This is a genomic window from Pseudomonas syringae (assembly GCF_021605415.1).
Taxonomy (GTDB): Bacteria; Pseudomonadota; Gammaproteobacteria; order Pseudomonadales; family Pseudomonadaceae; genus Aquipseudomonas; species Aquipseudomonas syringae_S.
In genome coordinates, this window is record NZ_WKEQ01000005.1 from 170,548 (window position 1) to 219,235 (window position 48,688).

A 48,688-nucleotide genomic window follows, 5' to 3' on the forward strand; every position below is an offset into this window, starting at 1 on the left:
TTTTATTGGCGACGTCGCCGTTGGCGGTGATCCGGTCAGCGCCGACGATCACCCAGGTCACGCCTTTGGTTTTCATGATGTGCGCGGCTGCGGAGTCAGCGTTCAGCGTCACCGGAATCCCTTCATTGGCCAGTTCCCACGCAGTCAGACGCGACCCTTGAAGCCACGGACGGGTTTCGTCGGCGTAGACGCGCTCGACCATGCCTTCCAGGAACGCGCCGCGAATCACGCCCAGCGCCGTGCCGAAACCGCCGGTCGCCAGTGCGCCGGTGTTGCAGTGCGTGAGGATGGCCTGAGCATTGCCCTGATGCTTGCGAATCAGATCAACGCCCAGTTGCGCCATGGTCAGGTTGGCTTCGCGATCACTTTCATGGATCGCGAGGGCTTCGGCTTCCAGCGCCGCCAGTGGATCGGCGTTTTCTTTCAGGCGATCCAGCCGATCGTGCATGCGACCCAGCGCCCAGAACAGGTTGACGGCTGTAGGACGGGAATCGGCCAGCAGCATGAAATCCTCTTCCAGCGCCGCATACCAGTCGCCCCCTTCGGCAATTCGCGTACGCGCTGCCAGCACGATGCCATAGGCCGCACTGATGCCGATGGCTGGCGCACCGCGCACCACCATAGAACGAATGGCTTCGGCCACGCCCGCTGCACTGGTGTAGGCAATCCAGTTTTCCTCGAACGGCAGAATGCGCTGATCGAGCAGGTACAGGGCGCCATCACGCCAATCGATGGCCTTCACTTTCTCTGCAGCCAACAGTCGATCGCGCATCCCAACCCCCGCACTTATGAACAAAAGCCGCCGATTATAGCGAGCCCCCCGCGAAGACGCTCGGGTATACTTCGCCATCCTTCACAAAAGCACTGGAACCGACCCTCGATGCCGAAACCTGCCATTGCGCTCGATTTATTGTTGCTGCCGACCTGGCTCGTTCCTGTCGAACCCGCTGGCGTGGTGCTCAAAGAGCATTGCCTGGGCATCCGTGACGGTCGCATCGTGTTTATCGGCCCGCGCGCTGAGGCGCTGAAGTGCAACGCCACTGAAACTCGCGAATTGCCGGACGTCTTGCTCAGTCCGGGTCTGATCAATGCTCACGGTCACGCGGCGATGACGCTGTTCCGTGGTCTGGCGGATGATCTGCCGTTGATGACCTGGCTGGAAAACCACATCTGGCCTGCCGAGGGCAAATGGGTCGATGAAGATTTCGTCCGTGATGGCACCGACCTGGCCATCGCCGAACAGATAAAAGGTGGCATCACCTGTTTTTCTGACATGTATTTCTTCCCGAAGGTTGCCAGCGAGCGCGTGCACAACAGCGGTATCCGCGCGCAGATTGCCATTCCGATCCTCGATTTTCCCATTCCGGGTGCCGCCAGCGCCGACGAAGCCATTCGTCAGGGCGTCGAGCTGTTCGGCGATCTCAAGCATCACGAGCGCATCAAGATCACCTTCGGCCCTCACGCACCCTACACCGTGGGCGACGAGAATCTGGAAAAAATCCGCGTCATTGCCGAAGAGCTCGACGCCTCGATCCATATGCACGTCCACGAAACCGCTTTCGAAGTGCAGCAAGCGGTCGAGCAGAACGGCGAACGCCCGCTGGCGCGCCTCGGTCGACTGGGCCTGCTCGGCCCGCGCTTCCAGGCCGTGCACATGACCCAGATCAGCGAGGACGACCTTGCGCTGCTGGTAGAAAGCAACACCAGCGTGATCCATTGCCCGGAATCGAACCTGAAACTGGCCAGCGGCTTCTGCCCGGTGGAGCGTCTGTGGCAGGCTGGGGTCAACGTCGCCGTCGGCACCGATGGCGCGGCGAGCAATAATGATCTCGATCTGCTCGGCGAGACCCGTACCGCTGCGTTGCTGGCCAAAGCCGTTGCCGGCTCGGCCACCGCACTGGATGCCCACCGCGCCTTGCGCATGGCCACGCTCAACGGCGCCCGCGCCCTCGGGATCGAAGCGCAGACCGGTTCGCTGGAAATCGGCAAGGCGGCAGACATCGTCGCCTTTGATTTGTCCGGACTGGCGCAGCAACCGGTCTATGACCCGGTGTCGCAGCTTATCTATGCCACCGGCCGCGACTGCGTTAAGCATTTGTGGGTCGCCGGCAAACAATTGCTCGACGACCGGCGCCTGACGCGCCTTGATGAACAACAACTGATCGCCACCGCCAAAGCCTGGGGCCAGCGCATCAGCGGTCACACCGAATCGTAAAAACCCCGGACAGAGTTCCGGGGCTACAACCTTTTTCAAGTTTTTCGAGGAATGACCATGAGTAACGTCGACCACGCCGAAATCGCCAAATTCGAGGCCCTTGCCCATCGCTGGTGGGATCGTGAAAGCGAGTTCAAGCCGCTGCACGACATCAACCCGTTGCGCGTCAACTGGATTGATGAGCGGGTCAATCTGGCCGGCAAAAAAGTCCTCGACGTCGGTTGCGGCGGCGGCATCCTCAGCGAAGCCATGGCCCAACGTGGCGCCACCGTGATGGGCATCGACATGGGCGAAGCGCCGCTGGCGGTCGCGCAACTGCATCAACTGGAATCCGGCGTGAGTGTCGAGTACCGGCAGATCACCGCCGAAGACCTCGCTGAAGAAATGCCGGAGCAGTTCGATGTGGTCACCTGTCTCGAAATGCTCGAACACGTGCCTGATCCGTCGTCGGTCATCCGCGCTTGCTTCCGCATGGTCAAGCCTGGCGGCCAAGTGTTTTTCTCGACCATCAATCGCAACCCGAAGGCGTACCTGTTTGCGATCATCGGCGCCGAATACATCATGAAGTTGCTGCCACGCGGCACCCACGACTTCAAGAAATTCATCCGCCCCTCCGAGCTGGGCGCCTGGAGCCGTATCGCCGGCCTCACCGTAAAAGACATCATCGGCCTGACCTACAACCCGCTGACCAAACACTACAAACTGGCGGCGGACGTTGACGTCAACTACATGATCCAGACCCTGCGCGAGGAGTAAGCCGATGGCTATCAGAGCAGTTCTCTTCGACATGGACGGCACCTTGCTCGACACGGCGCCGGACTTCATCGCCATTTGCCAGGCGATGCGCGCGGATCGCGGCTTGCCGCCGATCAACGACCAGCACATTCGCGACGAGATCTCCGGCGGTGCCAAAGCCATGGTCGCGGTGACGTTTTCGATGGATCCGGAATCCCCGGGTTTCGAGCAATTGCGTCAGGAATTCCTTGAGCGCTACCTCGTGGGTTGCGCCGTGCACAGCAAACTGTTCGACGGCATGGCCGAGTTGCTGGTGGACATCGAGCGCGCGAATCTGATCTGGGGCGTGGTCACCAACAAGCCTGTGCGTTTCGCCGAGCCGATCATGCAACGACTTGGCCTGGCCGAGCGTTCGGCAGTGCTGATCTGCCCGGATCATGTGAAGAACAGCAAGCCGGATCCGGAGCCGCTGATTCTTGCCTGCAAAATGCTCGACCTTGATCCGTCCACTGTACTGTTCATCGGTGATGACTTGCGGGACATCGAGTCGGGCCGCGATGCGGGCACCAAGACTTGTGCCGTAACGTTTGGCTACATCCATCCGGATGACAATCCGCGGCATTGGGGTGCGGATGCGGTGGTGGATCATCCGCTGGAGTTGCGCAAGGTGCTGGATAGCGCGTTGTGTGGTTGCTGACTGCGCCCTGCTCCTGCAAGCCTTCGGTTACTGATTTAAGAGGTTTTTATGTTCGATTACTCCGCTCGCCCCGAATTGCTCAAGGATCGGGTCATTCTGGTCACCGGCGCCGGTCGTGGCATCGGTGCGGCCGCCGCCAAGACTTACGCAGCCCACGGCGCCACCGTGCTGTTGCTGGGAAAGACCGAAGCCAATCTGAGTCAGGTCTATGACGAGATCGAAGCGGCCGGGCATCCGCAGCCGGTAGTGGTTCCGTTCAACCTGGAGACCGCCCTGCCCCATCAATACGATGAGCTGGCGGCGATGATCGAGAACGAATTCGGCCGTCTCGACGGCCTGCTGCACAACGCCTCGATCATCGGCCCGCGCACGCCGATCGAGCAGTTGTCCGGCGAGAACTTCATGCGCGTCATGCACGTTAACGTCAACGCCATGTTCATGCTCACCAGCACGTTGCTGCCATTGCTCAAGCTTTCACAGGACGCGTCGGTGGTGTTCACCTCCAGCAGCGTCGGGCGTAAAGGCCGGGCTTACTGGGGCGCCTATGGTGTTTCCAAGTTCGCCACTGAAGGCTTGATGCAAACCCTGGCCGACGAGGTCGACACCGTCGCGCCGGTACGCGCCAACAGCATCAACCCCGGCGGCACGCGCACCAGCATGCGCGCGCAGGCTTATCCCGGTGAAAACCCGCTGAATAACCCGACGCCTGAAGAGATCATGCCGGTCTATCTCTATCTGATGGGCCCCGACAGCACGGGCATCAATGGCCAGGCGTTCAACGCCCAGTAATGCCATACGTCGCATTTTGTGCCGTGACGGGTTCCCGTCGCGGCACGATATTGCCGCCTCTACGTTCGCCAAGTCAGTCAAATATCTAGCGCTGCCACTTCAAATATTTTCTCAACTTATTGATTCTCAACGACTTTGAATAAACCTGAACGGAATGGCACGACTTTCGCTCTAATTCTGTTCATAACAAGCCGTGAGAAGGCTGTGGCGCGACGCCTGATTGGATAGCTGACTATTCGCCATCAGGCAGACTAAACTTGAAACAAATGTCCTACGGGACTGATGGATCAGTACGACGCGCAGCCCTTAGCCGCTCTCACCCAGCCTGTAAGACAGCCTTACTGCCTAGGGGCTCACGCCATAATGAAATCACCCTCCCAGACCAATGCAATTGACTTCGACAGCGCCAAATTGCAACGCCTGGGCATCGGTCAGCAACCAGCGCGTCTGGAGCGGCCCGCAAGCCTTGCACAATTGCGCCAGCAGCTGAGTCAACAACTGCAAACCAGCCTTGAACCGCAACGCATCCTTGGTTTGTTTTTCCGCGAGATACAGGCGCTTGTGCCGCTGGACGCATTGGTCTATCAACATCAGGGCAGCGACCTGAGGCTGGAGTTCGGCGTTCGCGGTCGTCACTCGGTCAGCTACAGCCTCAGTCATGACGGCGAACAGTTGGGCGAACTGATATTTCGCCGCAATCAACGCTTTAGCGAGCATGAACAGGGCAACCTGGAGTCATTGCTCTCGGCGTTGTTGTATCCGATGCGCAATGCCCTGCTCTATCGCGCTGCGACCCAAAGCGCATTACGCGACCCGTTGACCGGTACCGGCAATCGCATTGCCATGGAACAGACCCTGCATCGGGAAATCGAAATGGCGCGCCGGCATCTTCAACCGTTGTCGCTGCTGATGCTCGATATTGACCACTTCAAGGATGTCAACGACAGCCATGGCCACAGCGCGGGCGATGAAGTGCTCAAAGCCGTAGCCGCATCGATCAAAGGCCAGTTGCGCAATGTCGACATGGTGTTTCGTTATGGCGGGGAAGAGTTTTTGATTTTGCTGTCGAACACCAGTCGGGATGCGGCCGCACTGGTCGGCGAGCGACTGCGCCAGGCGGCGCAAAATCAGGATCATTACGCCGATGGCAAATTGATCGAGCTGACCGTGAGTCTCGGATGCTCGACGCTGTTACCCAGTGAGTCCGCGGACAGCTTGCTGCGCCGGGCCGACAGCGCGCTGTACGTGGCCAAGCGAGAGGGTCGCAACCGCCTGACCATGGCAGGCTGATTTCAGACACTCCACAAACAACTGCAGGAGCGAGCCTGCTCGCGAAATCGGTGCATCAGCCAAAATGTTGTCGGCTGATGCACCCCTTCACGAGCAGGCTCGCTCCCACATTTTTTAGTGCATTGGATCAGCTTTCGGCCAGTGCCCGCCGTTCACGTCCGACTACGACGCGTTCTGCCATTTCAAGCTGCATACAGCGCTCAAGAAACAGATACATGTAGTCGTAACTCTTGCAGACGGCCTGTCGCAGCTCCTCCTGCAATGCCTTCGTCGGGTTCAAACCGGCCAGGGTGCAGATGATTTCCAGCGCTTCCCACGGATGGGCGTCATCGTATTGGGCGTGCATTTTCAGCCATTTCATCGCCCGCTTGCGATCCTCTTCAGGGAACGCCGCAGCGTACACACCCGTTGAGCAGACCACCGCTGACCACTCCCCCGTCGCACCCTCGATCGCATAGTTGGTGGCGGCAATGGCGACGATCAGCGAGTCCGACGAACTGGTGTGCCAGCACCAGTGGCTCAGCGCGTGCAGCTCCGGCGGCACTTGCTGTGCCTGAAGATCTTCGAGGCTGACACCGTGTGCGCGACTCCAATGTACCCAATAATCGGCGTGGTTCAGTTCCACGCGGATATTGCGCATCAACCAGCGTCGCGCCATGTCTTCGCCGGGATGACGGGCGAATTTTGTTTTGGTGAGGTTCTGCGCCATGTACAACGCAAATTGCTCAACGACGGGCCAGCCACCAATGAGATATTGGCGCATGGTTCTGGCGCTGAGCTTGTTATCACGCATGCGCAGATAAAGTTCATGCTCGACAACCCGGCGTTTGCTCTCGCTGCAATCCTTGATCAACTGTTGTGCCCAGTCGGGATAACTAGCAGCTTCCATGAGTGGCCCGGTTCTAACGAATGTGTCGATCACTGTTCGGCTCCTTTTGATTTGTGATTGTCTCGACCGGCAAGAGTTTCAACGGAACGTGCCAGGCGCCCTGAACAACAAAGGCTGTGCTCTTGCGGGGCGGCTCTGCAAACTGTCGCATGTAAACAACTGCGGCCGTTCGATCACATATCCCTGAGCATAATCAACACCGATTTCGAGCAATGCCTGTTCTATCTGGGTTGTTTCGACAAACTCGGCAATCGTCTGTTTACCCATGACATGGCCGATGTGATTGATCACTTCGACCATGGCGCGGTTAATCGGGTCGTCCAGCATATCCTTTACGAAACTCCCGTCGATCTTGAGGAAGTCTACAGGTAAATGTTTCAAGTAGGCGAATGAAGACATACCGGCGCAAAAGTCATCAAGCGAGAAATAACAGCCTAAGCTTTTGAGTTCATTAATAAATTTTATTGCACTGCCCAAATTTGAAATCGCACTAGTTTCAGTAATTTCAAAACAAATCATTTCAGGCGGGATTGAATAAGTATCAAACTGTTCACGCAAGAAGTGCAAAAACGCGTCATCTCCTATAGTAATGCCTGACAGATTAATCGCACACATTGCCAATGAACCGTTGCGCTCTTGTTCTATACATTGCGCAATAACCTTGAATACGTTTTGCACGACCCAACGATCGAGCGACGGCATTAATCCATAACGTTCGGCGGCCGGAATGAAACTGTCCGGCAGGATCATCCGGCCGGCCTCGTCATGCAGCCGCAACAGAATTTCGATATGCCCGCCTCGTGCGGCCGCCGCCGGGCCCAACGCGGCGATCTCCTGCGCGTACAAACAAAAGCGGTTTTCCTCCAGCGCCATATGCAAGCGCTGAACCCAGGCCATTTCACCAAAGCGCAGGGACAGCTCGGAGTCGTCGGCGTGATACACCTGAACCCGATTGCGACCCTTTTCCTTGGCCATGTAGCACGCCATGTCGGCGGCGCGCAGGGACGCTTCAAGGGTGGTCGGGGTTTGTGCAATGTGTACCAGACCGATACTCACCGTTGTCAGAAACGGCCGTCCCTTCCACACGAAATGCAGGTTTTGCACAGTGTGGCGCAGGCTTTCGGCAATTTTCTCCGCCGCTTCCGGCGCGCAGTTTTCCAGGAGGATGCCAAACTCGTCCCCGCCCAATCGCGCCAGCGTGTCACCCTCGCGCAAACCGGATTGCAACAGCGCGCAGATATGCCGAAGCAGTTCATCCCCCGCAGCATGACCGCACGTGTCGTTGACCAGCTTGAATTGATCGAGATCGAGGAACATCAGTGCATGCCGCCCCGACTGGCGTGTGAGATTGTGCAGCGCCTGCTCCAGGCGATATTCAAATTCCCGCCGGTTGGCCAGCCCCGTCAAGGCATCGTGGGTGGCCTGCCAGGACAGATTGGCGATGTATTGCCGCTCCTGTGTCATGTCGTGCAGTACCAGCACCGTGCCGCAGATTTTTTCCGCGTGACGAATCGGCGCACCGACCAGCGTGACTGACACGGTGCTGCCGTCCAGGCGCTGGATAAGCTTGGAGTGTTCGCTGCCCCCCATCAGGCGTCCGCTGAGAATGTGCTCGATCAGTGTCTGGCCTTCCGCTTGAGCATTGTCGTCGAGCAAATTGAACAGAGCAGCCAGCGGCAGGCCAGTCGCCTGCTCGGCTTTCCAGTGAGTCAGGGCTTCGGCGGCCGGATTCATGTATTCAATCGCGCCGTTCACATCAGTGGTGATGACCCCGTCACCGATTGATTGCAAGGTAATGTGCGCCCGATCCTTCTCCAGTTGCAGCGCCTCGGCGAATGCATGCCGCTGCTTGAGCAACTTGTGCGTGCGCAACAACGCCAGTGCGATCAGCCCGAGGGCCGTCGCCAGGTTAGTGAACAGCAGCAAACGCATGATCATCCGCGAGCCTTCGCCCAAGGCATCGCTGAAGGCTCTGGCGGCGGGCGTCACGGCGTCATTGATGGAAAAAATACGCCTTTTCCAATCCTGGATATCCGCAGGGGATGCGACATTGGCCTCGATACGCTCATGCATCTCCTGGGCGACGTCGTCCAGCTGCACCAGGTAGGCGTCACCCACTGTCCAGCGATCGATGGCGGTTTCGAGGTAACTGAAATGGCGGAAATTGAGGTAAAGCCAGATCAGGCTGGAAACGTCGTCCGGATGATTGCCACCCTGCAGAATCCCTTCACGGGCGGCTTGCAGATCCGGCGGCTCGCGATCAAGCGCCAGACGCAATTGATGGCTGCCCTGGGGAACGGCAATCGCCGCTTTGAATTTGAGAAAAATGGCCTCGTCGCGGCTGTCGGCGTACAAATTGAGGTAGTAGATGGCGTCTTTCTGGCCCTTGGACCACAAGCTCTCGCCAGCGACATAACCGCGAACAGCCGACAGGACATACAGGCTGACACCACCTAACAGCGCTTGGAACAACACGACGGCGATGAATGGCCAAACGATGCCTAACAGCCGTGGCGTTCCGAGAGTCCGCATTTGATTCATGGAATTCCTTGAAGGCACTGCCTGATCATCCTTTCCGATCAGACCAACCCCCCAAGACTAGGAGGCGTTCCCCCATCAAGCAAGCGACGATCACTTACAAACGCTGCAAATGCCCATAAAGTTTGGCGTACAGGCCACCTTCGGCAATCAATTGCTGATGATCGCCATCCTCGGCGACCTGCCCGCCATCGAAAACCAGCACGCGATCGGCTTGTTTCACGGCGGACAGCCGATGGGCAATGATCAGCGTGGTGCGGCCATTAAGGAACCGCGCCATCGCCTGATGCAGGTTGTATTCAGTGGCGGCATCCAGTGCCGACGTGGCCTCGTCGAGGATCACCACTTTCGGCTCGGCAAGGATCATCCGCGCAATTGCCAGGCGTTGGCGCTGACCACCCGACAAACGCACGCCGGAGCGTCCGACGACACTGTCCAGTCCGTCAGGCAGTCCGCGAATGGTCGCTTCGAGCTGGGCGATTTCCAGCGCCTGCCAGCAGGCTTCATCGCTACGCGTGCGGCCCATGGTCAGATTGGCCCGCACGGTATCGTTGAACAGCGCCGGATGCTGTAGCACCACGGCGACGTTCTCACGCACGGTTTCCAGGCCGATTTCCTGCTGGGTCGATCCGCCGAAGCGAATGGTGCCGGCCAACGGCGTGTACAAACCCAGTAGCAACTGCACCAAGGTACTTTTGCCACCGCCGCTGGCGCCAACGATCGCCACCTTCTCGCCCGGGGCGATGGACAGATCCATCTTGTCCAGCACCAACTCGTCGCCATAGCCGAAACTCAAGCCCTGAATCTGTATGCCCACGGTTTCGCGCCCCTTGAACGGATCGACACCGCCTGGATATAGCGGCTCGTCGGCGCGGGCCAGCAGCTCGTTGATTCGCGACAGCGCACCGCCGGCGGCGTAATAGGCATATTGCAGATTCAGCAACTGCTCGACCGGGCCGATCATGAACCACAGGTAACTGAACACTGCGAGCATCTGGCCGATCGACAGGTCGGAAAACAGCACCGTAAGCATCGCCGCCGCCCGGAAAATGTCGATGCCAAACTGGAACAGCAAGCCGCTGGCCCGGTTGGACGCATCGGTCTTCCACTGAGAATTGACGGCGTAGTTGCGAACTTCTTGCGCGCGCAACCCGAGCCGCCCGAGAAAAAAGCCCTGACGATTGCCGGCACGCACTTCCTGAATCGCATCAAGGGTTTCGCTCAACGCCTGGGTAAACCGAGAGGTGCTGTCGTTCTCCAGTTTTTTCAGGTGCTTGACCCGCTTGCCCAACTGCACCGTGGCGTAGATCACCAGCGGGTTGAACAGCATGATCAGCAGCGCCAGTTTCCAGTGCATCCACATCAGAATGCTCGCGGTGCCGACCAGGGTCAGCATCGCCACGAGAAAACGACTGAGGGTTTCGCCAACGAATTTGTCGAGGGTGTCGAGATCGGTGACCAGGTGCGTGGTCACGGTGCCGCTGCCCAGACTTTCGTATTCGCCGAGGGAGATGCGCTTGAGCCGTTCGATCAACCGTATGCGAATGCGATAGACGATGTCCTTGGCCAACCGGGCAAACAGCCGCGCCTGCAATACGCCAAAACACAGGGCGCAGCAACGCAGGGTCAAGGTCACCAGCAGCATCAGGCCGATGTAACCGGCGGCTTGCTGCCACATTGAAGGCAACGCATGGTTCATGACTTTCAGCGCGGCATCGCCATGGCCGAGCAGGACTTCGTCCACCAGCAGCGGCAGCAGCAACGGGATCGGCACGCTGCATAACGTCGCCAGTACGGCGACGCCATTGGCGATCCACAGGGATTTTTTATGATGAAGGGCCAGGCGGCGGACTTCCGCCCAGCTCAGCCGGTCGACACGCTTTACCGCTGGCGTGTCATCGGGCAGGTCAGGCACAGGCGGCACGCTCCAGCCAGCGACCGAGTAACGGTGACAGCTCGCTGAGCGGTTGATAGCCGTTGGTCAGCAACGCCAACTGACCATTGCGTTCGGCCAGCAAGGTCGGAAATCCGGCGATGCCCAGATCCTGCACCCAGGTGAAATCGGCCTCGGTAGCGACATGCTGTTCGGCACGATCGAACAACTCGGCGAACTCGATGCGCGGCACGCCGGCCTGTTCCGCCAGCTCGACCAACACGCTGGCCTGAGTGACGTCGCGGCCCTCGACGTAAAACGCGTGTTGAATCAGGCCCAGCAGTTTCCATGCGCAATCCGGCGCCAGGCTGCGCGCCGTTACTAACGCGCGACAGGCAGGTTCGGTGTCGTAGACGAAACCGTCCGGCAGCGCGCCTTCAAGCTTGAACGGCTGACCGGTGGCCTCGGTGACCGCTTGCCAGTGTTCAAGGATGTAGCGTCGGGTGGTCGGTTCAAGTGCCGAGCCGCTGCCGGTGCGCAAGCCGCCAACCACCAGGTGCAGCTCGACCCCGGCGGCCTGCGCCTGCTCAACCAATGCATTGGCGACCGGGGCGAATCCCCAGCACCAGGAACACATCGGATCCATTACATAGAGCAGGCGCGCAGACATGATTCAGGCCTCGGTGGATGCTTGCTTATAGTTGTAGCCGATCGGGTGAGGCATGTTGCGGGCCTTGGCCAGTTCGATCTGCTTTTGGCGATCGATGGCGCTGCGGCGGGTCTTCTCGCTCAGCGTGTCCCAGCAGTGCGGGCAACTGACGCCGGGGACGTAGTGTTCGCTGGTACGATCTTCAACGCTGACCGGCGTGCGGCAGGCATGACATTGATCGTAGTCGCCTTCGCTGAGGTCATGACGCACGGTCACGCGGTTGTCGAACACAAAGCAGTCACCCTGCCATTTGGTCTCCTCCTGCGGCACCTCTTCGAGGTACTTCAGGATTCCGCCCTTGAGGTGGTAAACCTCTTCGTAGCCCTCGGTGAGCATGTAGCTCGACGCCTTCTCGCAGCGGATGCCGCCGGTGCAGAACATCGCGACCTTCTTGTGCACGGCCGGGTTGAAATGGGCTTTTATATAGTCTGGGAATTCGCGAAAACTGGTGGTTTTCGGATCAATGGCGCCTTCGAAGGTGCCGATCGACACTTCGTAGTCGTTACGGGTGTCGATCAACAGCACTTCAGGATCGCTGATCAGCGCATTCCAGTCCTTCGGATCGACATAGGTGCCGACCTTCTTGTTCGGGTCGACGCCTTCGACACCCAAGGTGACGATCTCTTTCTTCAGCTTGACCTTGGTGCGGTAGAACGGCTGGTCGTCGCAGTACGATTCCTTGTGATCGATATCGTCCATGCGCGGGTCGTTCTTGAGCCAGGCGAGCAGCCCGTCAATGCCTTCGCGGCTGCCGGAGACCGTGCCGTTGATGCCTTCTTCGGCGATCAGCAGGGTGCCTTTGATACCGTTGTCGAGCATCGCCTGCAGCAAGGGTTCGCGCAGGTCTACGTAATCTTCGAGGGTGACGAACTTATACAGTGCCGCCACGACAATCTGTTGTGTCATGGGTGATTCTCCAGGTGGCTACCCTCGCAAAGGGTGAACCGGATACGAAAAAAAACGCGCCGGGTGAGCGGCGCGTTGCGGAGTCTAACAAAAAGCAGCTTTGAGCGGCGAGCTTGAAGCGGCAAGCTGATGCGCCGCGTTCCAATCTTGCCGCTTGCCGCTGGCAGCTTTTTACGACTGATCTCCTCCCGCACAGGTCGGCGAAGCCGGCGCAGCGCCCGCCTCTGCCCATTCCTGTGGCGTGTAGGTGTGCAGCGCCAACGCATGGAACTCGCCCATCAGCTCGCCAAGCGTGCCGTAGACTTTCTGGTGGCGCTTGACCCGGTTCAGGCCCTCGAACTGCGCGCTGACCACCACAGCCTTGTAATGCGTCTGCAACCCGCGACTGTGCATGTGGCTTTCATCCAGCACCTGCAGGTGCTCGGGCTGGAGCAGGCTCAGCGTCGATTCGATGCGTTGTTGCATGGTCATGTGAAACTCCGGTTACGGCTTTTTCTTGGCCGGTGCGGCGGCGCCTTTCGGATCCAGCTCGGTGGTCATGTCAGCCAGCAACTTGTTGACGACCGGCACGGCGCTTTCCAGCTTGGCCTGGGTCATTTGCGCCGATTGCTGAGTCAGCTGCGGCATTTTTTCCAGGACTTTCTTGCCCAGCGGCGACCGGTAGAACGCGACCAGATCCTTGAGCTCGGACTCAGTGAAGTTGGTGGTGTAGAGCTTGACCATGTCCGGCTTCAGCTTGTTCCAGCCAATGGCTTGATCGAGCGCGGCGTTGGCCTTGGCCTGATAGGTTTCCAGCACGGCTTTTTTCGATTCCGGGGCTTTGGTCTGTTCAAAACGCTGGGCGAACATTTGCTGCACTTGCATGTACACCGGAGTGCCCAGTTTGTCAGCGTGCGCCAGGGTCAGGAAAGCTTCGGCACTGGCGTTGTGGCTGGCGGTATCGGCGAGAACCTGGCCACTGGCACAGACCAGGGCTACCGCGGTACAGATGGCACGAAGACGAGTCATCGAGTTTCCTTTTCTAGCAGGCGGGGTAAAACCCCAAGGGCGACCATTCTGCGCCTAAAAAACGCCGGCGCTCAACCCCCGCCCCTTGTCGCGCTTGATTGGACGGCTTTAAGAGGTCAACAATCGGGTCGATGGAACCACCCGGGCCGACGCAGGCCTAAACAGCGCAATCAGACCAACAGGAGTGTGCACGATGAGCCGTATCGAAACCGACAGTCTGGGCCAGATCGAAGTCCCGGACGACGCTTACTGGGGTGCTCAGACGCAACGCTCGCTGATCAACTTCGCCATTGGCCAGGAACGCATGCCGCTACCGGTCTTGCACGCCCTGGCCCTGATCAAAAAAGCCGCCGCGCGGGTCAACGACCGCAATGGCGACCTGCCCGCCGACATCGCCCGCCTGATCGAACAGGCCGCCGACGAAGTGCTTGATGGTCAACATGACGACCAGTTTCCGCTGGTGGTGTGGCAGACCGGCAGTGGCACTCAAAGCAATATGAACGCCAACGAAGTGATCGCCGGCCGCGCCAACGAACTGGCCGGCAATCCGCGCGGTGGCAAGACGCCGGTGCATCCGAACGATCACGTCAACCGCTCGCAGAGTTCCAACGACTGTTTCCCCACCGCCATGAGCATTGCCACGGCCCGCGCCTTGCAGGATCAACTGCTGCCGGCCATCGCCGAGCTGTCGGGTGGCCTGGCCGAACTGGCCGCGCGTCACATGAAACTGGTGAAGACCGGCCGCACCCACATGATGGATGCCACGCCAATTACCTTCGGGCAGGAGTTGTCGGGCTTTATAGCGCAACTGGATTATGCCGAACGGGCGATCCGCGCCTCGGTGCCGGCGGTCTGCGAACTGGCTCAGGGCGGTACGGCGGTGGGCACCGGACTCAACTCGCCGCACGGTTTCGGTGAGGCCATTGCTGCGGAACTGGCGGCGCTGTCCGGCCTGCCATTTGTCACCGCGCCGAACAAATTCGCTGCGCTTGCCGGCCATGAACCGCTGGTCACACTGTCGGGCGCCTTGAAAACCCTCGCCGTGGCGCTGATGAAAATCGCCAACGACCTGCGCCTGCTCGGCTCCGGGCCACGGGCGGGTTTTGCCGAAGTAAAACTGCCGGCCAACGAACCGGGCAGCTCGATCATGCCGGGCAAGGTCAACCCGACCCAATGCGAAGCGCTGTCGATGCTCGCCTGTCAGGTGCTGGGCAACGACGTGACGATCGGTTTTGCCGCCAGCCAGGGTCACCTGCAACTGAACGTGTTCAAACCGGTGATCATCCACAACCTGCTGCAATCGATCCGCCTGCTCGCCGATGGCTGCAGCAACTTTCAGCAGCATTGCATCGCAGGCCTGGAGCCGGACGCCGAAGTCATGGCGAACCATCTGGAACGCGGCTTGATGCTGGTGACCGCGTTGAACCCACACATCGGTTACGACAAGTCGGCGGAAATCGCCAAGAAGGCTTACAGCGAAGGGAAAACCCTGCGAGAGGCAGCGCTGGAGCTGGGGTATCTGACCGATGAAGAGTTTGATGCGTGGGTACGGCCGGAGAACATGATCGAGGCTGGCGCCAAGGGCTGAGTTTGGTAATCCGCTTTCGCGAGCAGGCTCGCTCCCGCAGGAAATTGCTATCCATGTGGGCGCGAGCCCGCTCGCGAAAAGATGTAATGAAGGTGTTCAGCCAGGCACAATCTTCGCCCGTCGCGCCCGCAACCCGGCAACCAGTGAAGGCCCCAACGCCACCAGCGCCGAACCCAGCACCACCAGCACCGCGCCGCCATAGCCCAAACCGTTGATCTGCTCGGCGTGCACATATGCCGGCCACCATGTTGCCGCCACCGCGACCGCGCCGAATGTCACCAGCGGCGTAATCGCCAATGTTGCACTGACTCGCGACGCCTCCCAATGCGCCAACGCTTCGGCAAACGCGCCGTAGGCAATCAGGGTGTTCATGCAGCACGCCAGCAGCAGCCAACCCTGCAACGGGCTCAGGCTCAACGCTTCAAGCGGATGTACCCACGGCGTGAGCAACAGGGCGCAGAATAGGTAGATCACCATCATCACCTGCAACGAATTCCATACCGTCAGCAATTGCTTCTGGCCCAAGGCGTAGAACGTCCAGACCGTCGAGGCGAGCAGCACCAGCAGGACGCCGGCGGTGTAATCCGACAGCGAAGTGAGCAGCTCCGCCAGACGCTGATTGAAAAACAGCACAAAGCCAATCAGCAGCACCAGCAGGCCAATCCCCTGCCCGATACTGAAACGCTCCTTGAATACGAACAGGCTGGCGATCAGTAACATGATCGGCCCCATCTGCACCACCAGTTGCGCCGTGCCGGGGCTTAGCAGGTTGAGACCCATCAGATACAGCACGTAATTGCCGACCAGCCCGAGCACCGCCATCAGCACCAGCCAGCCGCCCTTGGGGCCCAGCACTTTGCGGCTCGGCAGGCGCTTGACCGAGGCCAGGTAAACGAACAGACAGCCGCCGGACACCAGCAAACGAAACCAGGTCACCGTGACCGGATCCATCACTTGCAGCACCTGTTTGAGTTTGATCGGCAGGATTCCCCACAGAAACGCGGTCAGCAGGGCGAGAAATAATCCATATACCCAGCGACCCGATGAAACATGCATGACAACCCCAAAGCGATCTGACGAGAACCGCCAGTGTAGGCGCAGCCAGCGAAGGGACACAGGGACAGTTGCGCTCCGGCCGCGCCTGAAACTGTGCAGGTCGCAACGGATTATTGGCGCAATGCCATTGATCGGCTGCCCGGGCGAACCCAGTGCTTCAGGCATAAGCTGATTCGACACACCCATGGCCTTTCAGGAGACTTGCCATGTTAACCATGCGCGCCCAGGACGCCGCACCCGCCATGCGATTTCGCAGTGAACGGATTTGCCGAGTCAACGGTGATTTGTATTTCACCACCCGGGAAGACACGCTTGAGGGGCCGTTTGACAGTACCCAGCGAACCGAACAGGGCATCCGGGCATACATTGCGCGGATGCAGCTTCTGGATTCCAGGGCTTGATCCGCAGTGCTTCCATCGCGGGCAAGCCCGACTCCCACAGGTTTCTCGGCGTCATCGAAAACCGATGTCATCCCATAAATCCTGTGGGAGCCGGGCTTGCCCGCGATAGCTATAGAACAGGCAGTCAACCTCTCAGGGTTAACGCACCGCCTCAAACAACCCCGTAGCCCCCATCCCGCCGCCAACACACATGGTCACCACGCCATAACGCATATTGCGCCGTTGCAACTCACGCACCAGATGCCCTACCTGCCGTGACCCGGTCATGCCGAACGGGTGGCCGATGGAAATCGAGCCGCCGTTGACGTTGTATTTCGCGTTGTCGATTTCCAAACGATCGCGGCTGTACAAGCACTGCGAGGCGAACGCTTCGTTGAGTTCCCAGAGATCGATGTCAGCCACTTGCAAACCTTTGGCTTTGAGCAGTTTCGGCACCGAGAACACCGGGCCAATGCCCATTTCATCGGGCTCGCAACCGGCCACGGTGAAACCACGGAAAAACGCTTTCGGCTTCAAGCCCAGTTGCAGGGCTTTCTCCAGGCTCATCACCAGGGTCATCGAGGCACCGTCGGACAACTGCGACGAATTGCCGGCGGTCACCGACCCGTCCTCGGCAAACACCGGTTTCAACGACGCAAGGCTTTCAAGCGTGGTGTCCGGGCGGTTGCAGTCATCGCGCTCGACAACGCCATCCAGAATCTGCACCTGACCAGTGGCTTTGTCTTCCACTCGATACTTGACTGACATCGGCACGATTTCGTCATCGAACAACCCGGCCGCTTGCGCCTGAGCAGTGCGCTGCTGGCTTTGCAAGGCATATAGATCCTGTGCAGCACGACTGACGCCATAACGCCGCGCCACTGTTTCGGCGGTCTGCCCCATGGTGTGATAGATGCCGGGAGTCTGTTGCTGGAGCAGCGGATTGATCAAGTGATCGGTGTTGACGCTTTTCATGGTCAGGCTGATCGACTCAACGCCGCCCGCAACAATGATGTCGCTGCATCCGGAGGCGATCTGGTTGGCGGCAATCGCAATCGCCTGCAACCCCGAGGAACAGAAGCGGTTGAGGGTCATGCCGGCAGTGCCGGTGCCCAGGCGCGACAACACCGCCACGTTGCGGCCAATGTTGTAACCCTGCGCGCCTTCGTTGGAGCCCGCGCCGACGATGCAATCCTCGACGCTGGCCGGGTCGATGTCGTTACGCGAGAGCAGCGCGTTGACGCAATGCGCCGCCATGTCGTCCGGGCGGGTCTGGTTGAACTTGCCGCGAAAGGACTTGGCCAGGCCGGTCCGTACGCTGTCGACGATCACCACTTCACGCATGGCATACCTCAATTGTTGTTATCGGTTGGAAGTGGTTCGAGCATAAGTCCACCCCATTACCGACCGCGACAATCATTCACCTCGCGTATGCGTGTCCATCGGATCAGCCCTTGTGTTTTTTCGCCTGCTTGCCGGAGCGCTCGAAGGCGTCTTCCAGCGCCTGATTGATCGTGCGCAACACTTTCACCCGCGCCCAGCGCTTGTCATTGGCCTCGACCAGCGTCCACGGGGAAATTTCGGTGCTGGTGCGATCGACCATATCGCCCACCGCTGCGCGATAGTCATCCCACTTCTCGCGGTTGCGCCAGTCGTCTTCGGTGATCTTGTAGCGCTTGAACGGAATCTCTTCGCGTTCCTTGAACCGCTCCATCTGGGTGTCTTTATCGATGGCCAGCCAGAACTTGACCACGATGACACCGGCGTCGGCGACCTGCTCTTCAAAGTCATTGATCTCGCTGTACGCCCTCAGCCAGTCGGCGGGACTGCAGAAACCTTCGATCCTTTCGACCAACACGCGCCCGTACCAGGAGCGGTCGAACACCGTGAATTTGCCCCGCGCCGGAATGTGTCGCCAGAAACGCCAAAGATACGGCTGCGCCCGCTCTTCTTCGGTCGGTGCGGCAATCGGCACGATGTTGTACTGACGCGGATCGAGTGCTGCCGCCAGGCGTCGAATCGCGCCGCCCTTGCCCGCCGCATCATTGCCTTCGAACACCGCGACCAGCGCATGCCGACGCATGCGTTTATCGCGCATCAGTCCGGAGAGTCGCGCCTGTTCGTTGATCAGTTGCTCTTCGTAATCTTTCTTGTCCAGCCGCTGGTTCAAATTGAGGCTGTCGAGCAGGTTCAACTGATCCACCGCCATTCCCAGCGGCGCTGCCGTGACATCGTGGGTCTGGGTTTTCGGTCGCTTCAACGCACTTTGCAAACCTTCCAGCAGAATCTTGCCGACCGCCAGACTGCGGTAATTGGCGTCCTTGCCTTCAATGACATGCCACGGCGCGTAATCGCGGCTGGTGCGGCGCAGCACGCGCTCGCCATATTTGACGAATTTGTCGTAGGTTTGCGATTGCTGCCAGTCGAGTGGACTGATGCGCCAGCTGTGCAGCGGATCGTCGGCCAAGGACTTCAGGCGCGCCTTCATTTGCTTCTTGGACAGGTGAAACCAGAACTTGAAGATCAGCGCGCCTTCGTCGCAAAGCATTTTCTCCAGACGCTCGGCGGCGTTGATCGCCTGATCCAGTCGCGGATCCTTGAACAAACCATGCACCCGCCCCTGCAACATCTGGCTGTACCAGTTGCCGAAGAAAATCCCCATGCGCCCCTTGGCCGGCAGCATCCGCCAATAACGCCAGGCCGGTGGCCGCGCCAGCTCCTCATCGGTCTGTTGATCGAACGTGCGGACTTCGATCAGACGCGGATCCATCCATTCGTTAAGCAGTTTGACCGTTTCGCCCTTGCCCGCGCCTTCAATGCCATTAATCAGCACAATCACCGGAAAGCGTTTTTGCTGCTGCAATTCGTACTGGGCTTCGAGCAGCGCCTCACGCAGGGCCGGCTCTTCGGCTTCATAAGTGTCTTTGTCGATGGCGTGGCCGATTTCGGCGGATTCGAACATGGGACGGCTCCTTGGAAGGTTCTGCAAGACTAGCGGATCCTTTGATAGTAAGTAGCCCAAAAAAGATCGCAGCCTTCGGGCTCCAGGGTGTACGCCGTTCCTTTGTAAGAGCTACCGAAGGCTGCGATCTTTTCGGCCTCACAGAACTCTCCCCGGCCACCACACATCTAGCCTTGCCGTGGATCGGCTAGAATGCGCGCCTTGCCATCGCCGAGCCCGCCATGAAACCTGAATTGCCCCACGCCCAACTCGACTGGGACGACCAGGGACGCCCGCATTCGCGTGTGTTCGATGACGTGTATTTCTCCGACAAGTCCGGGCTGGATGAAACGCGCTACGTGTTTCTCGAACAGAACCTTTTGGCTGAACGCTTTGCCGCGCTGCCGAACGACGGGCGATTGGTGATCGGTGAAACCGGATTTGGCACCGGGCTGAATTTTCTCTGCGCCTGGCAGCTGTTCGAGCAACACGCCGTGGCCGGTGCACGGTTGCATTTTGTCAGTGTCGAAAAATATCCGTTGAGCCCTAGCGATCTGCAGCGGGCGCTTGCGCTGTGGCCTGATCTCAAGTCATTGGCGGATCAATTGCTGACCCGCTACGTGGCGATCCATCAAGGTTTTCAACGAATCGTGCTGGACAGCGGCCGCGTGACTTTGACGCTGTTGATCGGCGATGCCCTGGAGCAATTGCCGCAACTGGATGCGCAAATCGACGCGTGGTTTCTCGACGGTTTTGCTCCGGCAAAAAACCCGGATATGTGGACGGCCGAACTGTTTGCCGAACTCGCGCGACTGGCTGCGCCCGGTTCGACCATCAGCACCTTTACCAGCACCGGTTGGGTTCGGCGGCTGCTCAACGCAGCCGGATTCAAGATGAAGCGCACGCCGGGCATCGGCCATAAATGGGAGATCCTGCGCGGTGAGTTTCTCGGTTGGCCGCACGATGTTCCGTCACCCGCGCCGGACAAACCGTGGTTCGCCCGCCCCGCGCCAATTACCGCTGAACGCCGGGCGCTGGTGATCGGCGCCGGACTGGCCGGCTGTGCCAGCGCGGCATCCCTTGCCGCACGGGGTTGGCAGGTCAGCTTGCTGGAACGGCACGACGCAGTGGCCCGGGAAGCGTCGGGCAATCCTCAAGGTGTCCTCTATTTGAAACTGTCTGCCCACGGCACCGCGCTGTCGCAAATGATTGTCAGCGGTTTCGGCTACACCCGGCGCCTGCTCGAAACCCTGCAACGCGGGGTTGACTGGGATGATTGCGGGGTGCTGCAACTGGCGTTCAACGCCAAGGAAGCCGAGCGTCAGGCGCAACTCGCCGCCGCATTTCCTGAAGATCTGCTGCAATGGCTCGACCAGCCTGAAGCACAAACACAGGCCGGAATCGGTCTGGCCCATGGCGGCCTGTTTTACCCCGAAGGCGGCTGGGTGCATCCGCCAGCCTTGTGCCAGGCGCAAGCCAGCCGACCGAATGTCAAACTGCTGCGCCATCACGACGTGCTTGAGCTGCGCAAAGTCGATGAGCAATGGCAGGCCTTCGACGGCGAACGTCTTCTCGCCAGCGCGCCCGTAGTGGTACTGGCCGGTGCCGCCGACATTCAGCGTTTCGCGCAAAGCGCTGAACTGCCGCTCAAACGCATTCGCGGGCAAATCACCCGTCTGGTACAAACCGAACAGAGCAAGGCATTGGCGACGGTCGTTTGCGCCGAAGGTTATGTGGCGCCTGCCCGACTCGGCGAGCACACGCTGGGTGCCAGTTTCGATTTCCACAGTGATGACCTGACCCCGTCCACCGCCGAGCACCTGGGTAACCTGGCGATGCTTGAAGAAATCTCCACGGATCTGCTCTCGCGCCTGCGTATCGATGAACTGCACCCCGACCAACTCCAGGGTCGTGCAGCCTTTCGCTGCACCAGCCCCGACTACTTGCCGATCATCGGCCCCCTCGCCGGCCGCGATGCCTTTCTCCATGCCTATGCCGCGTTGAGCAAGGACGCCCGGCAAGTGCCGGAGATCGCCTGCCCCTGGCTCGACGGTTTGTACGTCAACAGTGGCCACGGCTCACGCGGCCTTATCACCGCGCCGTTGTCCGGCGAATTGCTGGCAGCCTGGCTGGAAAACGAGCCATTGCCGCTGCCCCGCAGCGTGGCCGAGGCGTGTCATCCCAACCGGTTTGCCTTGCGGCGCCTGATCCGGGGCAAATAACGCGTCTTCAGCGTCTGTGCTTTCTCGAACCGCGCCTGCATCTGCGTCAGGCCGGTTAACCCGCAGTAATTTCCATGAATGTAATTACCCTCTACCCCACCGGATTACACGTTCTGTGGTAACTCCAGCCAGGTTCGTCCGAATTGCTTATAACTGATCGTTCTAAAACTCCCACGTCTGCGCCGGGTCAGTTTTAGAGTACCCGCCATTCGGGCGCGGTACTGAATCACCCTCCCCAACGGAAAAACCGGTAAGGATTTTATGTGCGGATTAGCTGGCGAGTTACGTTTTGATCATCAACCTGCAGACCTTGCAGCCGTTGAACGAATCACCCATCACCTGGCCCCTCGCGGTCCCGACGCATGGGGCTTCCAGGCCCAAGGGCCGATTGCCCTCGGCCATCGCCGCCTGAAAATCATGGATCTGTCGGACGGTTCAGCGCAGCCGATGACCGACGGACAACTGGGTTTGTCCCTGGCCTTCAATGGTGCGATTTACAACTTCCCTGAACTGCGTGCCGAACTCGAAGAACTCGGCTATGCCTTCTATTCCGGTGGCGACACCGAAGTGCTGCTCAAGGGCTACCACGCCTGGGGCGAAGCGTTGCTCCCCAAGCTCAACGGCATGTTTGCTTTCGCCATCTGGGAGCGCGACGCCCAGCGCCTGTTCATCGCCCGTGACCGTCTCGGCGTGAAGCCGTTGTACCTGTCGCGCACCGGCCAGCGTTTGCGTTTTGCCTCGGCACTGCCGGCCCTGCTCAAGGGTGGGGACATCAATCCGATCCTCGATCCGGTAGCGCTCAACCATTACCTGAATTTCCACGCAGTGGTGCCTGCGCCACGCACGTTGCTCGCCGGCATTGAAAAACTGCCGCCCGCCACGTGGATGCGTATCGAAGCCGATGGCCGTACCGAACAGAAAACCTGGTGGACGCTGCCTTACGGTCCCCATGAAGACGAGAAAAACCTGACGCTGGAAGACTGGCGCGACCGCGTTCTTGACAGTACCCGCGACGCCGTGGCGATCCGTCAGCGTGCAGCGGTGGATGTGGGTGTTCTGCTGTCCGGCGGTGTCGATTCGAGCATGTTGGTCGGGTTGCTGCGCGAAGTCGGCGTGGAAAACCTGTCGACCTTCTCCATCGGTTTTCAGGATGCCGGCGGCGAGCGCGGCGACGAATTCCAGTATTCGGACTTGATCGCCAAGCACTACGGCACCCATCACCATCAATTGCGTATCGATGAAAAAGAAATCATCGAGCAATTGCCCGCCGCGTTCCGGGCGATGAGTGAACCGATGGTCAGTCACGACTGCATCGCCTTCTATCTGTTGTCCCGAGAAGTGGCCAAGCATTGCAAAGTGGTGCAGAGCGGTCAGGGCGCCGACGAATTGTTCGCCGGTTATCACTGGTATCCGCAAGTGGATGGCGCGGCCGATCCCTATGCGGCGTATCGGGAGGCATTTTTTGATCGCAGCTACGACGACTACGCCGCCACCGTGCAGCCGAAATGGCTGACCGCCAACGACGCAGCCGGCGACTTCGTAAAGGAACATTTCGCACAGCCCGGCGCCGATGCAGCAGTGGACAAGGCCCTGCGTCTGGACAGCACGGTGATGCTGGTGGACGACCCGGTCAAACGTGTCGACAACATGACCATGGCCTGGGGCCTGGAGGCTCGCACGCCGTTTCTCGACTATCGACTGGTTGAGTTGTCGGCGCGGGTGCCGGGCAAATTCAAGCTGCCCGACGGCGGCAAGCAAGTGCTCAAAGAAGCGGCGCGGATGGTCATCCCAAGTGAAGTGATCGACCGTAAAAAGGGTTACTTCCCGGTGCCCGGTCTCAAGCATTTGCAAGGCGACACGCTGAACTGGGTGCGCGAACTGCTGCTGGATCCGAGCCAGGATCGCGGCCTGTTCAACCCGGTCATGCTCGATCGCTTGCTCACCGACCCGCAAGGGCAACTGACCCCGCTGCGCGGCTCCAAGCTGTGGCAATTGGCGGCTCTGAACCTGTGGTTGAGCGAGCAAGGAATCTGATAGATGAAAGCTCATCCCACGGCTTATAACCAACGTTTGCTGCGCGGCCAGACGCCATCCTATGAACGCTTGCAGGCGCGCCTGGCCGAAGACGGCAGCACGCTGGCCGCCGACCCGATTGCCGTGCATTGCGGGTGGGGCCGGTTACTGATCGGCCATACCTTTCCCGACCCGGCGAGCCTCGCCCGCGAGTTGCTCAACGAGCAACCAGGTGAGCGCGATATCGCGCTGTACGTCGCCGCCCCGCAACAGATTCTGGGGCTGGAGCCGGCGCAGCTGTTTCTTGACCCGTCCGACACTCTGCGCCTGTGGTTCAGCGATTATCGCCAGGCTACTCGGGTGTTTCGCGGCTTCCGCATCCGTCGCGCACAAAGTGAAACGGACTGGCAAGGCATCAATACGCTCTACCAGGCTCGCGGCATGTTGCCGATCGATCCCGAGCTGCTCACGCCCCACCACCAAGGCGGACCGGTTTACTGGCTGGCCGAGGACGAGGACAGCGGCGCGGTGATCGGCAGCGTCATGGGTCTTAATCATCACAAGGCGTTCAAGGATCCGGAAAACGGCAGCAGCTTGTGGTGCCTGGCGGTCGACCCACACTGTTCGCGTCCGGGTGTCGGGGAAGTGCTGGTGCGGCATTTGATCGAACACTTCATGAGCCGTGGCTTGAGCTACCTCGACCTGTCGGTGCTGCATAACAACCGTCAGGCGAAAAGCCTCTACGCCAAACTCGGTTTTCGCAACCTGTCGACCTTCGCCATCAAGCGCAAGAACGGCATCAATCTGCCGCTGTATCTCGGCCCTGGCCCGGAAGCGGCGTTCAATCCTTATGCGCGGATCATCGTCGAGGAAGCCCATCGACGCGGCATTGATGTGCACGTGGATGACGCCGATGCGGGACTTTTCACACTGAGTTATGGCGGACGGCGGATTCGTTGCCGCGAATCCCTGAGCGACCTGACCAGTGCCATCAGCATGACCCTGTGCCAGGACAAAAGCCTGACCCACAAAGCGCTGAAGGCCGCCGGTCTCAACTTGCCGTCGCAGCAACTGGCGGGCAACGCGGATGACAACCTGGAATTTCTCGATGAGCACCAGCGGGTGGTGGTCAAGCCGCTGGATGGAGAACAGGGCCAAGGCGTTGCGGTGGATTTGCGGAGCATCGAAGAGGTGCAGCAAGCCATCGAAGCGGCGCGTCAGTTCGACAGCCGTGTGCTGCTGGAAAGTTTCCACGAAGGTCTCGATCTGCGGATTGTGGTGATCGGGTTCGAGGTCGTGGCAGCGGCGATTCGACGTCCGGCGGAAGTGGTCGGTGATGGTCAACACACCATTGGCGCACTGATCGAAGCGCAGAGCCGGCGTCGGCAGGCGGCCACGAGCGGCGAGAGCAAGATTCCGATGGATAACGAAACCGAACGCACCCTGCACGCGGCCGGTTACAACTACGACACGGTTCTGCCGGCCGGCGAGCATTTGTTCGTGCGCCGCACCGCGAATCTGCATACCGGCGGAATACTCGAAGATGTCACCGGGATTCTGCACCCGACCTTGGTCGACGCCGCCGTGCGTGCGGCGCGGGCGCTGGACATTCCAATGGTCGGCCTCGACCTGATGGTGCCCGCGGCCGATCAACCGGAGTACGTTTTCATCGAAGCCAACGAACGGGCCGGCCTGGCCAACCACGAGCCGCAGCCGACGGCTGAAAAGTTTGTGGATCTGTTGTTTCCGCACAGCCAGCCAGCGGTCTGAACCTTTCCTGATCGTTCCCACGCTCTGCGTGGGAATGACTCCACGGACGCGACGCGTCCGCCATGGGACGCAGGGCGTCCCGGGCTGCATTCCCACGCAGAGCATGGGAACGATCAGTCCTTCAACCATCAGGAGTTTCTATGACCCAACATCTTCCCGAACCGGATCTGATCTACCTGCAAAAAGTCTTGCTGGAAATGCTCGCCATTCCCAGCCCCACCGGGTTCACCGACACCATCGTGCGGTACGTGGCCGAGCGGCTGGAAGAACTTGGCATCCCCTTCGAAATGACCCGTCGTGGCACCATCCGCGCCACGCTCAAAGGCAAGAAGAACAGCCCCGACCGTGCTGTTTCAGCGCACCTGGACACCATCGGTGCCGCCGTCCGTGCCGTGAAGGACAATGGTCGGCTGACGCTGGCGCCGGTCGGATGCTGGTCGAGCCGCTTCGCCGAAGGCAGTCGCGTCAGTCTGTTCACCGACACCGGTGTGATTCGCGGCAGCGTATTGCCATTGATGGCCTCGGGGCATGCGTTCAACACTGAAGTGGATCAGATGCCGATCAGCTGGGATCACATCGAACTGCGTCTGGACGCCTACTGCGCGACGCGCGCAGATTGCGAATCCCTCGGCGTCAGTGTCGGCGATGTGGTGGCCTTCGATCCGTTGCCGGAGTTCACCGAAAGCGGCCACATCAGTGCCCGTCACCTCGACGACAAGGCCGGCGTCGCCGCGCTGCTCGCGGCGCTCAAGGCAATCATCGACAGCGGCCAGGAGTTGCTGATCGATTGCCATCCGCTGTTCACCATTACCGAGGAAACCGGCAGCGGCGCGGCGGCGGCATTGCCGTGGGACGTCAGCGAATTCGTCGGCATCGACATCGCCCCGGTCGCCCCCGGCCAGCATTCCAGCGAGCACGCGGTGAGCGTGGCGATGCAGGATTCCGGCGGGCCTTACGACTACCACTTGTCACGGCATCTGCTGCGCCTGGCCGGCGAGAATGAACTGCCCGTGCGCCGAGACATCTTCCGCTATTACTTCAGCGATGCGCATTCGGCGGTGACGGCCGGCCACGATATTCGCACTGCCCTGCTGGCTTTTGGTTGCGACGCCACCCATGGTTATGAACGCACGCACATCGACAGCCTGGCAGCGCTGAGTCGCTTGCTCGGTGCCTACATTCTGAGTCCGCCGGTGTTTGCCAGCGATGCTCAGCCGGCGAATGCTTCGCTGGATAACTTCAGTCATCAGATCGAGCATGACGCGCAGATGGAAAGCGAAACGCGGGTGCCGTCGGTGGACAGCCTGGTGGGGCAGCGTTCGGATAGTTAAGGCTTGGCTTGAGATAGCGTTCGCGGGCAGGCGCGCTTCCACACGGACAACGCGTGTCCAACGGTAGGAGCGAGCCTGCTCGCGAATGGTCAGATCAGGCAGCGTCTTAACCTCAGACTGGCCCATAACCCTCATTCACCGTAGCATCGCGCCATTACCTACACAGAGGTGCCCATGCTGATTCCCCACGACCAACTTGAAGTCGACACGCTTACCCGCCTGATCGAAGACTTCGTCACCCGCGACGGCACCGACAACGGTGACGACACACCACTGGAAACCCGCGTATTACGCGTGCGTCAGGCGTTGACCAAAGGTCAGGCGCTGATCGTGTTCGATCCGGAGAGCGAGCAGTGCCAGTTAATGCTCAAGCATGACGTGCCCAAGCATCTGTTCGACTGAACCGCTCAGCGATTGCCGTTTCGAGCCCGTTTTTGCTGGATGCGCTGATAGACCTCGGCCCGATGCACTTCGACCTGCGTCGGTGCTTCAACGCCGAACCGCACGCTTGAGCCGTTCACGGACAAAACGCGCAGGGTTATGTTATCGCCGATGGAAATCAACTCGCCCACGACGCGGCTGAGTACAAGCATAGGAAAGCATCCTTGAGGGTTATCGAGCCCTGAAGATGCGCGGGTTGCGCCTTTCAGACAATGCGCTCCCGGCAAATCAGTCATGCCCTACGCGATGGAAAGCCAAAGCCTTAGGACATTTCCTGCAAACCGCCTGAAAATCCATATTCAGGTAGCAGAAAACCGTGGCCCGAAGAGAATGATGCTGGCGCCGATCACGCATAACGCCACGCCAATCCAGTCCGATCCCAAGGGGCGAATACGCTCGACCACCGCCAGCCAGCCGATGGAAGCAACGATGTAAATGCCGCCATAAGCGGCATAGGCACGACCGGCATAAGTCGCTTCAATGCGCGTGAGCAACAGTGCGAACAACGCCAGGCTGGCCAGCGCCGGGATTACCCACAAGGCGCTTTTGCCCTGACGCAACCACATCCAGAAAGCGAAGCAACCGGCGATTTCAAACAGTGCGGCGAGAAAAAACCAAAGGTAATTAAGCATGCAAATGTCTCGTCAGGATGACCGTTGCGGCCACCCTAACGACGCGGCATCACGCGGGCAAGTTCAACTGTTGGTTTGCCTGGACTTGGCGCGCATCTTCTCGGCCATCGAAGCCATTTCGTTGTAGAGCAATTGCGGGTTTTTCTGCTTGATTGCCCAAGCCATCCGACCTTGCTCGTGAGGCAGGATCATGAACTCGCCGGCGGCAACTTGCTGATAGATGTAGTCGGCAATGTCTGCTGCGCTGATCGGCGAACTTTCCAGCAACTTGCCGACCTGAGCTTTCATCGCCGGTGTCGGGCCACGGAAAGAATCAAGCAGGTTGGTCTGGAAGAACGACGGGCAGACGACATGAACGCCGACTTCCTGTTGCCCCAGTTCAATCAACAGGCTTTCGGACAACGCCACCACACCGGCCTTGGCCACGTTGTAATTGCTCATTGCCGGGCCCTGCATCAACGCGGCCATGGAGGCGATGTTGATGATCTTGCCTTTGCTTTGTTCAAGCAACGGCAGGAATGCCTTGCAGCCTTTGACGACGCCCATCAGATTGATCGCGATTTGCCAGTCCCAGTCTTCCAGGGACAATTCGCTGAAGAAGCCGCCCGACGCCACACCGGCGTTGTTGACGATGATATCGATGCCGCCAAAATTGACTTCGCACGCCTGGGCGAAAGCCGTGAGCTGGCTGTAATCGCGCACGTCACAGCGCAGGGTAAACCCGTCGCCTCCCGCCTCCCGTACGAGTTTGAGGGTTTCCTGCAACCCGGAATCGCTGACATCGGACAAGGCCAGTCGCCAGCCTTCACGCGCCCAGCGCAGCGCGATTTCGCGACCCAGGCCCGAGCCTGCGCCAGTGATCATCATGCGATTTTGCATAGCAGACAGCCTTGTTGTTCCGGGGAAGATGCGCGGAGTGTAGCGAAGGATGCACAGCGATCCACGCTCCATCAGATTGCTGAATGGTGAGCGAAAACCGTGGCTGCAAGGTCGAAAGATCGCAGCCTTCGGCAGCTCCTATACAAACCCTCTGCCTCATCTCTTGTGTTGTAGGAGCTGTCGAGTGCAACGAGGCTGCGATTTTTTGATCTTTAAAAGATCGCGGCCTTGCGCGATGCCCACCGTTTTAAAACGGAATAACCGGGCAATCCAAATACATTAAAAAAACATTGAATTTTCTGTCATTCGCGCGAGTCGGAGTTTGTAAGCCGTCTGCATTAAGTTGGACTTCAGACGCCTCTTGAATACCAAGACTTTTCCGCCACTATCAACAAGGAAATCGACATGGGCACAATTCTTATCATTATCCTGATCCTGTTGCTGATCGGTGGTCTGCCTGTCTTCCCGCACTCCAGAAGTTGGGGTTATGGTCCTTCGGGCATCATCGGTGTAGTGCTGGTCGTACTGTTGGTGCTGTTGTTACTTGGCCGGATATGACGATTTAAAGCATAAAAAAAGAGGCCCTTGAAAAAGGGCCTCTTTTTTATTGCGCCGATTAATCAGTCCGGCTTGCCGTCAACCACACCGGCGGTGTTGTCGATCAGGCTTTTGGTCGCAGTCTGAATAAACGATTCAAGTTTTTGCTTCAACGCCGCTTCGTCAGCCGACGCCGGGATCACTTCGCCTTTCGGATTAGCGCCCAGCTCGTATTGATAAAGCTTGGGCGGCATTTCCTTGGGCAGTACCAGCACGCGATCCGCGGTGAGCAGCGCCACGGTCTGATCGCTGCCTGATGGCTTGATCACGCCGAAGCCCTTGTCGCCTTCCGGCAGGTTCAGCAGGTCGCGACCCCAGCACTGATGGATCACGTCACCACCGATGCGTCCCATGATGGTCGGCACGATGTCGATCTGCGTACCCACGGTGTGGTCAAGCTGGCCGAACTTTTCCTGCATGCCAGGGGCAATCATCAGCATCGGCACGTTGAAGCGACCCAGATCCATTTCGGTAATCTGCTGCTCGTTGCCGAAGCCGTGGTCGCCAACAATCACGAACAAGGTTTCTTTGAAGTACGGCTCCTTGCGGGCCTTCTCGAAGAACTGACCCAACGCCCAGTCGGAGTAACGCATGGCGGTCAAATGTTCATTGAGGCTGCCACGATCGGTCACGCGCTCGACCGGCAATGGCGTCGGCAAAGCGTACGGGGTGTGGTTGGACAGGGTTTGCAGCAAGGCATAGAACGGTTTTTTGTCCTTGCCGTCGCGGGCTTTCAACTCTTCCAGACCACGGTTGAACATGTCCTGGTCGGACACGCCCCACGTCGGGTCGGAGAACACCGGGTTAACGAAATCGTTACGACCGATGAAGTTGGTCATGCCCTGGTTGCTGAAGAAACCGGACTGGTTGTCCCACGCGAAGTCACCGTTGTAAACGTAGACGTCATCGTAGTCACGAGCGCTGAGCAACTGCGGCAGACCGGACAGTTTGTGGCTGCCTTCCGGCGTCTGCATCAGGTATTCGAAGCCCGGCAGGTTGGGGAAACATGCCATGGTGGCAAACATGCCCTGGTGGGTATGAGTGCCGTTGGAGAAAAAGCGGTCAAACAGCAGGCCTTCTTTCGACAATTGGTCGAAGTAAGGCGTGATGTTGCCCGGACGGCCCAGCACGCCAACCGAATGACCGGCGAAGCTTTCCATCAGGATGACGACAACGTTCTTGATCGGCAGCGTCTTGTCGGCGTTCGGTGTGTAGTTACGACGCACCGCCGCGGTGTCGGCGTCGACCAGTTTGTCGCTCGGGGTCAAAAGCATGTCCCGCACGGTCTGCTGGGCGACTGGCTGTTCCACCGTGGCTTTCCAGACGTTGTCGCGATCTTCGGACATGCGGCTTTTCGCAGCAGCGATCAACGACAGCGTGCCGTTGAGACCGAGCTGGTTGGCGAAGTTCGAATCGGTGGTGTAGACGTCGCCCCAACGCAGCGGCGGGCCCTGACGCAACGTGCCGCGAGCGGCCGTAACGCAAATCAACAGGCAAATGAAGAACACCCCCAGGCGTGCATACCATGGCGCCACTTGGCGGGTGCCAATGCTGCCACCGCTGAACGGGCCGCGCGGTCGGGTCAAACGATCGGCGCCTTTGAATGCCAGGGTCAGAATCAACGTGCCCACGGCCCAGGCCAGCAGGTAACGCGCCACCGGAAAACCGTACCAGAGCATGCTCATCACGGTTTTCGGGTCTTCTTTCACGTACTGGAATACCAGGCCGTTGAGGCGCTGGTGAAATTCACGATAGAAGTCCATTTCCATGAGGCCGAGGAACAGCGCGATGCTGGATACCACGGTCAGCCACAGACGGAAAAAACCGCGCGCGGCCATGGCCCGCACGCTGAACAGCGCCAGCAGTAACGGAATGGAAAGGTACACCACCAGGCGGATGTCGAAACGTAAGCCGTTGGCGAAGGCTTCGAGGAACAACGAGGCGGGCGTATCAAGGATCATTTCGCGGTTGTAGACCAGCAGCGCCAGGCGCAGCACGGAAAACATCACCATCATGATAAGGGCGCACAACAGCGTGTAGGCCAGATGCGATTTGACGGTCGGTTGCAGCAGGCGATTTGAAGCTCGCTGCTGATTCAGGGCGTCCGGGTTTGCCATGTCGTTTTAGGACCCATTGGAAGTTGAAGTTGCGAAAAAACTGCCCTCTGTTGGCCAATCCAGGCCCCGGGGCTTGCGCGGTGCGCAAATGTTGCACGATCACTGACGCCATTGCCATTGATTACTGCCGCCCTCCCCGGTTCTTTCATTTGATGAACTCGGTGGCGGCGGCAAGATGAAAACGGCGCGGGCGGATTGTCTTTAACACTTTGTGAAAATTTCGTGCAACGCATATCCGGAAACACAATAAGCCTGAAAACAAAACGCCCCGAACCGGTCGGGGCGTTTGTCCGGCGCGGCGAATATTACTTCTCGGCGCGCTCTTTCAGGGCTTTAAGGGTATTGAACGGAGCGTCGACCACAAACTTGTTGGCGACCATGGCCGGGACGCTGCCGCCCGGTTCGGTGTGAACCTGATAAGTCACTTCGACTTGATCGCCTTTGGGCACGAACTTCCAGAATCCTTTGACCTGAGTGACCCGGACAAAACCCTTTTCTTCTGGAATGTACTTCGGCACGCCTTCCAGATTACGGGTCAGGCTACCGTCGGCACCTTCGACGGTGGTGACGTGCAACACCGAATCACGCGGGGTCACGGGCCATGGCGTGTTGAACTGTGTGTAAGTCCAGCTCTGGTCGCCTTCATGCTTGAGCAGCTTTTGGGTCTTGCATTCGTGAATCCACGCACAGGCGCCGGAAACATCTTCCTGCAAGGCCTTGAGCTTGGCGACGGTGGTTTTCATCAGCGCCACGCCCTGATAAGCCTTGTAGTCGGAACCTGGAATTTCGCTAAGGGAGACCTTGATACCCTCTTCGTTTTTCGCGACTTTCCAGTCTTCAGCCTGCGCGACCGAAGTGGCCAGCACAGCGGTCAAACCACACAACACAGCGATACGATGCAGCGAACCCATAGTCTTATTCCTTATTGTTGAAGTTCCGTCTTATGACACATCACGCCGCCGTCATCTGCTCCCACCAGCCGATCAGCCTGATCGCTTCTTCGCTGCTGTCGCCACAGACTTCGATATCGGCATCGAACGCCGAACAGACGGCGGGACGCTCCGACTGACCAAAGATGTTGCACAGGTTTTCGACAGACAGCTGCACGCAACGTTCTCCGGCAGGTTTGCCCTGCGGCATACCGGGAATCGGCGAACTGATGGAAGGGGCTATGCAGCAGGCGCCACAGCCTTCACGGCATTTCATGACGACAAGCTCCTCACGACGGGGAATGTGTTAAAGGGACGCGGGACAGAGTACCCGCTAAAACGGTTGTTTCAAATTACTTCAACGGAGCTTTTGCGCAGAAACGCGCGTGACCGAGCAGTCTCCGACGAAGCGTCTGGTGTGTGGGTTACTGAACGGTGACTAATTCTTGAATTCGAAATCCAGCGCCGCGCCTTCAACATCCCGGCGTTCGTCATTGCGCAGTTGCAACTGCATTTCGTTGCTGAGCAGGCGGCCGTTGAGTTGGAAGCCGCTGTTCTTCTCGCCAAACATTTGCGGGAGGATCGGATCACGTTTGGGCAATGGTACGGTGCCTTCAGGCTTCAACTCCTGAACCATGCTCTTCGGCAAACTCAAATCAAGTCTGGCGGGAGGCAGCGGCTTCTTCACCAGCTCTTTCGCCGACTTGGATTTGGAGGCAATCGGCGAACGTTTCTTGACCGGCGTGGCTTTCTTCGGTGGAGGTTTCTTCACAGCCACAGCTTTGGTGCTCGTTACTGTTTTTTTCTCGGTCGCGGCCGGTTTTTCCTGCACGGACGCCGCCATGAGCGACGGTACCTCGCCGATCATCAGCAAGCACAGCAAAACCCGGGCAGTGAGAAAAGTCGCTTTCATAAACCTGTGGCACTAACGGCAGAGGGCCATATGCTCACCTGTTGATCGTGATCTGACAAGCTCAAGCCCTCCGTGACTTAAAAACCGCCGGCCATCTCCTGGCAGAGTTGAGTAGCCAGCATGCCCAGCGTCATCAATGCCCGCTCCGCCTCGCGGTTCCACGGGATTCCACAATTGAGACGGATGCAGTGATTGAATTGTTCCGTATTACTGAAGATCAGTCCGGGCGCGATGCTGATGCCTTGCTGCAAGGCGCGAACATGCAACTCTTGGGTGTTCACCCGCCCCGGTAAACTCACCCACAAAATGAATCCGCCGGTGGGCCGGGTCATCTGTGTGCCCTCGGGAAAATGCTGCTGCACCGCCAATTGAAAGGCGCTGAGGTTTTTCCGGTATTCCTGACGGATGTAACGCAGATGCCGGTCGTAGCCACCGTTTTCCAGATACGCCGCAATGGCCATTTGCGTGACGCTGCACGCTGAGTGCGTGGTGAATGTCTGCAGACGCTGGATTTCCTGCTGGAACTTGCCGGCAATCATCCAGCCGATACGCACACCCGGGGATAAGGTTTTGGAAAAGCTTGAGCAATAAATCACTCGATCCAGCCGGTCGTAAGCCTTGAGTGCTTTGGTACGGCCCTGCTCGAACATCAGTTCGCCGTAGATATCGTCTTCGATGACCTGGATATCGAAATCCGACGCCAGACGCAGCAACTGTTTCTGACGTTCCTCCGGCATGGTGCCGCCCAATGGATTGCTCAAGCGCGTAGTCAGCACCAGCGCTTTGATCGACCACTGGTTGGCCGCCAGTTGTAAGGCTTCCAGGCTCATGCCGGTGGACGGATCGCTAGGGATCTCGATGACTTTCAGGCCCAGCAGATCGGCCAGTTGCAGCAAGCCGTAATAGGTTGGCGATTCGGCAGCGATCAGGTCGCCCGGACGGGTCAGTACGCGCAGTGACATCTGCAAGGCATCGACGCAGCCGTGAGTAATCACCACTTCCGAAGGATCGACTACGACCCCGGCATCGCGCATGCGGATTGCGACTTGTCGGCGCAATGGCTCAAAGCCGGGGCTGAACATGTAACTGAATGCGCGGGGACTGTGGAAACGCGTGACCTTGGCCAGTTGTTGATGCAATGCGCGCACCGGCAAATACTCAACACTTGGCACAGCGGCGCCCAACGGGAAAACACCTTCGCGGCGTGATTCGGTCAGCACTTGTTGAATGATGCTGCTGCGCGTGACCAGGCCCGGACGCTCGACCCGGGCGATGTCCGGTGTCGGCGCGGTCAGCGCAGGCGTCTGGTGGACGTAATAGCCGGACTGCGGTCGAGCACGGATGAGGCCTTGATCTTCAAGGTTGGCGTACGCCTGTAACACGGTGGCATGGCTGACATTGAGCTGCGAGCTCATCTTGCGCACCGATGGCACGCGTTCTCCCGGCTGATAAACGCCACGGCGAATGTCTTCGGCCAGCTGTTGAGCAATACGTTGGTAGAGCAAGAGATTGGTCATGACGCAGCACTCGATTTAACGGGCATTTTATTCTTGTGGTGAACAATACCGGAACAGTTTGCAAGTGTACTGGGACAGTTGCCAGGTTAGTCAACCATACAGTGCAGTGTCAGGCAAAACTGTATGGTTTTCCGAAGTAATCGACAGGCGTAAAAAAACCCGGAATTCCGGGCTATTGAACGGTAGAAACTGTCGAGTGAATCGAGGCTGCGATCTGTTGATCTTGTTTTTTGAATCTCAAAAACAGGATCAACAGATCGCAGCCTTCGCCAGCTCCTGCAAAAGTGTTCAGCGGGCGGCGCCGAGCTGGCCTTTTTCGTCGGAGAAGACGATTTCGACGCGGCGGTTCTGCGCACGTCCGCGCTCGGACGCGTTGGCATCCACCGGGTAGCCGTCGCCGTAGCCTTCGACCTTGATGCGTTTGTCGTCAATGCCCAGATCCATCAGCACGTTAGCCACCGCTTGCGCACGGTCGCGGGACAGTTTGAGGTTTTCCTGTTTGCCGCCGGTACTGTCGGTATAGCCTTCAATGCGCACGACGCGTTTCGGATTGAGCTGCAGGAACTGGACAATCTTCAGCAAGACACGGTTGGCCGAGTTTTTCAGCTCCGCTTCGCCGGTGTCGAACAGCACGTCGCCGAGGGTCATCACCAAACCACGGTCGGTCTGGGTCGTCGCCAGCGCGACGATCTGTTCTTCAAGCCACTTGCCTTGCTGCTGCACGCTTTGCAACTTCGATTCACGCAAGGCCAGTTGCAGACGCTGACGTTCCAGTTCGAGCTTGGCGGCGCGCTCTTCGTTAAGCACTTGATCGGTGTGCTGCCGCGCAATCTCGCTGTAGCGCTGGCTCAGGTAGGCGTAATGCACCACATCCGAACCACTGCCCCAATAGGTGGACAAGCGGTCGGCCCGAGCCAGGGATTCACCGGCGCGGATCACATCCTTGGGCGCGATTCGCAACACGTTGGAGTCTTCCTTGACCTTCTGGAAGTCATTACCGGCCTGCTGCAATGCGGCTTCGCTGTGTTGACCGGCGCAGCCGTAGAGACTTGCGCAACCGGCGAGGATCAAAGCGCCGAGGACTTTAGACTTGAGGCTCATTGGGCATCCCTCAATTGCTTGCGCAGGCGGGTAATGCGGGTGTTGAGCACGTTCAGCTGTTCCTCGCTCTTTTGCGTCAGCACTTTGGCTTCCGCCAGGCGCGCATCCAGTTCGGCCTGCTCGGAGCGCATCCGCGCATTGCGAAACGACTGGTCAGCCATGTTGCCCTTGGCGCGATTGAACTTGTCTTCCGCCAGTTTCATTTCCGGCACTTCGTCGGCAGTGGCGCCCACGGCTTTGGCCTGTTCGAGTGCCTGTTCGGTCAAACGCATTTGTTCATTCGGTGCCGGATCGCTGGCGCAACCGGCCAGGGCCAGAACGGCCAGGGCCGCGAAAAAAGGTCGAATACTCACTAAGAATCCCTACTGTTTTGGGGCACTGGCAGGTTGCTGCTGTTGCTGTGTTTTCCAACGCTCGATGTTGCGTTGCAGCGCGGCTTCCGCCAGTCCGGACGCGGGCAATTCTGTCATCTTTTTAGCCAGCTGTCCGCGCAACCACGGATCGTTGCAGGCCGAGTCATGGGAAACCGCGAGGTATAGACCGGGTCGGTCGATCGGTTGTTCAAATGCCAGCAAGTCGTTGGCCATACCCAATGCCTGCGCGGCCGCCATGCCTGAATAGCGACCGGCGAGTACGTATTCCACTTCGCCCAAGAGCAATTTCTGAAAGGCCTGGGTGAGGTTTGCTGTCCGCGTCAGGGACAATTGCTGTTCGGCAAAAGTGCCGAATGCCTGGGTCATTCGAGACTTTTCCGACACGGCACCCGGGTGACCGTGCAGATCGTTCGCCTCGCTGTAGACCAATGTCGAGCCCTTGCGCGTCCACACGAGGTAATCGTTTTCCAGCAGCGCCGGATGGATATAGTCGAGGGTTTCCAGCTCATTGAGGGTCAGCGACGCATCGGCCAGCATGTCCATGCGCCCGCTGCGTACCTCGTCCATCGCTTGCGAGCGTTTGCCGGCGTAGAGCATGTCGACCTTGATGCCGAGCTCTTTGGCCACTTGCTGCAACAGATCGGCACTGGCGCCAATCAGGCGATTTGGATTTTGTGGATCCTGCCAGAGGTACGGCGGTGCATCCGGGCTGCCGGTGACCACCAGCCGCTCGCACTTGCCGGCCGCCATGGAAAGTCCAGGCGACAGAACAGAAACCAGCAATACGATGCAGCCCAATCGGCGGCGCAGATCCATGGCGAAACGCTCCCACTCAAATCCCAAACAAAAAAAGCCCGACCAACAGGCCGGGCTCTTTATAAGTGAAGCGGCTGGATTAGACCAGCTTCTCCAACTCAGGGATTGCTTCGAACAGATCCGCCACCAGACCGTAATCGGCCACTTGGAAGATCGGCGCTTCTTCGTCCTTGTTGATCGCCACGATCACTTTGGAGTCTTTCATGCCGGCCAGGTGCTGGATCGCGCCGGAGATACCGACCGCGATGTACAGCTGTGGCGCGACGATCTTGCCGGTCTGACCGACCTGCATGTCGTTCGGCACGAAACCTGCGTCGACCGCAGCGCGGGAAGCACCGACGGCAGCGCCCAGCTTGTCGGCCAGGGCATACAGGTGTTTGAAGTTGTCACCGTTCTGCATGCCGCGACCGCCGGAAACGACGATTTTGGCAGCGGTCAGTTCAGGACGGTCGGACTTGGCCAGTTCTTCGTTAACAAAGCTGGACGTGCCGGCATCGTGAGCAGCCGCGACGGCTTCAACAGCAGCCGAACCACCTTCAGCGGCAACCGGGTCGAAACCGGTGGCGCGGACAGTGATGACCTTCACAGCGGCGGTCGATTGCACGGTGGCGATCGCGTTACCGGCGTAGATCGGACGGGTGAAGGTATCAGCGCTGACTACCGAGATGATCTCGGAGATCTGGTCGACATCCAGTGCAGCGGCAACGCGCGGCAGGATGTTTTTGCCGTTGGAGGTGGCGGCAGCCAGGATGTGGCTGTAACCGGCGCCAAGCTCCGCAACCAGTGGAGCAACGTTTTCCGGCAGCTGATGCGCGTAAGCGGCATTGTCAGCGTTCAGGACTTTGCTCACGCCTGCGATTTTCGCAGCGGCTTCGGCCACGGCGCCAGCGCCTTGGCCAGCAACCAGCACATGAATGTCGCCGCCGATTTTGGCAGCGGCAGCCACAGTGTTCAGCGTGGCCGGGGCCAGCACTTTGTTGTCGTGTTCGGCGATTACCAAGATAGTCATGATTAGATTACCTTCGCTTCGTTTTTCAGTTTCTCGACCAGTTCAGCCACCGACTTGACCTTGATGCCTGCGCTGCGTGCAGCCGGCGCTTCGACTTTCAGGGTCTTGTTGGTAGAGGCGGTGGAAACGCCCAAAGCGTCCGGAGTCAGCACTTCGAGAGGCTTCTTCTTGGCTTTCATGATGTTTGGCAGGGACGCGTAGCGCGGCTCGTTCAAACGCAGGTCGGTAGTGACGATGGCCGGCAGTTTCAGGGAAACCGTCTGCGCGCCGCCGTCGATTTCGCGGGTCACGGCAACGGTGTCGCCAGACACTTCGACTTTCGAAGCGAAGGTGCCCTGACCGTAGCCGCTCAGTGCAGCGAGCATCTGGCCGGTCTGGTTGTTGTCGCTGTCGATGGCCTGTTTGCCGAGGATCACCAGCTGAGGCTGTTCCTTGTCGACCACAGCCTTGAGCAGCTTGGCCACGGCCAGCGACGTCAGGTCTTCAGCGGACTCGACGAGGATGGCACGGTCGGCGCCCAGAGCCAGCGCAGTGCGCAATTGCTCTTGAGCGGTGGTCGGGCCGATGGAGACGACGACGATTTCAGTCGCAACGCCCTTCTCTTTCAGGCGTACGGCTTCTTCCACGGCGATTTCGCAGAACGGGTTCATCGACATCTTGACGTTGGCAAGGTCGACGCCGGAATTGTCCGCCTTGACGCGGACCTTGACGTTGTAGTCCACAACGCGTTTGACAGCTACAAGAACCTTCATGGATTCCTCGTTACTCTCCGGTGAAAAGAAAGTCGCCCAGGCGAACCTGGCGATTGATGCTCATCGGGCACAAGGGCACCTCTAAAAACGCCGGCATGTGTACGAGGTGACTCACGTCGCCAAGAAGATGACCGTTCGTCAGTGGTGACCGATCAGTCATTCATCTTCACGCTGTGTAAACTGCGCGCCAAACCTGCGCTGCGCATCACCTTGTACCGCCTACGCCCTGTCTTTAGAGGTGCTCTTGAAACCACCAGTCAGCCTACGGCGAGCGCAAAACCGCCCGTATCTTGACCGGAACGCCTATTCCGGTCAATACGGCAAAATGGCCAGTCATAAGCCGCGCTTCTTTGATTTATCTGGGCTGGAGCCGATTCAAACAAACGTTTGTATTGGACGCTCAGAGTGGTGTAGATATAATGCGCCGCCTAGAGAGAAAGGTGGGTTATCCATTATTCTTGCTTTACGTTAACGTAAAGCTCAAATGGATGCGACATCGAACCTCCAATTAGAAAAAAACTGTGAGCCTTGAGTAGGAGATAGCCTGTGGAACGCGAATACATGGAATTCGACGTGGTCATCGTCGGTGCCGGCCCCGCTGGCCTGTCTGCCGCCTGCCGCCTGAAGCAGAAGGCCGCCGAAGCCGGTAAGGAAATCAGCGTCTGCGTGGTCGAAAAAGGCTCCGAAGTCGGCGCACACATCCTATCCGGTGCCGTATTCGAGCCACGGGCCCTGAACGAATTGTTCCCGGACTGGAAAGAACTCGGCGCCCCGCTGAACACCCCGGTCAAGCGCGATGACATTTTCGTGCTGAAAAACGCCGAGAGCGCGCAAAAAATTCCTGACTTCTTTGTGCCGAAGACCATGCACAACGAAGGCAATTACATTATTTCCCTCGGGAACCTGTGCCGCTGGCTTGCCCAGCAGGCCGAGAACCTGGGCGTGGAAATCTATCCGGGCTTCGCCGCCCAGGAAGCGCTGTTCGATGAGAATGGCGTGGTTCGCGGGATCATCACCGGCGACCTCGGTGTCGACCGCGAAGGCCAGCCTAAAGAAGGCCTGTACACCCCGGGTATGGAACTGCGTGCCAAGTACACGTTGTTCGCCGAAGGTTGCCGTGGCCACATCGGCAAGCAACTGATCAAGCGCTTTAACCTCGACAGCGATGCCGACGCCCAGCACTACGGCATCGGCCTGAAGGAAATCTGGGAAATCGACCCGGCCAAGCATCAGCCAGGCCTGGTGGTACACACCGCTGGCTGGCCGCTGGACATCATGGGCACCGAGAACACGGGCGGCTCGTTCCTCTATCACCTGGAAAACAACCAGGTGGTGGTGGGTCTGATCGTTGATCTGTCCTACAGCAACACCTTCCTGTCACCATTCGACGAGTTCCAGCGCCTCAAGCATCACCCGGTGCTGGCTCAATACCTGGAAGGCGGCAAGCGCATCAGTTATGGCGCTCGTGCCATCGCAAAGGGCGGCCTGAACTCGCTGCCGAAAATGGTCTTCAAGGGCGGCGCGCTGATCGGTTGCGATCTCGGCACATTGAACTTCGCCAAGATCAAAGGCAGCCACACCGCGATGAAGTCCGGCATGCTCGCCGCTGAATCGGTGGCCGAGGCGCTGTTCGCCGAGAAGGATGGCACTGAAGAGCTGACCACTTACGTCGACGCGTTCAAGAAGAGCTGGCTGCACGACGAACTGTTCACAAGCCGCAACTTCGGTGCGGCGATTCACAAATACGGTGCCATCGTCGGCGGTGGTTTCAATTGGCTGGATCAGAACATCTTCGGCGGCAAACTGCCGTTCACATTGCGTGACACCAAGCCGGATTATGCTTGCCTCAAGCTCGCGGCCGACTGCAAGAAGATCGACTACCCGAAACCCGACGGCAAGCTCAGCTTCGACAAGCTCAGCTCGGTGTTCATCTCCGGCACCAACCACGAAGAAGAACAGCCGTGCCACTTGAAGCTGACCGATCCAAGCATTCCGATCAGCAAGAACCTGCCTTTGTACGATGAGCCTGCCCAGCGTTACTGCCCGGCCGGCGTGTATGAAGTGGTCACTAAAGAAGACGGCGAGAAACGTTTCCAGATCAATGCCCAGAACTGCGTGCACTGCAAGACCTGCGACATCAAGGATCCTGCGCAGAACATCACCTGGGTGGCACCGGAAGGCGCTGGCGGGCCGACTTACCCGAACATGTAAGTCGATCTGCTGAACAACAAGGCTCCCGAATCGGGGGCCTTTTTGTTGCCTAAAATCCCTCCAACACCACAAAAACCCTCAGGCAGCGCGTTCATCGCCCGGACTGCGCTCGAAGTAGCGCTTGTACTCGCGACTGAACTGCGACGTGCTCTGATACCCGACCCGATGCGCGACCTGCGCCACGCCAAGCCCTTCGGCGACCAGCAGCGTCTGCGCTTTCAACAAGCGCAGACGCTTCAAATACTGCACCGGCGACAACAACGTGCTGCGCTTGAAGTGCTCATGAAACGTCGAAAGGCTCATGTTCGCGCAACCGGCCAGAGTTTCGACGTTTAACGGCTCGGTGTAATGCGCATGCAAGTGGCTGATCGACGCCGCCACCCGCGCAAAATGCCCTTGCTGCTCGACCAGTGCCCGCAGCACATCCGCTTGCGGCCCGCGCAGGACAACGAACAATAACTCGCGCACCCGCGCCGGCCCGAGAATCTGACATTCCAGCGGATCGTGCAGACAGCGCAGCAGCCGCTCGACACAGCCACGCATGTCATCGTCGAGCACGACCGAGGTCATCGACTCCGGTGTCTGCGCCGGAATATTCCGCCCCGGCGCCAACCCCATGGCCAACACCAACTCACCGAGCAGGATCCGGTCGAGGGCAATGGTCACGCCGAGCAACGGCGCATTTGGCAAGGCATAGGTTTCACATTCAAAAGGCACCGGCAGCGCCTGAATCAAGTAATGCCCCGCGCCATATTCCAGGGTGCGCGGCCCGAGAAACGCCAGTTTGCTGCCTTGGGCGATGATCATCAGGCTCGGTTCATAAATGTGCGGGCCACGAGCGACATCGCAACTGGCGCGCAGAACCTGCACGCCGGGCAACCCGGTCTGGGTGTAACCGTCGCGGGCCGTCAGCGGCTCGATCAGCGAAACCAGCGTGGCGTTGGCATCAAGATGGCGGGTCAGCAGCATTGGAAACTCTTCAGCAAAAAAATCACGAAATAACGCAGGCAAGCATCATCGCAGATCTGTTTGCCAATGCGACCGATCAAACCCGCATGACGGAGGATTAGGCATGACACCCGGAGGAATCGTCATGGCCGGACAACGAGGTGGCGCCCAAAATGCGCCGCCTCACTTGTCATTGTTTTGCGAGGTTCCCCCATGTACACCGCCATCGGTTATGCCGCCCAATCGGCCTCCACGCCCCTCGCCCCGATGAAATTCGAACGCCGCAGCCCACGGGCTGACGACGTCGCCATCGAGATTCTCTACTGCGGCGTCTGCCACTCCGACATTCACCAGGCCCGCAATGAATGGGGCATCGCCGTTTACCCACTGATGCCGGGCCATGAGATCGTCGGAAAAGTCACCGCCATCGGTGCGAATGTCACCCAGCACAAAATCGGCGATCTGGTCGGCGTCGGTTGCATGGTCGACTCCTGCCGCAGCTGCGAAGCCTGCCGGGCGAACCTTGAGCAATATTGCCTCGAAGGTCCGACCATGACCTATGCCACGCCGGATCGGGTAGACGGCAGCAACACCATGGGCGGTTATTCCGACAGCATCGTGGTCAGCGAGCACTTTGTCGTGCGCATTCCGGAAAAACTTGCACTGGCCAGCGCCGCGCCGATCCTCTGCGCCGGCATCACCACCTATTCGCCGCTCAAGCATTACGGCGTCAAGGCCGGTGACAAGGTCGGGATTCTCGGCATGGGCGGTCTGGGCCACATGGGCATCAAGTTCGCCAAGGCCATGGGCGCAGAAGTGACACTGTTCACCCGCTCGGCGAGCAAGGCCGAGGAAGGTCGTCGCCAAGGTGCCGATCATGTGATCGTTTCCACTGACGAGGAGCAGATGAAGGCGGCAGCAGGTCACTTCGACTTCCTGCTAGACACCATTCCGGTACAGCACGACCTCAACCCGTACCTCGACACTTTGCGCTTTGACGGCGTGCACATTCTGGTGGGTCTGATCGAACCGATTGATCCACCGGTGCACGCGGCGAAACTGGTTTTGGGTCGTCGCGTGCTTGCCGGTTCGCTGATCGGCGGCATTGCTGAAACCCAGGAAGTGCTGGATTTCTGCGCTGAGCACAACATCACCTGCGACATCGAAATGCTCGACATCCGCCAGATCAACGAGGCCTACGCCCGGATGATCGCCGGTGATGTGAAGTACCGCTTCGTCATCGACATGGCAACGCTGAAGGTTTAACCCTTCAGCCCGAGTTCCGCTGAAAGCCGCGCTGTGACCCCTTTGATCAGGGGGATCAGCTCGGCCATTTTTTCCAGCGGCATGTACGGCACCGTGCTCGCGATGCTGATGGCCGCGACGATGCGCTTGCTCGCATCGCGGATCGGCGCCGCCACGCAGCGGATCGACGGCTCGTTGTCTTCCAGATCGAACGCGTATCCGCCGGCGACATACTCGGTCATCCGTTGTTCGAGCTGCTCCCAGGACTGCTGCGGATGCTGCGGCCAGAACTGACTTTTCCCACCCGCCGGCAGGCTGATGTCGTACAGACGCTGCCAATCCTGCGGCGTGTCATCCAGCATCAACGCCTTGCCGATCCCGGTGCGCGCCAATGGCATGCGATGGCCGACCCGCGAGCGCATTTCCGGGCCGTTACGCCCCGGATTCTTCAGCAGATACAGCACTTCGTCGCCTTCACGAATCCCTAAGTGAACGGTGTCGCCGGTCAGCGCCGACAACTCGTCCAGGTACGATCCCGCCAGCGTCACCAGCGGCAACTCTTCCCGGGCCTGAAAGCCCAGTTCGATCAACTTCGGCCCCAGCAGATAACCGATTTGCGGCACGACACGCAGGTAACGCTCATCCACCAGACAACTGGCCAGGCGATGAGTCGTGCTGCGCGTGGTGCCGATCAGTCGGGCGATTTCCTTGAGGTCGCGAGCGCCACTGGCGACGGCCTGCACCACCCCCAGCCCGCGAAGCAGGGTCTGGGTGCCGGTGGGCGCGGCGTCCTTGGTGGTCTTTGGGGCGTCTTCCTGCATATCCAGCCTTTACCGTTGAGCGTGAGAACGGGCGGCATTATGGTCGCCCGACCGGGACGACTACAACTCGATGCGCTCGACCTTGCCCACCAGCAGCACGTAGGACAACGCACCGATCAATGCCAGCACCGCGATGTAGGTAATCGCCGGCGCGAACGAATCGCCACTGGCCAGAAAGCCAATCACAATCGGCGTGGCAATCGCCGACAGGTTACCGATGAAGTTGAACACCCCGCCGGTCAACCCGAGCAGCCGCGCCGGAGCCAATGTCGATACCAGCGACCAGGTGATCGACGCCAGTCCATTGCCAAAAAACGCCAGCGCCAGGAAGGCAATCACCAACGGCGTTGACTCAACAAAGTTGGCGCCGATGATCGAGGTGGAAATCAACAATCCGCCAATGATTGGCAACTTGCGCGCAAAGCCTACGGTGTAACCGCGACGGATCAGGAAGTCGGAAAAGAACCCCGAGCACAACACGCCGACGAACGCGGCAAGAAACGGCAGCGATGCCAACAAGCCGGACTTGATGAAGTCCATGCCGCGATATTTCACCAGGTAAGTCGGGAACCACGTCAGGAAAAACCACAACGTCGAATTCAAGCAAAACTGACCGAGGTAAATGCCCCAGAGCTTGCGCTTGGTCAGCACGATGCCGAGATCCGTCCAGCTGAACTTGGCTTTGGCCTTGGCGCTGTCTTCCTGAATGTCTACCAGCCCGCCGCCTTCGCGGATCAGCTCGATTTCTTCGGCGTTGGCGCCTTTGAAATCCTTCGGTTCGCGATACACCGCGTACCAGATGAACGCCCAGAGGATGCCCACTGCACCGGTCGCGACAAACACCATGTGCCAGCCGAACGCATGTTGCAGCCAAGCCAATACCGGGGTCAGAAACGCCAGCCCGACGAATTGCCCGGAAGTGTAAAAACCGATTGCCGTGGCGCGCTCACGCTCGGGGAACCAGGTGGTGACCACGCGGCTGTTGATCGGATACGCCGGCGCTTCCAGTGCACCGACCGCCATGCGCAGCACGAACAGCGCGATGAAACTGGCGGCGAAACCGAGCATCACCGTGGCGATCGACCACAGCAGCAAAGCGACGCTATAAAGGATGCGCGGCGGCACCCGATCCACCAGCCAGCCGCCGGGAATCTGCATGGCGGCATAGGTCCAGCCGAACGCGGAGAAAATCAGACCGACGTGAACCGGGTCGATACCCAGTTCGCTGGTCAGCGCCGGGGCGGCAATCGACAGGTTGCTGCGGTCGAGATAATTGATGACCACGGTGATGAACAACAACACCATGATGAAAAACCGCTTGCGGCTGGGCGTCACCAAGGACGCCTGCCCAGTGAGGGTTTGCGGTTGCATGGGGAGTGCCTCTTTTTGTGTTTATTGAGGTCGTTCTAGAACTTGATCGTTCCCTGTGGGAGCTGGCTTGCCAGCGATAGCGGAGTGTCAGCTACATCAGTGCTGGATGTGCTGCCCTCATCGCTGACCAGCCAGCTCCCACAGGAATTGGCGAGTCAGTGACTCACCACTCGGCAAAGCTGCCGTCGGCGTGGCGCCAGATCGGGTTGCGCCAGCGATGGCCGACCGCTGCGCGTTCGATCACGTATTCCTCGTTGATCTCGATGCCCAGGCCCGGACCGTTCGGGATTTTCACGAAGCCCTGGTCGTAATCGAACACCTGCGGATCCTTCACGTAGTCGAGCAAATCGTTGCTTTCGTTGTAATGGATACCCAGGCTTTGCTCCTGAATGAACGCGTTGTAGCAGGCCGCATCCAGTTGCAGGCACGCCGCCAGCGCAATCGGCCCCAACGGACAATGCAGCGCCAGCGCCACGTCGTAGGCTTCGGCCATGTTGGCGATTTTGCGTGTTTCGGTGATGCCGCCGGCGTGGGACGCATCCGGCTGGATGATGTCGACATAGCCTTCGCTGAGCACGCGCTTGAAATCCCAACGGGAGAACAGGCGTTCGCCGAGTGCAATCGGCGTGCTGGTCAGCGGCGCCAATTCTTTCAGCGCTTCGTAGTTCTCGCTGAGCACCGGTTCTTCGATGAACATCAATTTGTACGGATCGAGTTCCTTCATCAGCACCTTGGCCATGGGTTTGTGCACCCGGCCATGGAAGTCGACGCCGATGCCGACGTTTGGCCCGACCGCATCGCGCACGGCGGCCACGCTGGCCAGGGCGCGGTCGACCTTCTCGAAGGTATCGAGAAATTGAAGTTCTTCGGTGCCGTTCATTTTCACCGCCGTAAAACCACGGCTGACCGCTTCTTGCGCGGCTCGCGCAGTATCGGCCGGACGGTCGCCACCGATCCACGAATACACGCGGATCTTGTCACGCACCTGGCCACCGAGCAGGTCGCTGACCGACACACCGAGCGCCTTGCCCTTAATGTCCCACAGCGCCTGATCGATGCCGGCCAGCGCACTCATGTGGATCGCGCCGCCACGGTAGAAACCGCCGCGATACAGCACCGTCCAGATGTCTTCGATGTTGCGTGGATCTTTACCGATCAGGTAGTCGGACATTTCTTCAACGGCAGCAGCTACAGTGTGCGCGCGACCTTCGACCACGGGCTCGCCCCAACCGGTCACGCCCTCGTCGGTTTCGACTTTGAGGAAGCACCAGCGCGGCGGCACGATGAAGGTGGTGAGTTTGGTGATTTTCATCTGTTGTCTCTCTTATCTGATGTGGCGCCCGCAGCGCCCAAATAGTCTTAGCGAAGCGCCTTCCAGGCAGCGACATAGGCCTTGGCATTGACCGCCACTTGCTCTGGCGTCATCCCGGGTTTGAACAACCCGGACCCGAGGCCGAAACCTTTCACGCCCGCGTCGATGAACACCTGCATGTTGTCCGGTGTGATGCCGCCGACCGGCGCAAGGATGGTTCCGGCAGGCAGCACGGCGAGCCACGCTTTGACGACCGCCGGGCTCATCTGCTCGGCCGGGAACAGCTTGAGAATGTCCGCCCCGTCGGCCAGTGCCGCGAACGCCTCGGTCGGTGTGGCAACGCCGGGCGACAGGTACAGGCCCGCCGCTTTTGCCGCGCGCAATACCTTGGCATCGCTGTGCGGCATGACGATCACTTGTCCGCCGGCCGCTTTTACTTGCTCAACCTGCTTCGGCGTCAACACCGTGCCCGCACCGATCAGGCAATCGGCCGGCAAGGTGTCACGCAGAATGCGGATACTTTCGTACGGCTCAGGGGAATTGAGCGGCACTTCGATGACGCGAAATCCTTCCGCATACAGGACATTTCCGATAGCAACGGCTTCTTGCGGGCGCAGGCCTCGCAGAATCGCGATCAGACCGTTTTGCGCCAATGCTTGCTTGAGCATGTCAGGCCTCCAGTCAGGGTTAACGGGATGAGGAATCGATCAGTCCGGCGGCCAGCGCCAGTTGCCACAAGCCACGCTCGGTGGCTTGTTCGGCCAGCGTCACCCGGGCGAAACCGCACGCATCGAGGGCTCGGCTGTAGCGCTCGCACAATTGCGTGTTGCCGATGAGGACGATCGAAGGAAGTTGGGGGCTGTTGCGTCGACGCCGCTGCACAGTGGCAAGCGCCGCCAGTTCATGGCCGATCAACAGGCCGGACAGATAATCCGGTTGCGCGGTGCCACTGAGCTCGCCGGTCAGGCCGAGGCTGCGGGCGCTGAACAAGGTTGAGAGCACACCGATTTCGCCGTCCACCGAAAGGGCGGTCTGAACCCCGCGATCAAACGCCGAACCGTCAAACGATTCGCCCTGCTGCTGGGTGCGGCCGAGAATGCTGTGCGCACTGAGCACGGCGAACACTTCGCCGGTCATGAAGGTGTCGAAATGAGTAATGCAGCCGTCGGCCACTTCCACCCATTTCGAATGACTGCCCGGCAGGCCGATCAACAGATCGCCGCCCTCTTCGCCCGGAAGATTTTGCAGCACACCCAGTACTTGGGTTTCTTCGCCGCGCATCACGTTCGGCAGGCGAGAACGCTGAATCACGCCCGGCACGATATGCACGGTGACGCCACGCAGACTGCGGACTGTTTGTAGGGAGTTTCCGAGATTGGCGACGTTTGCCGGCGTGTCACAGTAGGCCGCTTCACGCCAACCCTGGGCGCTGCCGACCATGCCGCATGCGATGACCGGCAGATTCGGCTGTGCATCGAGCCAGTCGCCGCACGCTTCATCGAACGCCAGTTCAAAACCGTCGGCGCATTCGCGACCGTTGATGACTCGCGGCGTTTTCGGCAACTGCATGATCCCGGACGACAGCGAGCGCTGTTCCAGCACCTGGCCGCCTGCAGCGAGTTTGTAAGCACGTAATGAGGTTGTCCCCCAATCGAGCGCGATCAATTGCGCCAGCATCGCTTCACCTGTTTTGTTTTTGGCAGTGAGTGAGCCGGACTATAAACCTGGGCGAGGATAAATCTCAATATATAAA

Annotated in this window: 45 protein-coding genes (1 of these 45 cut by a window edge); 15 read left to right on the forward strand and 30 right to left on the reverse strand. The window is 59.2% G+C overall.

The genetic code is table 11. The annotated features are described in order from the left end of the window. Nucleotides 1-772, reverse strand: the 5' portion of a protein-coding gene (mtnA, locus tag GIW69_RS05435; protein WP_236481108.1) for an S-methyl-5-thioribose-1-phosphate isomerase. Its footprint begins 305 nt before the window's first position; only the first 772 of its 1,077 coding nucleotides appear in the window; the start codon lies at nucleotides 770-772; the stop codon falls past the left edge of the window. Nucleotides 773-880: 108 nt separating this feature from the next. On the opposite strand from mtnA, the gene GIW69_RS05440 reads away from it, so the two are divergent. The 5 genes from GIW69_RS05440 (at nucleotide 881) to GIW69_RS05460 (ending at nucleotide 5,726) form a co-directional block, all read left to right on the forward strand. Continuing rightward, nucleotides 881-2,215: a TRZ/ATZ family hydrolase gene (locus GIW69_RS05440; protein ID WP_236481109.1), complete on the forward strand. Its 1,335-nt coding sequence runs from the start codon at nucleotides 881-883 to the stop codon at nucleotides 2,213-2,215. 57 nt (nucleotides 2,216-2,272) lie between these two features. Continuing rightward, on the forward strand, nucleotides 2,273-2,971 hold the full coding sequence (gene ubiG / locus GIW69_RS05445; protein WP_236481110.1) for a bifunctional 2-polyprenyl-6-hydroxyphenol methylase/3-demethylubiquinol 3-O-methyltransferase UbiG: 699 nt from the start codon (nucleotides 2,273-2,275) through the stop codon (nucleotides 2,969-2,971). A gap of 4 nt (nucleotides 2,972-2,975) precedes the next feature. Further along, nucleotides 2,976-3,647, forward strand: a complete 672-nt coding sequence (gene mupP, locus GIW69_RS05450; RefSeq protein ID WP_236481111.1) for an N-acetylmuramic acid 6-phosphate phosphatase MupP — start codon at nucleotides 2,976-2,978, stop codon at nucleotides 3,645-3,647. A gap of 48 nt (nucleotides 3,648-3,695) precedes the next feature. Further along, nucleotides 3,696-4,436: a YciK family oxidoreductase gene (locus GIW69_RS05455; RefSeq protein ID WP_236481112.1), complete on the forward strand. Its 741-nt coding sequence runs from the start codon at nucleotides 3,696-3,698 to the stop codon at nucleotides 4,434-4,436. A 363-nt stretch (nucleotides 4,437-4,799) separates the two neighbouring features. Then, nucleotides 4,800-5,726: a GGDEF domain-containing protein gene (locus GIW69_RS05460; protein ID WP_236481113.1), complete on the forward strand. Its 927-nt coding sequence runs from the start codon at nucleotides 4,800-4,802 to the stop codon at nucleotides 5,724-5,726. A gap of 127 nt (nucleotides 5,727-5,853) precedes the next feature. On the opposite strand, the gene GIW69_RS05465 is transcribed toward GIW69_RS05460, so the two are convergent. The 7 genes from GIW69_RS05465 to GIW69_RS05495 all read right to left on the reverse strand — a co-directional run bounded on the left by GIW69_RS05465 (nucleotide 5,854) and on the right by GIW69_RS05495 (nucleotide 13,649). Next, nucleotides 5,854-6,648 (reverse strand): iron-containing redox enzyme family protein, encoded by a 795-nt coding sequence (locus GIW69_RS05465; RefSeq protein WP_236481114.1) that lies wholly within the window; start codon nucleotides 6,646-6,648, stop codon nucleotides 5,854-5,856. A gap of 45 nt (nucleotides 6,649-6,693) precedes the next feature. After that, the gene (locus tag GIW69_RS05470) at nucleotides 6,694-9,156 is read right to left on the reverse strand and encodes an EAL domain-containing protein (protein WP_236481115.1); all 2,463 of its coding nucleotides are present in this window, start codon (nucleotides 9,154-9,156) and stop codon (nucleotides 6,694-6,696) included. 94 nt (nucleotides 9,157-9,250) lie between these two features. After that, a complete protein-coding gene (locus GIW69_RS05475; protein ID WP_236481116.1) occupies nucleotides 9,251-11,068 on the reverse strand; it encodes an ABC transporter ATP-binding protein in 1,818 nt (605 codons plus the stop codon). Continuing rightward, on the reverse strand, nucleotides 11,061-11,696 hold the full coding sequence (locus tag GIW69_RS05480) for a DsbA family protein (RefSeq protein WP_236481117.1): 636 nt from the start codon (nucleotides 11,694-11,696) through the stop codon (nucleotides 11,061-11,063). The genes GIW69_RS05475 and GIW69_RS05480 overlap by 8 nt, the downstream gene beginning before the upstream one ends. A 3-nt stretch (nucleotides 11,697-11,699) precedes the next feature. Further along, nucleotides 11,700-12,641 (reverse strand): oxygen-dependent tRNA uridine(34) hydroxylase TrhO, encoded by a 942-nt coding sequence (gene trhO / locus GIW69_RS05485; protein ID WP_236481118.1) that lies wholly within the window; start codon nucleotides 12,639-12,641, stop codon nucleotides 11,700-11,702. A 171-nt stretch (nucleotides 12,642-12,812) separates the two neighbouring features. Beyond that, nucleotides 12,813-13,112: a BolA family protein gene (locus GIW69_RS05490; RefSeq protein ID WP_236481119.1), complete on the reverse strand. Its 300-nt coding sequence runs from the start codon at nucleotides 13,110-13,112 to the stop codon at nucleotides 12,813-12,815. Between the two features lie 12 nt (nucleotides 13,113-13,124). Then, a complete protein-coding gene (locus GIW69_RS05495; protein WP_236481120.1) occupies nucleotides 13,125-13,649 on the reverse strand; it encodes a DUF2059 domain-containing protein in 525 nt (174 codons plus the stop codon). Between the two features lie 193 nt (nucleotides 13,650-13,842). Between GIW69_RS05495 and GIW69_RS05500 the strand changes: the two genes are divergently transcribed. Further along, a complete protein-coding gene (locus GIW69_RS05500) occupies nucleotides 13,843-15,237 on the forward strand; it encodes a class II fumarate hydratase (RefSeq protein ID WP_236481121.1) in 1,395 nt (464 codons plus the stop codon). 96 nt (nucleotides 15,238-15,333) lie between these two features. Here GIW69_RS05500 and GIW69_RS05505 read toward each other — a convergent pair whose 3' ends face one another. After that, nucleotides 15,334-16,293, reverse strand: a complete 960-nt coding sequence (locus tag GIW69_RS05505) for a DMT family transporter (RefSeq protein WP_236481122.1) — start codon at nucleotides 16,291-16,293, stop codon at nucleotides 15,334-15,336. 206 nt (nucleotides 16,294-16,499) lie between these two features. Between GIW69_RS05505 and GIW69_RS05510 the strand changes: the two genes are divergently transcribed. Beyond that, nucleotides 16,500-16,694: a DUF6316 family protein gene (locus GIW69_RS05510; protein ID WP_236481123.1), complete on the forward strand. Its 195-nt coding sequence runs from the start codon at nucleotides 16,500-16,502 to the stop codon at nucleotides 16,692-16,694. Between the two features lie 138 nt (nucleotides 16,695-16,832). Here GIW69_RS05510 and GIW69_RS05515 read toward each other — a convergent pair whose 3' ends face one another. Together GIW69_RS05515 and pap are read right to left on the reverse strand one after the other, a co-directional pair. Then, a complete protein-coding gene (locus GIW69_RS05515) occupies nucleotides 16,833-18,017 on the reverse strand; it encodes a thiolase family protein (protein ID WP_236481124.1) in 1,185 nt (394 codons plus the stop codon). Between the two features lie 103 nt (nucleotides 18,018-18,120). Then, nucleotides 18,121-19,635, reverse strand: coding sequence for a polyphosphate:AMP phosphotransferase (pap, locus tag GIW69_RS05520; protein ID WP_236481125.1), 1,515 nt, complete (start codon nucleotides 19,633-19,635; stop codon nucleotides 18,121-18,123). A 221-nt stretch (nucleotides 19,636-19,856) separates the two neighbouring features. On the opposite strand from pap, the gene mnmC reads away from it, so the two are divergent. From mnmC to GIW69_RS05545, 5 genes are all read left to right on the forward strand, one after another. Next, complete coding sequence (gene mnmC / locus GIW69_RS05525) at nucleotides 19,857-21,836, forward strand: bifunctional tRNA (5-methylaminomethyl-2-thiouridine)(34)-methyltransferase MnmC2/FAD-dependent 5-carboxymethylaminomethyl-2-thiouridine(34) oxidoreductase MnmC1 (RefSeq protein WP_236481126.1); 1,980 nt, start codon at nucleotides 19,857-19,859, stop codon at nucleotides 21,834-21,836. Nucleotides 21,837-22,097: 261 nt separating this feature from the next. Then, nucleotides 22,098-23,870, forward strand: coding sequence for an N-acetylglutaminylglutamine amidotransferase (locus GIW69_RS05530; RefSeq protein WP_236481127.1), 1,773 nt, complete (start codon nucleotides 22,098-22,100; stop codon nucleotides 23,868-23,870). Nucleotides 23,871-23,873: 3 nt separating this feature from the next. After that, a complete protein-coding gene (gene ngg / locus GIW69_RS05535) occupies nucleotides 23,874-25,619 on the forward strand; it encodes an N-acetylglutaminylglutamine synthetase (protein ID WP_236481128.1) in 1,746 nt (581 codons plus the stop codon). 140 nt (nucleotides 25,620-25,759) lie between these two features. Further along, complete coding sequence (locus GIW69_RS05540) at nucleotides 25,760-26,950, forward strand: osmoprotectant NAGGN system M42 family peptidase (protein ID WP_236481129.1); 1,191 nt, start codon at nucleotides 25,760-25,762, stop codon at nucleotides 26,948-26,950. A gap of 174 nt (nucleotides 26,951-27,124) precedes the next feature. Continuing rightward, complete coding sequence (locus tag GIW69_RS05545; protein ID WP_003199186.1) at nucleotides 27,125-27,352, forward strand: YheU family protein; 228 nt, start codon at nucleotides 27,125-27,127, stop codon at nucleotides 27,350-27,352. Between the two features lie 5 nt (nucleotides 27,353-27,357). On the opposite strand, the gene csrA is transcribed toward GIW69_RS05545, so the two are convergent. From csrA to GIW69_RS05560, 3 genes are all read right to left on the reverse strand, one after another. After that, nucleotides 27,358-27,543 carry a carbon storage regulator CsrA gene (gene csrA, locus GIW69_RS05550; protein WP_236481130.1) on the reverse strand — a complete coding sequence of 62 codons (186 nt, stop codon included), beginning with the start codon at nucleotides 27,541-27,543 and terminating at the stop codon, nucleotides 27,358-27,360. 147 nt (nucleotides 27,544-27,690) lie between these two features. After that, the gene (locus GIW69_RS05555; protein WP_236481131.1) at nucleotides 27,691-28,023 is read right to left on the reverse strand and encodes a YnfA family protein; all 333 of its coding nucleotides are present in this window, start codon (nucleotides 28,021-28,023) and stop codon (nucleotides 27,691-27,693) included. 63 nt (nucleotides 28,024-28,086) lie between these two features. Beyond that, nucleotides 28,087-28,902, reverse strand: a complete 816-nt coding sequence (locus GIW69_RS05560) for an SDR family oxidoreductase (protein ID WP_236481132.1) — start codon at nucleotides 28,900-28,902, stop codon at nucleotides 28,087-28,089. Between the two features lie 399 nt (nucleotides 28,903-29,301). Here GIW69_RS05560 and GIW69_RS05565 point away from each other — a divergent pair, with 399 nt between their 5' ends. Next, the gene (locus GIW69_RS05565; protein WP_169432680.1) at nucleotides 29,302-29,460 is read left to right on the forward strand and encodes a DUF3309 family protein; all 159 of its coding nucleotides are present in this window, start codon (nucleotides 29,302-29,304) and stop codon (nucleotides 29,458-29,460) included. 62 nt (nucleotides 29,461-29,522) lie between these two features. On the opposite strand, the gene GIW69_RS05570 is transcribed toward GIW69_RS05565, so the two are convergent. From GIW69_RS05570 to GIW69_RS05615, 10 genes are all read right to left on the reverse strand, one after another. After that, nucleotides 29,523-31,616, reverse strand: a complete 2,094-nt coding sequence (locus GIW69_RS05570; protein WP_236481133.1) for an LTA synthase family protein — start codon at nucleotides 31,614-31,616, stop codon at nucleotides 29,523-29,525. A 305-nt stretch (nucleotides 31,617-31,921) separates the two neighbouring features. Then, a complete protein-coding gene (locus GIW69_RS05575) occupies nucleotides 31,922-32,527 on the reverse strand; it encodes an START domain-containing protein (protein WP_236481134.1) in 606 nt (201 codons plus the stop codon). Between the two features lie 40 nt (nucleotides 32,528-32,567). Beyond that, entirely contained in the window at nucleotides 32,568-32,822 is a 255-nt protein-coding gene (locus GIW69_RS05580; RefSeq protein WP_236481135.1) for a YkgJ family cysteine cluster protein, read from the reverse strand. A 162-nt stretch (nucleotides 32,823-32,984) separates the two neighbouring features. Next, a complete protein-coding gene (locus tag GIW69_RS05585) occupies nucleotides 32,985-33,458 on the reverse strand; it encodes a translation initiation factor 2 (RefSeq protein ID WP_236481136.1) in 474 nt (157 codons plus the stop codon). 77 nt (nucleotides 33,459-33,535) lie between these two features. Continuing rightward, a complete protein-coding gene (locus GIW69_RS05590) occupies nucleotides 33,536-34,975 on the reverse strand; it encodes an aminotransferase-like domain-containing protein (protein WP_236481137.1) in 1,440 nt (479 codons plus the stop codon). Between the two features lie 288 nt (nucleotides 34,976-35,263). Beyond that, nucleotides 35,264-36,076, reverse strand: coding sequence for an OmpA family protein (locus GIW69_RS05595; protein WP_236481138.1), 813 nt, complete (start codon nucleotides 36,074-36,076; stop codon nucleotides 35,264-35,266). Continuing rightward, complete coding sequence (locus GIW69_RS05600; protein WP_236481139.1) at nucleotides 36,073-36,429, reverse strand: DUF4398 domain-containing protein; 357 nt, start codon at nucleotides 36,427-36,429, stop codon at nucleotides 36,073-36,075. The genes GIW69_RS05595 and GIW69_RS05600 overlap by 4 nt, the downstream gene beginning before the upstream one ends. A gap of 9 nt (nucleotides 36,430-36,438) precedes the next feature. Further along, the gene (locus tag GIW69_RS05605) at nucleotides 36,439-37,266 is read right to left on the reverse strand and encodes a transporter substrate-binding domain-containing protein (protein WP_236481140.1); all 828 of its coding nucleotides are present in this window, start codon (nucleotides 37,264-37,266) and stop codon (nucleotides 36,439-36,441) included. A gap of 79 nt (nucleotides 37,267-37,345) precedes the next feature. After that, a complete protein-coding gene (locus GIW69_RS05610) occupies nucleotides 37,346-38,275 on the reverse strand; it encodes an FAD-binding protein (protein WP_236481141.1) in 930 nt (309 codons plus the stop codon). Nucleotides 38,276-38,277: 2 nt separating this feature from the next. Next, a complete protein-coding gene (locus GIW69_RS05615) occupies nucleotides 38,278-39,027 on the reverse strand; it encodes an electron transfer flavoprotein subunit beta/FixA family protein (protein WP_236481142.1) in 750 nt (249 codons plus the stop codon). A 546-nt stretch (nucleotides 39,028-39,573) separates the two neighbouring features. On the opposite strand from GIW69_RS05615, the gene GIW69_RS05620 reads away from it, so the two are divergent. Further along, nucleotides 39,574-41,238, forward strand: coding sequence for an electron transfer flavoprotein-ubiquinone oxidoreductase (locus GIW69_RS05620; RefSeq protein WP_236481143.1), 1,665 nt, complete (start codon nucleotides 39,574-39,576; stop codon nucleotides 41,236-41,238). Nucleotides 41,239-41,316: 78 nt separating this feature from the next. Here the strand turns inward: GIW69_RS05620 and GIW69_RS05625 are convergent, their stop codons facing one another. Further along, complete coding sequence (locus tag GIW69_RS05625) at nucleotides 41,317-42,207, reverse strand: AraC family transcriptional regulator (protein WP_236481144.1); 891 nt, start codon at nucleotides 42,205-42,207, stop codon at nucleotides 41,317-41,319. A 192-nt stretch (nucleotides 42,208-42,399) separates the two neighbouring features. Between GIW69_RS05625 and GIW69_RS05630 the strand changes: the two genes are divergently transcribed. Next, nucleotides 42,400-43,452, forward strand: a complete 1,053-nt coding sequence (locus GIW69_RS05630) for an NAD(P)-dependent alcohol dehydrogenase (RefSeq protein ID WP_236481145.1) — start codon at nucleotides 42,400-42,402, stop codon at nucleotides 43,450-43,452. On the opposite strand, the gene GIW69_RS05635 is transcribed toward GIW69_RS05630, so the two are convergent. From GIW69_RS05635 to GIW69_RS05655, 5 genes are all read right to left on the reverse strand, one after another. Further along, a complete protein-coding gene (locus tag GIW69_RS05635; RefSeq protein WP_236481146.1) occupies nucleotides 43,449-44,252 on the reverse strand; it encodes an IclR family transcriptional regulator in 804 nt (267 codons plus the stop codon). The genes GIW69_RS05630 and GIW69_RS05635 overlap by 4 nt on opposite strands. 60 nt (nucleotides 44,253-44,312) lie before the next feature. Beyond that, nucleotides 44,313-45,623 carry an MFS transporter gene (locus tag GIW69_RS05640; protein WP_236481147.1) on the reverse strand — a complete coding sequence of 437 codons (1,311 nt, stop codon included), beginning with the start codon at nucleotides 45,621-45,623 and terminating at the stop codon, nucleotides 44,313-44,315. A gap of 163 nt (nucleotides 45,624-45,786) precedes the next feature. Beyond that, nucleotides 45,787-46,935 carry a galactonate dehydratase gene (gene dgoD / locus GIW69_RS05645; RefSeq protein ID WP_236481148.1) on the reverse strand — a complete coding sequence of 383 codons (1,149 nt, stop codon included), beginning with the start codon at nucleotides 46,933-46,935 and terminating at the stop codon, nucleotides 45,787-45,789. 47 nt (nucleotides 46,936-46,982) lie between these two features. Further along, on the reverse strand, nucleotides 46,983-47,603 hold the full coding sequence (locus GIW69_RS05650) for a 2-dehydro-3-deoxy-6-phosphogalactonate aldolase (protein WP_236481149.1): 621 nt from the start codon (nucleotides 47,601-47,603) through the stop codon (nucleotides 46,983-46,985). 19 nt (nucleotides 47,604-47,622) lie between these two features. Further along, nucleotides 47,623-48,612, reverse strand: coding sequence for a 2-dehydro-3-deoxygalactonokinase (locus GIW69_RS05655; RefSeq protein ID WP_236481150.1), 990 nt, complete (start codon nucleotides 48,610-48,612; stop codon nucleotides 47,623-47,625). Nucleotides 48,613-48,688: the final 76 nt, after the last annotated feature.

Coding starts and splice junctions, on each gene's coding strand:
- pap (WP_236481125.1), bottom strand. CDS start 19,635: ATGTTCGAATCCGCCGAAATCGGCCACGCCATCGACAAAGACACTTAT.
- ngg (WP_236481128.1), top strand. CDS start 23,874: ATGAAAGCTCATCCCACGGCTTATAACCAACGTTTGCTGCGCGGCCAG.
- dgoD (WP_236481148.1), bottom strand. CDS start 46,935: ATGAAAATCACCAAACTCACCACCTTCATCGTGCCGCCGCGCTGGTGC.
- GIW69_RS05515 (WP_236481124.1), bottom strand. CDS start 18,017: ATGCGTGAAGTGGTGATCGTCGACAGCGTACGGACCGGCCTGGCCAAG.
- GIW69_RS05570 (WP_236481133.1), bottom strand. CDS start 31,616: ATGGCAAACCCGGACGCCCTGAATCAGCAGCGAGCTTCAAATCGCCTG.
- GIW69_RS05510 (WP_236481123.1), top strand. CDS start 16,500: ATGTTAACCATGCGCGCCCAGGACGCCGCACCCGCCATGCGATTTCGC.
- GIW69_RS05595 (WP_236481138.1), bottom strand. CDS start 36,076: ATGAGCCTCAAGTCTAAAGTCCTCGGCGCTTTGATCCTCGCCGGTTGC.
- GIW69_RS05530 (WP_236481127.1), top strand. CDS start 22,098: ATGTGCGGATTAGCTGGCGAGTTACGTTTTGATCATCAACCTGCAGAC.
- GIW69_RS05590 (WP_236481137.1), bottom strand. CDS start 34,975: ATGACCAATCTCTTGCTCTACCAACGTATTGCTCAACAGCTGGCCGAA.
- GIW69_RS05460 (WP_236481113.1), top strand. CDS start 4,800: ATGAAATCACCCTCCCAGACCAATGCAATTGACTTCGACAGCGCCAAA.
- GIW69_RS05630 (WP_236481145.1), top strand. CDS start 42,400: ATGTACACCGCCATCGGTTATGCCGCCCAATCGGCCTCCACGCCCCTC.
- GIW69_RS05540 (WP_236481129.1), top strand. CDS start 25,760: ATGACCCAACATCTTCCCGAACCGGATCTGATCTACCTGCAAAAAGTC.
- GIW69_RS05555 (WP_236481131.1), bottom strand. CDS start 28,023: ATGCTTAATTACCTTTGGTTTTTTCTCGCCGCACTGTTTGAAATCGCC.
- GIW69_RS05605 (WP_236481140.1), bottom strand. CDS start 37,266: ATGGATCTGCGCCGCCGATTGGGCTGCATCGTATTGCTGGTTTCTGTT.
- GIW69_RS05635 (WP_236481146.1), bottom strand. CDS start 44,252: ATGCAGGAAGACGCCCCAAAGACCACCAAGGACGCCGCGCCCACCGGC.
- GIW69_RS05505 (WP_236481122.1), bottom strand. CDS start 16,293: ATGCATGTTTCATCGGGTCGCTGGGTATATGGATTATTTCTCGCCCTG.
- GIW69_RS05585 (WP_236481136.1), bottom strand. CDS start 33,458: ATGAAAGCGACTTTTCTCACTGCCCGGGTTTTGCTGTGCTTGCTGATG.
- GIW69_RS05625 (WP_236481144.1), bottom strand. CDS start 42,207: ATGCTGCTGACCCGCCATCTTGATGCCAACGCCACGCTGGTTTCGCTG.
- GIW69_RS05610 (WP_236481141.1), bottom strand. CDS start 38,275: ATGACTATCTTGGTAATCGCCGAACACGACAACAAAGTGCTGGCCCCG.
- GIW69_RS05500 (WP_236481121.1), top strand. CDS start 13,843: ATGAGCCGTATCGAAACCGACAGTCTGGGCCAGATCGAAGTCCCGGAC.
- GIW69_RS05440 (WP_236481109.1), top strand. CDS start 881: ATGCCGAAACCTGCCATTGCGCTCGATTTATTGTTGCTGCCGACCTGG.
- GIW69_RS05495 (WP_236481120.1), bottom strand. CDS start 13,649: ATGACTCGTCTTCGTGCCATCTGTACCGCGGTAGCCCTGGTCTGTGCC.
- GIW69_RS05545 (WP_003199186.1), top strand. CDS start 27,125: ATGCTGATTCCCCACGACCAACTTGAAGTCGACACGCTTACCCGCCTG.
- GIW69_RS05470 (WP_236481115.1), bottom strand. CDS start 9,156: ATGAATCAAATGCGGACTCTCGGAACGCCACGGCTGTTAGGCATCGTT.
- GIW69_RS05615 (WP_236481142.1), bottom strand. CDS start 39,027: ATGAAGGTTCTTGTAGCTGTCAAACGCGTTGTGGACTACAACGTCAAG.
- GIW69_RS05480 (WP_236481117.1), bottom strand. CDS start 11,696: ATGTCTGCGCGCCTGCTCTATGTAATGGATCCGATGTGTTCCTGGTGC.
- GIW69_RS05640 (WP_236481147.1), bottom strand. CDS start 45,623: ATGCAACCGCAAACCCTCACTGGGCAGGCGTCCTTGGTGACGCCCAGC.
- trhO (WP_236481118.1), bottom strand. CDS start 12,641: ATGACACAACAGATTGTCGTGGCGGCACTGTATAAGTTCGTCACCCTC.
- mnmC (WP_236481126.1), top strand. CDS start 19,857: ATGAAACCTGAATTGCCCCACGCCCAACTCGACTGGGACGACCAGGGA.
- GIW69_RS05655 (WP_236481150.1), bottom strand. CDS start 48,612: ATGCTGGCGCAATTGATCGCGCTCGATTGGGGGACAACCTCATTACGT.
- GIW69_RS05490 (WP_236481119.1), bottom strand. CDS start 13,112: ATGACCATGCAACAACGCATCGAATCGACGCTGAGCCTGCTCCAGCCC.
- GIW69_RS05560 (WP_236481132.1), bottom strand. CDS start 28,902: ATGCAAAATCGCATGATGATCACTGGCGCAGGCTCGGGCCTGGGTCGC.
- GIW69_RS05455 (WP_236481112.1), top strand. CDS start 3,696: ATGTTCGATTACTCCGCTCGCCCCGAATTGCTCAAGGATCGGGTCATT.
- GIW69_RS05650 (WP_236481149.1), bottom strand. CDS start 47,603: ATGCTCAAGCAAGCATTGGCGCAAAACGGTCTGATCGCGATTCTGCGA.
- csrA (WP_236481130.1), bottom strand. CDS start 27,543: ATGCTTGTACTCAGCCGCGTCGTGGGCGAGTTGATTTCCATCGGCGAT.
- ubiG (WP_236481110.1), top strand. CDS start 2,273: ATGAGTAACGTCGACCACGCCGAAATCGCCAAATTCGAGGCCCTTGCC.
- GIW69_RS05575 (WP_236481134.1), bottom strand. CDS start 32,527: ATGGGTTCGCTGCATCGTATCGCTGTGTTGTGTGGTTTGACCGCTGTG.
- GIW69_RS05580 (WP_236481135.1), bottom strand. CDS start 32,822: ATGAAATGCCGTGAAGGCTGTGGCGCCTGCTGCATAGCCCCTTCCATC.
- mupP (WP_236481111.1), top strand. CDS start 2,976: ATGGCTATCAGAGCAGTTCTCTTCGACATGGACGGCACCTTGCTCGAC.